The following is a 57,671-nucleotide window of genomic DNA, read 5'->3' on the forward strand; positions in this document are numbered from 1 at the left end:
TCTAACATATTTTGATAGTGTTCATAGTTTTGCTGTCTTAGTAAAAAGAATACGATGATCCCTGCTAAAATGGACGGAAATGACCAAGTTAATGCATATTTACGTAATAGTTGTAATGCATTTTCATCTTTCGCTCGAGACGCATAGTAAGTTAAAAAACTAGCAGAAATAAAGAGAACACTAACGATCGATAAGACTACTACTCCCCAAGAATACGTGCTTGTAAATAGCTCTCTGTATAGTAGGCTAACATATCCATCTTCTAAACTTACATACCCACCTTCTGAGATGGTTAATACAGTTGATAACGATGCAGGAATCAATAATCCTGTCGCTCCATATAGAAAGGAATATAGACGACTTTCTTTTGCTCCATAAGTTGCAAAAGCATAATAAGAACCACGAACAGCTATTAAAATGATGGCAACACTACCAGGGATAAGGAGAGCTGTTCCATAATAATACGCTGTGTCTGGAAAGAATCCAACAATTCCTATAAAGAAAAATACGAGGAATACGTTCGTTACTTCCCAAACAGGTGAAAGATAACGCTGGATGATGTTGTGAATGATATGGTTTTTATTTGTTCGTTTTGAATAATAGCTGAAAAAACCAGCCCCGAAATCGATGGATGCTACAATTAGGTAGCCGTATAAAAATGTCCATAGAACGGTAATCCCAACAACTTCATAACTCATTGATCGTATCCCCCTTTTTAATTTATTTTTCGATGAGTATCATGACTGATACCGAGCTTTTCCAGTTCGTGTTCCACTGGATTTGATTGAAACATTCGGCGTAATACGATAATACATGTTGCTCCTAAAACAGCATAAAGGGCGATAAATACATATAACATAATATCCACGTGAGGAGATGTTGTTGCTCCTTCTGCAACGGTCATCACTTGATTTAAGATCCAAGGTTGACGACCAACTTCTGCAAAAATCCAGCCAGCTTCTATCGCAAGCATGGATAGAGGTCCGCCTGCTACAACAGCCCATAGCATTGGACGATTAAAAGCATTCCATTTATTTGTCCAATTTATAAATATAAAAAATGCGGATACTGCTGCTAAATACATGCCGATAAACACCATTAAATCGAACATATAATGTATCCACAATGGAGGAAGCTCATCTTGTGGAAAATCATTTAATCCAATTACTACTGTATCTGGTGAATTTCCAGCTAAAATACTAAGTGCGTATGGTATTTGTAACGCATACTTAACCTCGTTTTCCTCTGTTAGAAAACCACCTAAAATGAGAGGTGCTTCACTCTCTGTTTCAAAATGCCACTCAGCCGCTGCTAATTTCTCCGGCTGATGCTCGTGTAGATACTTTCCTGAGAAATCTCCAATTACCGCTGTTCCCACTGCGAAAACGGCTGCTGCTACCATCGTAAGGTGAAGAGCTTTTTTATGATATACATGCTTGTTTCCTTTTAAAATATGAAAAGCTGCAATAGCTCCTAAAATGAAAGCGGACGTTAAGTAACAAGTTATGATAACATGTGAAATTTTCGTCGGTGTAGCTGGGTTAAACATGGCAGCTAACGGACTTACATCTGTTAATATTCCGTCAACTAATGTAAAACCTTGAGGTGCGTTCATAAACGAGTTCACGGTTGTAATAAAGAACGCACTAGCTGTTGCTCCAATAACGATAGGAATAACTAACAAGAAGTGTTTTAGTTTGCTCTTAAATCGATCCCATGTATACAAATAGATTCCTAGGAAAATAGCTTCAAAGAAGAAAGCGAAAGTCTCCATGAACATAGGTAATCCAATTGTATGTCCTGCGGCACGCATAAAATTTGGCCACAATAGACTTAGTTGTAAACCTATCGCTGTTCCCGTAACAACTCCAACTGCTACAGTAACAACAAATCCTCTAGCCCACCTTCGAGCCATTAGTGTGTAGTGTGGATCATTTCTCTTTATTCCCATCCATTCTGCTATGGCGATCATTAACGGAATTCCAACACCAATTGTCGCAAAAATAACGTGAAACGCTAAAGTCAACGTGGTTAATAAGCGACTATAAAGGACCGGATCGTACTCGAACATATAACTCGCTCCTATCTTTATATATAGTAAATAGCTATACTTTGTGAATTATTTAACACTATATACATAGTATTAAACCTCCGTAGAAAAAATTATAGGTGTTTTCCCTCATATTTTGTGAATTTGTGAGCGTTTTTTGAACACGATGTGAAAACTTTGTGAAGGGAGGTTATGGAGGGTAAAAGCGGTATAAAAATTTAATGCTTTAAACTAATATCATATTAGTGTGACAATTCTGTAAAGTGTGTTATTATCTGCATGAAGAGAATTTAGAATTTATTTAGGAGGGAATGGAAGTAATCAATTATTATAGCTGAAATTGTCTAAATTTTATGAAATGTAAGGGAGTGCATAAATAAATGAGTAACAAAGATTGGTTAAAATGGCAGAAGGAAGTCTTATATGAAGAATATATTGAGCCAGAATTAGAGAAAAGATCCTTAATAGAAAAGAAACAAAAGAAAGTTGATCACTCATTAGAGGTTGAAACGAAGTATAAAACTGTTAGTCAAAAATGAAGGAAAAGGAATAACGATTGGTGCCACGGCCAGTTGTTATTCCTTTTTTTATGAGTAATTGTGTCTAGCTTCCTTAGTATATATTGATGCTGAGATGGAGACTTCTTTTACAGAACCCCAATAGTTCCTATTGGAGACCTTGAGAGCTCATAAGGAAAAAAAGAGGCTAGAACAGGAGGGAACTGTCCTTATGAGGATTGGAGAAAAAACCTTCGAAAGCTCGCCGCCTTATTTTCCCCCGACGATCACCTACATTCTAATAATTTTAAAAAAATAAATTAAATCACTTGACGTAAATTATTAATTATTATATAGTTAATTACATAAAGTAAGTAATGAGAAAAAGGTAACTTAAAAACTAGGAGGTAGTTGCAAAATGACAACTTTTACATTAGACAAAGTACACAGTGGTGTTGGATTTCAAGTGAAACATATGATGATTGCAAAGGCGAAAGGTGAGTTTACGGATTTTGACGTGAAAGTAGAGGGTGACTTAGAGAACTTAGAAGGATTAAACATTCAAGTTACTGTTGATCCATCTTCTATCGATACAAAGAATGATGATCGTGATGGACACCTTCGTTCTGCTGACTTCTTTGATGTAGATAATTTCAAGAGCATAAAGATAGTTAGTAAATCTATTAGCAAAGTTTCTGCTAATGAGTATGAGCTTACAGCGGACGTTACAATTAAAGATGTGACGAATACAGAAAAGTTTACAGTGGAATTCAATGGAACTTCTAAAAATCCAATGGATGGAAGCACTGTAACTGGTTTTGATGTGGAAGGAAAATTAAATCGTGAAGCGTATGGTTTAACTTGGAACGCCCCTTTAGAAACTGGTGGCGTATTAGTAGGGAAAGAAGTAAAATTAAGCGCTAACTTTGAATTTATTGTGGAATAATAAATTAAATGTAATACCTAACACAATTCTGAATACAAATAGTTGAATAAAAGGATTTCGTTCAGAGACCACACTACACATATGGGAACTCCATGATGGTAGCAGTGGTCTTTTTTTGTGAGGACGAATCAGCTCCTAGATAGAAAAACATCTAGCTTAGCTCGAGTTCTTTAAGGGTAACCAAACAATAAACAAATAATAAACAAACAAGAAAGAGGAGGTCCAACGTGACTGCACAATTTTCTGGTGTAAAACGAACGCAGTTATTAGAAGAAATGACCCATTCTAAATTCGATGTTCTTATTATAGGAGGAGGAATTACAGGTGCAGGAATTGCTATGGATGCATCATCTAGAGGACTGGAAACAGCTTTAGTAGAAATGCAAGATTTTGCTGCAGGTACGTCGAGCCGCTCTACTAAACTTGTTCATGGTGGGTTGAGATACTTAAAGAAGTTGGAAATTAAACTTGTATCACAAGTAGGTAAAGAAAGAGCAATTGTATATGAAAATGGGCCGCACGTTACAGTTCCTGAGTGGATGCTCTTACCTATTCAAAAAGGTGGAACCTTCGGGAGGTTATCCACCTCCTTAGGGTTACGAATGTACGATATGCTAGCTCGAGTAAATAAAGAAGAAAGAAGAAGAATGCTATCCGTTAGTGAGACCTTGAAAAAAGAGCCCCTTCTTAAAAGTGATGGATTAAAGGGTAGCGGATTTTATGTAGAATATCGGACAGATGACGCAAGGTTAACTGTCGAAGTAATAAAGGCCGCAGTTCAGTATGGTACGAAGGCAGTAAATTACTCGAAAGTGGAGCAATTACTATATGAGAATGGAAAGGTAGTGGGTGCCAAAGTTCGAGATACTCTATCAGATCTTATATATAGTATCTATGCAACCAAAGTGATAAATGCGACGGGGCCCTGGATTGATACGATTCGTGAACAGGACCGTTCAAAATCAGGAAAGGAATTAAGATTATCAAAAGGAGTACACTTAGTTATAGATAAATCACGTTTTCCACTATCTCATGCAGTATATTTTGATACACCTGATGGAAGAATGGTGTTTGCGATACCAAGAGGAGAGAAAGCGTATGTTGGAACAACAGATACGTTTTACAATGGAAACATTACATCACCAAGAATGACAGAAGATGATATTGAATACATCACTGGCGCAGTAAATGACATGTTTCCTGAAGTGAAACTAACCCCTCATGATGTAGAATCAAGCTGGGCTGGATTACGGCCCCTTATTCTGGAAGAAGGAAAAGACCCATCTGAAATATCCCGAAAAGATGAAATATGGCAATCTCATTCAGGTCTTATTACTATCGCGGGCGGAAAACTAACTGGTTATCGGAAAATGGCTGAAACTGTGGTAGACCTAGTTGTGAAGGTAAGAAAAAAAGAAGTTGGTAATCGAATGAAGATCCCTCATTGTAAAACAAAGCAACTTCCAATCTCTGGTGGTAACGTAGGAGGTTCAAAAGGGTATCCAGCGTTTGTACAAAATAAGTTGAAACAGGCAAAAAAACACGGTTTTACAGAAAAAGAAGGAGAGTGGCTTATCCATTTATACGGATCTAACATTGATACAGTATTTTCATTAAAAGAGGTGTATGAAAAGGAATATAAGTTCCAGTTACCGTTATATTTGTATTACTCCCTTCTATATAGCATCTTTTTCGAGATGACACTGAAACCAGAAGATTACTTTGTTAGACGAACAGGTGCATTATTTTTTGATATAAACTGGGTTAAGAAGTGGAAAAAAGGGGTAATCAATTGTATGGCCCATTACCTTAACTGGACATCAGCGGAGAAAGAACTGCACCTTCAAGAACTAGAAGATGCAATCGTTGCAGCAGAGTCCACGATATTGGCCGATTCATAACTAATAACATATTTACTATATGATCTGGCAACAAGTGAGCTAGATCATTTTTACTGAAATGTTTTACATTTTCTGAATATTTGTTAAGCTTACAATACGAATAATTTGAAAAGTCGTACAAAGGGAAATAGAGGAGGCCATCGATGAGTCGAGATTTAATGAGTGACATTTATAAGGAATATGAAAACAGAGGCGGTTTTGAAAACCTTGCTGGTAAAGGGAAACCAATTCCCTCAGAAGCGTTTAGAGGAGAACCATTAAATAATGTTTTAAAAAATGCTAATTATCTTCCTGAATGGATACAGCAACAACATAGAGTGAAAGCTGCAATTTTAGAGTTGTTAACAAAAATAATCAATGCTGAAATTATAGGAGATGAGATTGATAAGGAAGTGAAGGAAATTAATGTGAAAGTGAAGAAATATAATAGTATTTGTCCTTCGCTCCTTCAGAAATCACCAGTGACAAAAGAGACGTTGCGATTTGATAAAGATAAATGGATGTAATCTTTTAGAAGATGATGAAGGGAAATTTCATGCTTTTCTTTGATATCGATGATACGCTTTTAGACCATAATTCTGCTGAAAGAAATGCTGCACTAGATTTTTATCATGTACATAAGCATGATCTTCACATGAAAGAACAAGAGTTTATTTCTTTATGGGTAAACTTATCCCATGAATTCTTTCAAAAATTTGTAGCAAAGGAAATTTCATTTGAAGAGCAAAGACAGTTAAGAATGAAGAAGTTATTTTCTAGTGTTAGAAGTATTAGTAATGAGGAAGCGACGTTGTTGTTTGATGAGTATGTTGAGTTTTATAAACTAAATTGGCGAGCCTTTGCAGATGTGATCCCATGCTTAAGAAATGCTGTGGGTAATGACGTTCCTCTTGGTGTAATAAGTAACGGAGATACAACACAACAAATAGAGAAGCTTACTTCCATGGGAATTCAAAACTATTTCTCTATTGTTGTTACTTCTACCGATATAGGTTACTCTAAACCCAACCCACATATATTTCAAGAAGCATGCAAGCGTGTAGGGAAGAATGTAAGTAATTGTATGTATATAGGTGATAGGCTCGATGTGGATGCAATTGGTAGCACAGAGGCTGGGATGATAGGGGTATGGTTGAATCGATATCTAGGGCAAAGTAGTCGCCCTAGTACTACACCTATCATTCAAAATTTAGGTGAGTTACAGCCCTTAATGAATTCTCTCTATAAAAAATGAAAAAAGATGTCTCAAGGTGGGTCCATACCCAATTTGAGACATCCTTTTCTTTTTGTTAAAAAGACTTTCCAGCTATTTCTTCTAATGTTAGGTCAAATTGTTGAATATAGGATGCAGCGGTAATTCCAACATATCTTAGATGCCATGGTTCATATGTGTATCCTGTAATAGGTTCTTTTCCTTGAGGATAACGTATGATATAGCCATGTTTGTAAGCATTGTCCTTTAACCACTTACCTTCTATTGTGTTTCCGAAACTTTGGTCTAAACGAAAGTTCATAGCCTTTGAGGAAACATCCATTGCTAAGCCTGTTTGATGCTCGCTTGTTCCAGGGCGAGCACTAACTCTTTCAGCTTCTGAACGCCCCATTGTTGAGACATAGTGGTTAAATAATGTGGTTTGCCTGTTAAAAGACCGATAACCAGATACAGCATATAAGTGTACGCCATCTTTTTCTGCTGCGGAAAACAAGAATTCTAATGCTTCCGCGGCTTCTTTTCTAAGATAACGTTTCTCATCGTTTCCTGAAAAAGAAAAACGAACATTCGGAACCGTTAGATCAGGTGGAATAAATCCATCAGGTAATTTCCTTTCCTTATTTACTATTAACAGAAAGGAAGTAGGATTCGTTATCACAGGAACAGCGTCATCAGATGATTGAAGGTTTTCTTCTAATGACGGAAATGCAAAAGGACCTTCAGGAGATTTCGGTTCTTCTTCCTTTTTTTCTTCCTCTTTCTGTTCAGGTTCCTTCCTAACGTTTTCCTTTTCCTTAGAATTTGTTTCTGCATTCTCCTTCTTAGTGTCTTCATCATTGTTCATTTCTTCTCTTGGCTCCATGTCGGTATCATCCTCCAATGGATCAACAATTGAAACACTGTCTTTTTCTTTTAGTGTATGGTTCATAGTGGAATGAACCTGCACTATTTTCGAGGCAGTCTCATTCATTACGTTATGATCAAATTCTTTTGTTATGACGATAGATAAGGTAAGTATGACTAATAAGGCAGATACATAATAAATGAATTTTCTTCTTTTTTGTTTTTGATTCTTGCTCATAAAAAACCTTCTCTCTACGAATCGTAGTTTTTGCTTCGGGATAGAGATAGTAAATCTAATGAAGGAAGGTTATGATTTCTCCTCACTCTATCTTTCTACTGTTCTAGTAAAGGTTCTCCTTTTCTAACAAGACACATAATACCAGCGATTAGATAAAACACTCCAGGTAAAAGTCCGATCCCAAAGCTAACAAGTGCGATAATGATGGAAGTGGAAAGAAAAAGAATCGCTGCAACTTTTGGATTTTTGTTTCCTCTTAATAAAATCATAGCAATGATTCCTAACGCTACGGCTAAGAAACTAACAATGGCAATAACCCAACCACTAGAGCCTAGCACAGAAATAAATGAATCGATATCACTTATTGCCAAAGATGGATCCTCTAGAGCTATCTCGTAAAATATATCTCTTACCATTTCTTCATTGTCGTGCAGAATAATAAGCATTGTTCCGATAAATGCAGTAATACTAAAGGCAATTGCACCAATTACCCCTAAAATAATCTCAGCAGTTCGTTTCATTGTAAAGCCCCTTTCACATTATGTATTTTCTAATAGATAACTAAGACTTTATATTTCCATATAACCTATGAAAAGTTACATAGAGCTGATAAAGGAATTTCTTAATCTATGACAATTATATTATAAAGTTGACACTTTTGATAAAAAATTTTTTCTTGTTTTAAAGGTTTATGTAAAAGGATAAATTATTTTAGTGCGCGAAAAGTACATAACAGTTTTTCACCAAAAGGTGAAAATGCAGGAAGAGGAAGATGTAGAATCTGCCGTAAAACACCAGGCAAAAAGAAGTATCCAATTTATACAGTGGATTCAAAAAAGAACGAAATAAGAGTAATAATTTTAGGGCTTTTGATTGACCTGTGTTTAGTGCATTTATTAACACTCTTATTATAGAATGAAAAGTGGTTTTAATTACCCACTATTTCCAGAGGAATAATTTTAATATTCTGAAAATTTTTACCTTTTAAAAAAACCAAGCAGATGAAATTCCTAACTTGGTCTTTTTCTATTTAGTTATCGTATTTTTCTCTTGCGCTTTCATACATTGCCACAATCATATCATACGTTGCGTATCCAAGTTTTCTTTCTGTAATTCTCCCATCTGGATCAATGACAATAGTGGTGGGCATAGAGTTTATACGGTATAGATCTCTCACTAACCCCTCTCTATCCATTACTAAATCGTATGGCATTTGAAAATCATTTGTAAAATTATCTACTCGTTCTTCGCTTGCTTCTGTTGTGGTCATATTTACTCCTAAGACTGTCACATTTTCATCGAGGTAATTTTCATGGAATTCAATTAAATATGGAATTTCATCACGACAAGGACCACACCATGACGCCCATGCATTCAGAATGACAAAACTTCCTTTATAATCTGAAATTGACTTTTGCTCATTTTCTTGCCAAACATCGAGTGTTACATTGGGTGCAAGTTTCCCTAAGGAAGCACCAACTTCATTTGACTTAGAATAAGTGTTATCTTCGGTCTCATTATTATTTACTGGATTAGTAAAATAATCCTCTAAAAGTTGCTGATTCGTATCTGTATCTAGAAAGAAATAATCGTATACCACATATCCGATAAACAAAATGGCAATGGAAGCAATTAGTAAATTAATCCCTTTTTGATTCAATTTGTGGACCCTCACTTTATAAGTACTATTTCTGCTAACATTATTATAATATATATCAACCATACTGTTTACTAATTAGAACCAATACTTGCTTACAATGAAGAAAAAATGTTATTGAGTGATGTTACAATTAGCAAGAAAAGCACTGAAATAACAATAGTTTATAATTTACATTCTTGCTCCAGACACATTGTTCTTTTTTAATATAGTGCCACGACCACTTCATTATTATGAAGTGGTTTTTAAGGCAACAGGATGAGAAGAATTCTTTAGATATAGCTGTGGATAATGGGAAAAGACCCTCTCTTATATTTATCAGTATTCATTCCTTTTTTTACAAATGTACTTCCAAAATGTTTGTAGTGAAATAAGGAGGGAATAAGGCAAACTATATATGTACGCAAAAATATGCGTGTTGGAGGTGTAACTTTGCATACAGAAGATCAAATCAATCAATTAAAAGACGGGTTAATTCAAAGGAAAGAGGAATTAGAGGATCGACTTCAAGGTCAACACTACGGATTAGATTTTGCTCATGCAAAAGAATCAGTAGGAGAATTATCTAATTATGATAATCATCCAGGAGATCAAGGAACGGAATTGTATGAGCGAGAAAAAGACCTCGCGTTGAATGAACATTCGGAGCAACATATTCGAGAAATAGATAGAGCACTAAAGGCAATAGAGGAAGGAAACTACGGAAATTGTCAAATTTGCGGTGAAGAGATACCGTTAGAGCGATTAGAAGTAGTTCCAACTGCAACACGTTGTGTCAAGCATACAGAGGAGAAGTATGTTTCTGAAAATCGACCGGTGGAAGAAGATATACTGAATCCAGCTTTTGGTCAATATGAATACGATGAAAGCTATGGAAATGAGACATTTTTCGACGCAGAAGATGCATGGCAAGCGGTAAGTGTTTATGGATCTTCAGAAACTCCATCTGATTTTTACAATACGGAAAAAGACTACAACAACATGTTTGTGGAATCAGACGAGCAGGTTGGATATGTGGAAGAAATAGAACAAATTTTAACAGCCAATATGGAAGGAGAATACTCTGGAGTTAGTGTAGATCATCGAAGGTATGAAAATTATCTCGATGATAATAGTGTAACATCCATCTTAGATGGTAATAACGAAGATGAAATATAATATATAGCTAAAGGTGTTTCAAGGGATTGCCACCCTTGGAGCGCCTATTTGAGTTTTGGAGTAATGTAGGAAAAGGCTATATCGTTGAAAATGTTACAATATCCCTGTTTTGCAAAATGAATTTCGATACATAGTAAATATTTTCTATAAAAGTTAGGAGGGAAGAGTAATGCATTATGGTTACATCAGATTTTACCAATAGTGTTCTTTCTATTGTTTATTTAAAAAAATTAGCGAATATTGGCTTCGCTTATATTGGTGTCATAGTCATTATTATGTTATTAATGTCTAACTGGTATAGGTTACATTAGAAACAAGAAAAATAAATCCGAATGAGGGTTTATTTTTTTTGTAACAAAATTAATAAAAACTTTACATATAAGCGATTGATTATATAAGCATTCGCTTATATAATGTAATTGGAGTAAGGGGAGGTGACCGAAATGACCGTTCTACATGAAGTTAGTATAGAGCAAGGGGCACAATTACTAAAATTGTTAGGAGACAAAACGAGATTAACGATTGTATCCATTTTAATGTATGAAGAATGCTGTGTTTGCGAGCTTGTTGAGGTGTTGAAAATGAGTCAGCCTTCCATTAGTCAGCATATCGCTAAGTTAAAATCAGCTGAAATAGTGAAAGAAAGAAGAAAAGGTCAATGGATTTTTTATCGAATCAATAAAGATTCGGAACTATTTCCCCTTGTGGAAAGCATTAGTACTCACATTCCTGATCAAAAAGATCAAATAAAGCAGTTGGAAGTAAACGGAATGCGAGTTTGTTGTGATTAGATTAGAGAAGGATGTGAACAAATGTCAGACGGATCATTAGAAAACAAAGGTCAAGGACTTAGTTTTTTTGAACGCTATTTAACTTTGTGGGTAGCTCTTTGTATTATTATTGGGATTGCATTAGGGCAATTTTTTCCTGTAGTTCCAAATACATTAGATCAGTTTAAGTATGCAGAAGTATCTATTCCAGTTGCTATCTTAATTTGGTTAATGATATATCCAATGATGGCAAAAATTGATTTTACTAGCATTGTGGATGCAGGGAAGAAACCAAAAGGCCTCATTATAACCCTGGTTGTGAACTGGCTAATAAAACCCTTCACCATGTTTTTCTTCGCGTGGTTGTTTTTCCGATTTATATTTAGTCCATTTATTCCAGAAGGATTGGCTACAGAGTATATAGCTGGAGCTGTGCTACTAGGAGCGGCACCTTGTACCGCTATGGTTTTTGTATGGAGTTACTTAACGAAAGGTGATGCAGGCTACACATTAATTCAAGTATCGGTAAATGATCTTATTTTAATCTTTGCTTACGGTCCTATCGTTGCGCTTCTTTTACGAGTAAATAATGTTATTGTTCCGTTAGACACAGTATTTTTATCAGTATTATTGTTTATCGTTATCCCATTAGTAGCAGGATGGATTTCTCGTGTACTCATTGTAAAAAATAAGGGTGTCGAGTGGTTTGAGCAAGTGTATCTAAAAAAGGCAGGAAACTTTACCATCATTGGACTATTATTAACGTTAATTATTCTATTCTCTTTCCAAGGTGATGTTATTTTAAATAACCCACTACACATTGTACTCATTTCTGTTCCATTAATTATTCAAACATTATTTATCTTTGCAGTGGCTTATTTTTGGGCGAAGTGGTGGAGAATCAAACACAGCATTGCAGCACCAGCGGCAATGATTGGAACGAGTAACTTCTTTGAATTGGCAGTAGCAGTTGCCATCGCTCTTTTCGGATTAAATCATGGTGCAGCACTCGTTACCGTAGTTGGTGTACTTGTAGAGGTTCCGCTTATGCTTTATTTAGTGCGTATAGCAAATAAAACGAAGCATTGGTTTCCGGAGAGTAGCTTAGTAAAATAGTTACCACAGAAACATGGCTCAATCGTATAAATTCACACAAAATACAAAAATCGTACAAATACGCGATAACCATATAACAATACAAAAGGAGTTTTCAAAATGACAAAACCAATTATCTATTTCTTATGTACAGGAAATTCTTGCAGAAGCCAAATGGCAGAAGCTTGGGGTAAAAAATATTTAGGAGAGAAATACGATGTGTATTCTGCAGGAATTGAAGCACATGGTGTGAATCCAAAAGCGGTAAAAGCAATGCAAGAAGTTGAGATTGATATTACAGATCAAACATCTGATACCATCGACCAAGAATTGCTAGAGAGAGCAGATTTAGTTGTAACTTTGTGTGGTCATGCGAATGACGTATGTCCAGCAACTCCACCAAACAAAGACCGTGTCCACTGGGGGTTTGATGATCCAGCCAAAGCGGAAGGTACTGATGAAGAAAAGTGGTCTGTTTTCCAACGAGTTCGTGATGAAATTGGAGATCGGATTAAAACATTTGCGGAAACAGGAAAATAAAATGTGGAGCCGAATTTATTCGGCTTTTTCCTATATAGAGAAGAGGGGGAACCTTAAATGAAAATTAGAGTATATGACCCAGCGCTATGTTGCCCAACTGGTGTATGTGGACCTAGTGTTGATCCTGAATTAACGAGAATTGCAACTGCCATTTTTTTACTTCAAAAAAAAGGTGTAGATATTAAACGATATAACTTAGGAAGTGAACCTAACGAATTTGTGGAAGAGCCAAAGGTTCAAGCAATGCTTCAAGAAAAGGAACTCGACGCATTGCCTCTTGTTCTTGTAGATGGTGAAGTGAAGAAAGTAGGGAAGTATCCAACGAATAGTGAGTTAGCGGATTGGACGGGTATATCCGAACAGTATCTAATGAAAAAAGAGGAAAAGCGTGGGAAATTTAATTTGCTTTAATAAGAAATAACATAAAAGGATGATTACCTTGTATCCATTGTTTAACACGAAAGCCATTGAAAATACGCCATTCTTATTTTTTACTGGTAAAGGTGGTGTCGGGAAAACCTCTACAGCTTGTGCAACCGCAGTATCACTAGCGGATGAGGGGAAACAAGTTCTTATTGTTAGTACAGATCCAGCTTCCAATTTGCAAGATGTATTTTCTATGGAAGTAGGGTCGCACATCCAACAAGTGGAGAGTGCCCCTGGTTTATACGCAGTGAATATAGATCCAGAAGAAGCTGCTGCTACCTATCGAGAAAAGGTGGTTGGCCCCTATCGAGAGAAGCTTCCTGCACCAGTAGTTGCTCAAATGGAAGAACAGCTATCAGGAGCTTGTACGGTAGAAATTGCCGCATTCGACGAGTTCTCTCATCTATTAACGGATGATGAAATCAAAGATCGCTTTGACTTCATTATCTTTGATACGGCACCTACAGGTCATACATTACGATTGCTTCAGCTACCAACAGCATGGTCTGGCTTTTTAGAAGAGAGTATGCACGGAGCTTCGTGTTTAGGACCTTTATCAGGCCTTGGTGAAAAAAAAGCATTATATGAAGCGGCAGTAGATGCATTAGCGGATAGACGGAAGACAACCCTTATTCTTGTCACAAAACTTGATAAGTCAGCAATTTCTGAAGGAGAACGAGCGGCAAAGGAACTATTCGAAGTGGGATTAACAAATCAACTGGTTGTTATTAATGGGGTGTTTCAGTTAACTGACAACGATGACGAAGTAGCTAATAAGTTTTATTATCGTCAGCAAGAAGCTAATAAAGAAATGAGCGAAGAACTTCGCAGACTTCCAATGTACGAGCTTCCATACATTCCATTTGCTTTAACTGGAATAGAAGCTTTGCGAAAGTTTTTTCACTATTCATATCAAGATGATCAAATAACAATGGAGGAAGATGTGGAACTAGCCCCACTTCCTAGATTACATGTTCTTGTAGAACGCTTGTCGGAAAAAGATCATGGTGTGGTCATGACCATGGGCAAAGGTGGCGTCGGGAAAACAACGGTTGCTTCTGCTATTGCAGTTGGACTTGCAATGAAAGGGAAAAAGGTACATTTAACAACAACAGATCCAGCAGCACATATAGAATATGTAATGCGAAATAATAGTATTAGTGAGCAAGTAACAATAAGTAGAATAGATCCTGTTAAAGAAGTAGAATCGTACAGAAAGAGTGTACTGGAGACTGCAGGTGCTGATTTAGACGAGGCTGGTTTAGCATATTTGCAAGAAGACTTACATTCTCCATGCACAGAAGAAATTGCTATTTTCCAAGCATTTAGTAAGGTGGTTGACCGAGCGGAGGATGAATTTGTTATTATTGATACAGCACCAACTGGTCATACTTTATTGCTTTTGGATGCATCTCAGTCCTATTTTCAAGAGATTGAACGCTCTACTGGAGACGTTCCTGATTCCGTCAAAAAATTGTTACCTCGTCTAAGAAATAGGGAGGAAACGGATGTTGTTATCGTCACTTTACCTGAAGCAACGCCTGTGCTAGAAGCATCGAGATTACAAAATGATTTAGTACGTGCAGGACTAACACCAAGCTGTTGGGTAATAAATCAAAGCTTTGCTGCATCACATACAAAGAATCCTATTCTACGTACACGAGCAAAGGCAGAACAAACTTGGATTGAGCTTGTCTTGGAAAACCAAGAAAAAGAAGTCGTATTGATTCCATGGATGGAAGAAGAAGTAGTAGGGTTAGATACATTAAAGAAACTCGTTGAAGAGGAGGAGTAATAATGAATATTTCTAATGAAGCAAAGGATTTTTTACTTGGAGTAATGGAAAGAGAAGAAAAGAGTACTCTTCGCATGTATTTTGCAGGCATGGGCTGAGGCAGTCCACGAATTGGCGTGGCTCTGGAAGAGCCCGAAAGTGGAGACGATGTAGTAGAAATTAACGGGATCTCGGTTGCAATTGATCCTGTGATAAAATCTCAAACAGTAAATCTAACGTTAGACTATGAAGAGAGAAATGGTCAAGGTGGTTTACTTTTAAAAGGAATGGAAGATTGCTGTTAAGGTTCGACTCGAGATGGTGGGTGGCCCACACAAAAAACCTTTGCATCCCCTCGGAGAATGACTAGCTCAGCACAATGTTGCCCAACCTAAACGCAATAGAAAAAAGGGTGAATCGATTATATGTCGGTCCACCCTTTTTATAATTTTTCACTTTTTATTGCCGCGGTAGATCTTTGTATTGCTCTTTGTACTACTTAAATAACGAAAGCCCTACCTCTCTTTCGTCCTTATGATTCCGAGACCATGCCAGTGTAGATAAGGCTACTCAGAGTGTGTTACAAGATTCCAATCAAATATATTTCAGAGACACGTAATTTTTAATGAAAAGTAAAAAACCATGTACATATAGTACTTAAATATTGTAGCATAATTAAAGGTATATTGCAAATTGTGTTATGTTAATTAGCTGTTATTAGTTGAAATGTTTAGCCTTTCAGCACCATTTGCATAGGTACTAAACTGAGTTGGAACACTTTCTATAATGATGGAGGAAGGTTAAAATATACTATAAGGCATCATTCAATTTGAGGCAGACTACCGTGTAAGGGATATATGGACCATGACGGATGAAAATACGTTATGAGTAATAGTTAGTACTCTGCACTTTATATGGAAATGAGCGTAGGTCCACGAACTCCTGTGGGAAGTAGAGTAAAGGCGAGACACCGCAGAACGCTTGCGTTCGAGGAGGCTCGGCAACTCCCCACGGAAAGGAGTGGACTGTAGCGAATGGAATATAAACCAACAAAGTTGGTCATACTAGATAAGTTTGACTACCAATAACCCAGTATTTTCAGGGGAGACACGGTAAACAGAATTATTAATAGATAAAAGTATAACGTTATATAAATTAATAGAATAAGGTGAAAAAGATGAAAATAGATGATTATCGTTTATTAGTGGAGTTAAGCAAAACAGGAACTATTCGAAGTGCGGCAACCAATTTAATGATCTCGCAACCTGCCATAAGTCAGCGATTAAAGCATATAGAACGGGATTGGGGAGTGGAATTGTTTATTCGCACTCCAAAACAATTACTATTAACGCCAGCAGGTGAAAAAGTAGTTGGATTTGCAAAAGAAATGATACTAGAAGAAAGACGTATTAGGGATGAAGTCAATTCTTTATTAGGGGAAGTGGGAGGCGTACTTTCATTAGGTGTTTCTTCTGTGATTGGTCAGTATGTATTGCCACCAGTACTTGAAAAGTATATTGATATGTACCCAAAAGTACAGGTGAACTTAACGACAGGTTTAAGTAATGATTTACGAAAAAACTTTTTGGATTATCATATTGCAATTATCCGTGGTGAGAAGATTAACCATCAGCCTTGTCAGCATTTATTCTCTGATCGCTTATTTCTTATAGACTTGAAAAAATTTGAGAAACAACAATCTAATCCACGTCCGTTGATCGCGTTTCAAGGCGATGATGTTTTACAATCAGCGGTACAAAGGTGGTTTATTGAGAATGATCAAGTGTTGTTTTCTCAAATGATTAAAGTAGATCAAATTGAGACATGTAAGCAGCTAATGAAAAGTGGAATGGGAATGGCAGTTCTTCCAGAGACTGCATTAGGTGATTTAGGTGAAGAATACACTTATCAGCCTTTAGTTATGGGGGGGGAAGCACTTACTCGGGAAACGTGGATAACGTATTCAAATAATATAGACAAGCTACCTCAAGCAAAAGCCTTTATTGATTTAATAGATTCCGAATCAAATAAGTAATTAATTTTGCAATCAATCATGATTTTTCATAGAAATAGGAATTTCATTGAGCGAAGCAATAATTAAACTAGTAACCGACTTAGATAATGACAGCTTTTTGGGCATTACGAATAGAAGCGTTAACGAATAATCCTGAGTCATTTGCTATCACATATGAGGAAACGCAGAAACGAGAGAACCCTAAAGAATCAGCAACAACCAACTCATAAATTTAACCTGGTCTTGTGGTAGGTGTTACAAGAGCAGACTTTTTTAAAGAGAATTGGAACTTTGACATGCCTTAGTGAATTACTTAGTAAAGAAGAAATTCTTACTTAAGGAGATGTCAATTTATGTTTTATCATATTAAGGAATTACAATACGATGCAAAACCCCAATGCCCAGATCCTCTTTTTGCAAAGCAATTACAAGAGATTCTAGGTGGTCAATATGGGGAGATATCAGTTGCATTACAATATTTATTCCAAGGGTGGAACACACGTGGTTCTGAAAAATACAGAGATATGTTAATGGATGTAGGAACAGAGGAATTGGCTCATGTAGAAATGCTAGCTACTATGATTGCAAGATTACTTGATGGAGCACCAATAGGAGACCAAGAAACAGCTGCAAAAGATCCAGTATTAGGGGCTGTTTTAGGTGGAATGAATCCTCAACATGCAATTGTCTCTGGATTAGGTGCACTACCAGCAGATAGTGTAGGGAATCCTTGGACTGCTGCCTACATTGGAGCAAGTGGAAACTTATTAGCAGATTTTCGCGCCAACTTAACTGCTGAATCACAAGGAAGACTTCAAGCAGTTCGTTTATATGAAGCAGCGAATGACCCTGGCGTAAAGGACATGTTATCATTCTTAATTGCCAGAGATACAATGCATCAAAATATGTGGAAAGCTGCAATTGCGGAACTAGAAGCACAAGAGAATATTGTTGTACCGAGTACGTTCCCTAAACATTTAGAGAAAAATGAAGTTGCTTATGACTTCTATAACTTATCAGAAGGAGAACAGAGCAGTAAAGGTAGATGGGCTCATGGTAAGAGTATGGATAGCCAAGGAAGCTTTAAGTATTATTCACAACCACCTGCATTTGGCGAGAAGCCTTTCTTAAAACCAGCTCCGAAATATACGCATAACACATTACCTACAATTCGCTCGGAAGAAAATAAGGATAATAATTAGTTTAAAATAATGGAGAGGCTGGGACATAACGAAAGTGTAACATTGAAAAGACGAACCAGGTAACCTTAGCGGAGGAAATATCAGAAGACTCCGGCGGGATCAAAAGGCAAGGGTAAGACCCCAAGAGTGCTTAAGCGCTCGGCGGCTCACCAGCCGTCCGCGGAAAGCGAAGTATTTTTCTGCAGTGAATAGTATACCAAGAATCATTTCGTTCGGATTTCTCTTTGTTGAAAACACTTTTGTCCCAGCCTCTTCTTCAATTTAGCGTTTAAAAGTTGTTCTATAAAAATTTAATTTTTCCCTCTACTTATGTCATAATAAAGTAAAATATCTAAGGAGGAAAAGTTATGATAAAATGGGGTATTTTAAGTAGTGCTAACATTGCCGCAAAGGCAATTGTTCCAGCTTTACAAAAAGCAGAGAATGCTGAATTAGTAGCCGTAGCAAGTGAAAGTGGAAAAGCCCAAAAGACAGCCGAAGAATGGGGAGCGGCGAAGTTTTACAATTCGTATTTGGAACTTTTGAACGATCCTGATATCGATGCAGTTTATATTCCGTTACCAAATAGTTTACATAAAGAATGGGTTATTGAAACAGCAAAACATAAAAAACATGTGTTAGTGGAAAAACCAGCAGGAATTACAGCAGAGGAAGTAAAGGAAATGATTCAGGGTTGTGAAGAAAATAATGTCTTTTTTATGGAAGCATTCATGTACCAATTCCATCCGCAGCACGACAGAGTAAAAGAAATAATGAAGAGTGGAGAAATAGGTGAAATTAAACTTATCCGCTCGACTTTCTCCTTCCCTATAGACTTAGAAAGCAATAACATTCGCCTAAATGCGAAATTAGGTGGCGGAAGCTTATTCGATGTTGGATGCTATTGTGTTCATGTAAGTCGTTTACTTCTAGAGAGAGAACCAGAACAAGTTTACTTAAACAGTAATGTAGATCCAAAGCTTGGGGTAGATCTAACCTCAACAGGGGTATTACATTTCGGATCTGTTTTAGCAACTATTGATTGTAGCTTTGAGCAACCTCGATCTAACAGATATGAAGTAGTTGGTACAAAAGGTTCCATAGAAGTTCCATTTGCATTTCGACCGGATGCAAAACCTGATAGTAGTGACGGATTTTTATTAATAAAAAATGATCACAGCGAAGTAGTTCGAGAAGAACGTGTGGAAGGTGATCAGTATAAAATACAAATGGAACACTTTTCAAGTTGTATTTTAGAAAAAAAATCACCTTCCTATACGGGAGAGCAAACATATCATAACTTAAAAGTCATTGAGTCTCTTTATGCATCAATGGAAACCAATGCACCAATAAAATTATAGAAATCAAACTTAAAAATGGTGTGCGAGAGGGTAAATAAACCTTTTGGCACACCATTTTTTGGTTTTACTAGTTGCTTTGAAAAACTACTAATGCTTTATCTGTTTAACTTATTTCAAAAAACTACTGAACATTTAAGCTGTTACAATTATAATGATATAGATAGGAGAAAAAAATGTCGTTTTTTGAAATAAATTTTAGAATAAAGGTTTAATTTATTGAATGCACTAGTATTATTGTAACAGGGTATGTGGAGTAAACTGGTTAATAAGGTATTACTCGTATAGTAAATTCACAGTATGTATTAGTTGTTTCATATAAAAATATACCTAGGAGAAATATAGAGGAGGTACTTATTTTTATGTCTACAGAGTCTTCATACCTGTCTAAAAGGGTTCGAATGACTATTCTATATACAATTTTATTTTTGCTTGGGTTATTTTCAAGAATGTCCCCGGTTGAATTTGTTTACGGAATAAGTTTTTCTTTTTATAGTATTTTCTTACTACTTCTATTCAGGACTTTTGGTATACGTTGGATGATTATTTCTGCATCAATCATCCATTTAATAGCTGTTTTTTTCTATGGAGATAGCATTTGGAATCTTATTACAATAGCAGAGGTACTTTTTATCGGACTTTTCATTGTTTATAAGAAAATGAATAATATGGTACTTTTAGCTGGTGCCTTTTGGATCGTCTTAGGAATTCCTGTTTCCATTGGTCTTTATTATTTTGATTTTTTCGGAGATATCAGTAACACACAGCTTTACGTTTTATTATGTATGTCTTTAACGAACGGAGTATTTAATGCGTTAATAGCTGATATGTTAGTAACATATATCCCTTTTAATAACCTATTAAATCCAAGAGAATCAAAGAGGAATGTATTTTATTTTCATCAGATTATTTCTTCTATGCTTATGGCTGTTATATTTATCCCTTTTTTACTGAACATGGCTTATACAAGCTGGAACACACAGGAGAAAACGGAGATTGAGATACAACAACAGGCGGAAAATCAAATATCAACAATTAGGAGAGAATTAGAAGGTTGGAGTCATGACGAATTAAACAAATTGATGTTATTTGGAACAGTACAAATAGGTCAGCTTCAGGATAGAGTAAGCTATTTTGCTTCACAAAATAAATCTGAAATAGCTATTACTAACAATAATAATACTGTCCTTGCTGCAAGTGCTAGTGATATACAGCAAAGGCTACCACTTGATATTAGACAACATGAAATAGAAGTTGCTGTAACAAATAATCTTTCTCTTTTTTTATCTGAGGAAAAAGCTCAAAATTACTCTCTAGCAAGATGGAGTGAAGGTAACTATGTATACTTTGAAGAGGGAATCCATCCAAGTATGCAGGCAACTCTAATATTTCCTATAATTGCTTATCAAGGTGACATGTTTATCTATTTTTTAGAACAATTTAGACTGTTACTTTTCTTTTTGGTAAGTGCACTTGTATTATCGTTTATTATAAAACGTTTCTTAGTTAATACATTAAATCAATTAACAAATTCTACTACTGGATTACCCATGAAATTACAGACGAATCAAAAGGTTGAGTGGCCAGAAAGTAGCTTAGAAGAGATAAATAAACTAACAATTAATTTCAAACATATGTCCAAGCAGTTAAACCAACTATTTCAAAACGGTGAATTGATGAATCAGAAATTAAAAGCACAAACAAATATTCTACAAAAATCAGAAGAAAAATTATTTGAGTTCGCATATTATGACTCACTAACGGGACTACCTAACCGTCAATATTTTCAAAATACTTTAAGGCAATTGATTAATAAAGATAAATCAATAGATGATGTTATTGGTGTTTTGTTTATGGATTTAAATCAATTTAAACAAATCAATGATACGTTAGGTCATGTTGTAGGAGATGAATTATTACGTTTAGTAGCCAAGAAGCTGAATTTATTGCAGGATGACTATACAAGAGTTTTTCGATTAGGTGGAGATGAGTTTGTTGTAATTTTCCAAGCAAAAAATAAAGAAGAGGTTATTAAGTTAGGGGACGAAATAATATCTATCTTCTCTGATCCTATTAATATCAATGGTTTGTCATTGTATGTTACTACGAGTGTTGGTGTAAGCTTATACCCTACAGATGGAAATGATTTGGACACCTTAGTAAAGTACGCAGATATGGCAATGTATAGTGCAAAAGAAAAGGGAAGGAATTATATCCAGTTCTTTGATGAGTTTATGAAAGAAGAGCTATCATTGCGAATGACATTAAATCATGGGCTTCAAGAGGCGCTCCTGGATGAACAATTTGAGTTGTATTTCCAACCGAAAATGAAAACTAGTACAGGGAAGTTATCGAGTATTGAAGCATTAATTCGTTGGAAACATCCCGAGTTAGGTTATGTATCACCAGCAGTCTTCATTCCTGTGGCAGAAGAAACTGGATTAATTCTTGGAATGGATGAATGGGGCTTAAAAACAGCTTGTTTACAGAACAAAAAATGGCAGGATTTAGGTGCAGAGAAAGTACCAATTGCAGTTAATTTATCAGCAAAACATTTTTATCATGGTCAATTAATTGAAATGATAAAAAGAGCATTAGAACTATCTAATTTAGATCCTCAATATTTACAAATAGAAATAACAGAAAGTGTATTTATGAAAAACTTAGGAGAAGTAATAGGCATTATGGAGCGGATACGAAATATGGGAGTTAGTATCTCTATTGATGATTTTGGTAGTGGCTACTCTTCCTTAAGTCAACTAGTTAATTTACCGATTAATGAAATGAAGCTTGATATGGAATTTATTAGAGGGATCGATGTAAATAAGAAGAAGGCTTCTATGGTAAAACTTATCGTACAATTAGCACACTCATTAGGCTTAAATGTAGTTGCAGAAGGAATTGAAACGATGGAGGAGCTAGAATATCTCCAACAAATTCATTGTGATGAGGTGCAAGGATATCTATTTAGTAAGCCTATTCCTCATGATGAACTGTATAATAAATTTTATAGAATTGAAGTTTAGTGTTATGTGTATGGAAAAAAGGATTTTAATATCAAACGAGCAGCTGACTCTTATTAGAAATTGATCAATAAATAATGTGTCAATCATGTTAAGTTAGTTGCTTTGTTGAAGGTGAGGAGTTTGATGATAAAAAGGAAGAAAATCATTGTTTTTTGTATTTCTACCTTACTCTTTTTTATATATGGATGTGTCGTTAAAGAAGAGAATAATAGCTATCATGAAGATGAATCTATTATAGATTCAACATTAGAAGAAAATGTGGATCACAACTCGTCACCAGATGATATCATTTTAACTATGTGGTCTTATTACAGTGATGGTTGGGATAATATTATTGAGCAATTTGAATCAATTCATGATGGAATAACAATTGAATTAGAAACTATATCCTATGGTAACTACCCACAAGAGTATTTCAAATCATTTGTTGAGGGTAATACTCCAGATATTGTAGTAATAGATAGTCCGCATATTGGAGATTTCAAAGCAGTAGAAGGACTAGAGAATTTACTATATGAGCCCTATGAAGCAAGAATCTATGAAAATGACTTTTCAGAATCACTTTGGGATACAGGGAAATCACTGGATGGAAATCAACTAATTGGCATACCTTATGTAACGGCACCTTTTGTAGCATTTTACAGAGCAGACATAATGGAACAATATGGATATCCTGCTGATCCTGAGAAATTAGCTGTTTTTATGGAAGATCCAGCTAATTGGCTAGAAATGGTCTCAGAGCTAGCAAAAGATAATATTTGGATGGTGCAGTGGCCTATGGAAGTTCTGCGGATCTATGAATCAGGTACAGGTATGTTTGACAACAGTTTGAATTTTCAAAGAAATAATGAATCCTTCTTGGAAGCAATAGACTTGGCACAGACTATTCATAAAAACTCCTTGTATTCTTCTAAAGACATTTGGAGTCCAGTTGGTCAAGAGGCTATTAAAAACGATCAATATGCAATGTTATATCTTGGTACTTGGGGTACAGGATTGTTAAACGAGTGGGTACCTGAGCAGGCTGGGAAATGGAGAATGACTAGACTACCCTTTAATGTATATGGGTGGATGAATAGCAGTATTCTTTCTATCCCAGAAGCAAGTGAAAATAAGGACTTGGCATGGGAGTTTATTAAATTTAGTTCCTTTGAGTTACCAATGGAAGGTTTCCAAAGTATGACTATGGGTTATCTTCCTTCAAGGAATAACCCAAAAATCATAGACTATGAAAGTGAGTTTCTAGGAGGGCAAAGGGAACAAGAACTAATAGAAAAATTAATGGCTCAAACAAAGGAACATACGTTAACACCTTTAGACATAAGGGCTAATGAAATTTGGTACGAAAAAATGTATGGTATGTTAGAGTGGGGTTATGATGCTGATGAGATCCTTGTTTCTATTGAAGAAACTTTGGATATGACCCTTGGTCAAGAAAGGGAAATTTTGTTACGACACATAAGTCAATAGTTTCCTATTCAATGAAACGCCGGAGGACTCTGGCGTTTTTTTCGTTTATATTTAGCTGTTTAAAACGTTGATGTTGATTACAAATATCGTTTGTTAGTTGAACGCATGGTAATGATTGATGCAGGACCAGTTTCTTCCTTACGTCATATTTGGATCATACGACATTAGAAGTGATATTGGCATAGGTAGGAAAAATGTTAGAAAAAGTAAATAAAAGCTAAACTGAGACTGTTCGGAAAATGCCTATCTGTTTTTTAATACTAAGAAGACTTAAGATAAAAAAATTTTAAAAAAAAGTAAAAAATATTCATATTTTTCTAAAGTCGCAACCCCTTGGTGTTGTTGAGTTTGATAATCATTATCACTTGAGAAAACCAATGTTAGCCATATTAATATTATAATTAGGTATTGACTATGTTTTGTAAGATGATAAAATAGACATTGCTAATTGATAATGAATATCAATATCATTAATGTGAGTAACGAAATTGAAAAGGGGGTTGGCTTCAAGCTTGATTTGAAGTTTTTTATGAAATTAATATATCTATATATTTTATTAATTATCTTATCAATCACATCACTTTTTGTTGGTGTATCAAACATTTCACCATTGGATATATTTAATCTAACAGACGAACAAAAACAAATATTACTTATTAGTAGATTTCCTAGATTAATAAGTATCATCATTGCCGGCGTGAGTATGAGTATATGCGGACTAATTATGCAGCAATTAACTCGTAATAAGTTTGTCTCACCTACAACCGCGGGAACAATGGACTCCGCACGCCTAGGTATTTTGGTTTCATTACTATTATTCTCTTCTGCAACTCCTTTACAAAAAATGATTGTTGCCTTTGTTTTCGCTTTAACTGGAACACTTATTTTTATGAAAATCTTAGACAAAATAAAGTTCAAGGATACGATATTTATTCCTTTAGTAGGTTTAATGTTTGGTAATATTGTAGGTTCAATTACAACTTTTTTTGCCTATCGTCATGATCTTATCCAAAACATAGGCGCGTGGTTGCAAGGAAACTTTGCTCTAATGATGTCAGGACGATATGAAATGTTATATATCAGTATGCCACTTGTAGTTATTGCTTACATATTTGCAAATAAATTCACAATTGCCGGTATGGGTGAAGAATTCTCTGTTAACCTTGGCTTAAACTATAAGCAAGTTGTGAATATAGGGTTAATCATAGTTGCGTTAATGACTTCTGTTGTTGTGTTAACAGTTGGTATAATTCCATTCTTAGGCTTAATCATCCCAAACATTGTAACAATCTTTAAGGGAGACAATTTACGAAGAAATCTACCATATACGGCACTATTAGGAGCAATCTTTGTTTTAATTTGTGATATTGTCGGTCGAGTAATCATTTTCCCGTATGAAATACCAATTGGATTAACAGTAGGAGTAATTGGAAGTGGAATCTTCCTGTACATGTTATTGAGGAGAAATCATCATGGGTTATAAAGGGAAAACAGTCATTCTAGGAATATTAGCATTAGCAGCAGTTGCTCTTTTCCTTTTTTATCAGTTAAATCACTGGGAATATGCACTGCCAAGACGAGGAATAAAAGTATTAGCTATTGCTGTTACGGGAGCAGCGATTGCATTTTCTACCGTTATATTTCAGACGATTACTAATAATCGAATCTTAACGCCGAGTATAATTGGGTTTGACTCGTTATATGTACTTGTTCAAACCTTTATCATATATTCTTTTGGTTCTATGAGTATGGCAGTAATAAATAAAAACCTTAACTTCGCCATTTCAGTTGGAATTATGATTATATTTGCAGCTTTATTCTATAAGCTCCTTTTCAAACGTGAGGGTCAAAATATCTATTTTCTATTACTAGTTGGTATTATATTTGGAACGTTTTTTTCCAGTATATCTACCTTCATGCAAGTTTTAATTGATCCAAACGAATTTATGACGATACAAAATCGAATGTTTGCAAGTTTTAACAATGTTAATTCGGATATTCTTACAGTCTCTATTATTCTGTTTTTACTTATCGCATTGTATTCCTATAGGTACTTAAAATATCTAGATGTTATCTCCTTAGGACGGGATCAAGCTATCAACTTAGGTGTACCGTATGATGCGGTTGTAAAAAGGCTAATGGTTGTTATCGCAATACTAGTATCTATTTCAACAGCACTAGTTGGTCCTATTACCTTTTTAGGGTTACTAGTAGCCAACGTAGCTTACGAGTTTCTGAAAACATACCAACATAAGTATTTAATTACAGGGGCCATATTTATTAGTATTACTGCTTTAGTTGGTGGGCAGTGGATAGTGGAGCGAGTATTTACATTTAATACGACATTAAGTGTAATCGTGAACTTTGCTGGTGGTGTCTATTTCTTATACTTATTGTTAAGGGAGAGAAAAGAATGGTAGAAGCATTGAGTTTAACAAAAAAGTATGCGGAAAAGAAAGTTGTCGATGATGTATCGGTAAAGGTACAAAAACAAAACATTACTGCATTTATTGGACCGAATGGTGCAGGAAAAAGTACACTACTTTCCATGATTAGTAGAATTATCATGAAAGACAGTGGTCAAGTATTAATAGATGACAAAGAAATCGAACAATGTAATAGCAATGATCTTGCGAAAAAGATTTCCATATTAAAACAGTCCAATCATATAAATATTCGTCTATCTATCCGTGATCTCGTTTCCTTCGGTCGTTTTCCGTATTCACAAGGGAACTTAACAAAGGAAGACTGGAAGTATGTAGATGAAGCAATTCGTTATTTAGAGCTAGAGGATATCCAAGATAAATATTTGGATCAGTTATCTGGTGGACAGCGACAAAGAGCGTACATTGCGATGGTTCTTGCTCAAGATACGGAATATATCTTGTTAGATGAACCGCTAAATAATCTCGACATGAAGCACTCTGTACAAATAATGAAAGTTCTGCGCCGTATGGTCGATGAGTTAGGTAAAACGATTGTAATTGTAATTCATGATATCAACTTTGCTTCTTGTTATGCTGATCGAATCGTTGCTCTCAAAGACGGGAAGATCGTGAAAGAAGGCAGAACAGACGAAATAATCAACAACGCTGTTCTGAAAGAAATCTATGATATGGATATGTCCATTCAAAACGTGAATAACTGCAAGATTTGCGTTTACTTTACGTAAAATTAATCAGAAAAATACAATGTAGTTATTGAGATCAGAGTCCAATTTCTATTAATAGATTAATCGTTCTTACAACGGCTAATTCCATCCTGTTAATATACAATACAAGGGTATGGTATTTACTAAAAGACGATTAATTTTATTATAAATACAACTAATTTAAACAATAGGAGTGAATAGAATGAAAAAAATATTTTCATTACTAGTAGTATTATTGTTAGCAATTATGTTTATTGTTGCTTGCGCAGAAAGTGATGCAAGTGAGCCGTCTGGTTCAGCGGAAAGTGATCAAGAAGAGTCTCATAACAATGAAGACAACAATGATGCAGATGCAGCAAATAATAACGGAAATAATGATGTTCCAACAGAGATGGTAGTAACTCATGACTTAGGTGAAACTACAGTTCCAGTAAATCCAGAAAAAGTTGTTGTATTCGATAATGGCTCTTTAGATACGCTAGATAAATTAGGCGCTAATGTTATTGCTGTACCTCAAGCAAGCATTCCACCATATCTATCTAAATATGAAGATAGTTCATACACAAATGCAGGAACTCTTTTCGAACCAGATTTTGAAACAATCTTTGGATTACAACCAGATTTAATTATTATCTCTGGAAGAACTGCTGAAGCGTATGATGAATTAGCAGATATCGCACCAACGATTTTCCTTGGTGTAGATACTACAAATTACATGGAATCTTTCAAACATAATACAACAATTTTAGGTCAAATTTTTAACCAAGAAGAGTTTATTGCGGCAGAACTTGCTAAGCTTGATGAGGCGGTTGCTCAGCTAGCTGCTGATGCTGCTACAACAGAAGAAACAGCATTAGTAGTTTTAGCAAATGATGGAAGTGTTAGTGCATATGGACCAGGATCTCGCTTTGGTATTATTCACAATGAATTTGGTCTAACACCAGCAGATCAAAATATCGAGGTTTCAAACCATGGACAAAATGTATCATTTGAATATATTTTGGAAGTAAACCCTGATTATTTATTCGTAGTTGACAGAGGAGCGATTGTTGGAGGGGAAAATCCAGCTGAAGCAATGTTTGACAACGATATTATGAAGAATACTAAGGTATATGAAAATGGAACAATTTTCTACCTAGACCCATATGCATGGTATACAGCAGGTGGTGGTTTAGAATCTGTTGAACTTATGATAACTCAGATTCAAGAAGCGTTAAAATAATACGGAATCTCTAATAATAAGTATGTATGAAAAGGAGACTAGTCCTTTTATACATACTTTTTTTTGTTGAATTATACTCTGTATTTGTAACTAATTTCATAGGATAATAGTATTATATTTAAGCGCTTCATTATTAGGGGGAATAATATAATGAAGATCAAACAGAAAGCTTTAATTATTATAATAACTGGCATAATATCTTTGTTGGTTTTTCTATTTATATTTATTAATCCTATTATGATGAGAGCGTATGAGGAAATGGAACTGGAAATGATGGAGGAAAACATCTCACGACTTGAAAATGCCATTAATAATGAGGCAAATCGAGTGAGTATGATTGTACGGGACTATGCTGTATGGGATGATTCGTACAATTATATAAATACAAGGAACAATCAATATATTGTAAGTAATTGGGTAGATGACACTTTCAAAACTAATAAAATAGACCTAGTTATCTATTATGATGCAAACTCTCGTGAAGTATATCAGAAGGGTTTTGATTTTCATCAAAGAAAACCACTTCATATGAAAGATCTACTTCAGGCAGAGGATTTACATCCTTTTATGAATAAATCCAAAATAGGATTTATTGTAGGGAATGATTTTCCAATACTACTTACATCACATAGAATTTATCCTAGCTCGGAGGATAAAGATTCAAATGGTACCTTAATCATGGGTGTTGTAGTTGATGAAGATTTTATATCAAGAATAGGAAAAAATGTATTATTACCAGTAGAACTTGAAGATAGTGTTAGCGAAACAAGCAATAATCGTGAAATTTCTATCTTAAATAGTGTATTAATAAAAGGTTCGTATTTTATAAATTACTTAAACTCTAGTAGTTTAGGAGAATATCACTTTACATTAGATCGAAATATTGTTCAAAGTGGAAAACAAAGTCTCCGTTTCTTCTATATGATATATATAGCGGTATCATCAATGATTATATTCATTATATTATTTTTAATGGATAAGCAAATTTTATCAAAAATAGCTAAGCTGTCATACGAGCTTGCATATATTCAAGAAACAAAAGATCTCACAAGAAGGGTTATTGTCAATGGAAAAGATGAAGTTGCTAATTTGCAAAATGGAGTCAACCAAATGTTGGAGTCACTTCATTACTCTCAACAAGAGATCAAACTATTGGCAATTACAGATGATTTGACAGGTTTACCTAATAAAAAATATATTATAGAGCTCATCTCACAGCTAGTGAGAGAAGAAGTAGGGAAAACATATGCCATACTGTTTTTAGATATTGATTTATTTAAACGCATAAATGATATGTTTGGGCATCACAATGGAGATTATCTTTTGAAAACCATAGCAAGTAGAATAAAAGAATGTTTGAACGAAGAGGAAGTAATCGCACGTTGGGGAGGCGATGAATTCGTCATAGTATTAAAAGATAGAAGTGATGATGATATTTCAAAACAATGTAAAAAAATACTAGAAGTAATGTCTGTTCCCATTAAGATATCCTATATGGATTTTGTAATTACAACAAGTATTGGTATTAGTCAATATCCTTCCGATAGTATAAAAGGAGAACACTTGATTCAGAACGCTGACATAGCAATGTATGAAGCAAAAAGAGCAGGAAAAAACCAATATATGTACTATAAGGAAATTGCTAAGCAAGCATATTTTCAAAACTATGTTTCATTGGAGAATGATTTAAAGCTTGCATTAAGCAACAATGAATTTTCCTTGCATTATCAACCCATTGTAAATAATAAAAATGTGATAATAGGGGTGGAGGCATTGCTGCGTTGGAATCACCCTATAAGAGGGGTTGTTCCTCCAGGAGAGTTTATTCATGTTGCAGAAGAAATTGGTATCATGCCAGATATAGGTGCATGGGTATTAGAAGAAGGGTTACGACAAGTTAAGAAATGGCATAACAATGGATTTGAAGATTTGTCGCTCTCTGTAAATGTGTCTAAAACACAATTAATGGACACTCGTTACTTGAACTTAGTAGGTGACCTTATTGAATTATTAGAATATCCCCCACATCTGTTGCGACTAGAAATAACCGAGAGTGATGTTAGTGTTTATTTAGATAAAGTTATTGAGTTAGTGAACAAATTGCATAAACTTGGGGTGATAACGTCGTTAGATGATTTTGGTACAGGTCAATCCTCATTAATGTACTTAAAAGAGGTAAAAGTAAGTGAAATAAAAATTGATAGACACTTTGTGAAAAATATACCTAGTGATAATTTCGATAAAGCACTTTTATCTGGAATTATTAAATTATGTAAGAAGCTAAACATCGATATTGTCGCAGAAGGTGTAGAAACGCTCGAACAGCTTCATTACTTGTCCAAATATAATATAAACATGCAAGGATACTATTTTAATCGTCCACTACCAAACACCGAATTAGAAGGATTATTAGAAAATAAAAGAAACTCAAGTTAAAAAGGAATTTGCACCATGGTGGATGAAAATGCGTTATGAAGTATTTTAGTACCATTCATTTTCTATGGAATGTGCGTAAGTCCACGAACTCCAGTGGGAAGTAGAGTAGAGGCGAGACACCGTAGCGACGTAGTCGTGAAGGTGGCTCGGCAACTCCTCACAGGAAAGGAGTGGACTGGAGTGAATGGAATATTAACCAACAAAGTTAGTCATACTAGATAAGTTTGACTACCGTGAACCCACGTATTTTCAGGGTAGACCAAAAGAAGAACTATCACCTTATGTAAAAAGTGAATAGTTCTTTTTTTTGTACTTCAAAATATAAAAATTAGATAATCAAATGTATAAGACCATTTTAATAACTAAAGCAACTATTTCCTATAAAATTAGTAGGAAATAGTACACTTTTTTACTGAAACCAACTATAATGTAATTAGTAAGTGACAAGGAGGGAGTAAGTATTGAAGCGATACGTAATGATCTTATTATTGGGAATTAGTATTGTTGGAGCACTTAGTTTCATTTGGCTAAACAGCGGTTTATCATCCGATGAGCAAATTGCCGCTGATCACGGTATCGACTTTATTGTAAATGAATACGACCTCTCAAAGGAAGAAATAGAAATAGACATGGTTACTTATTGGGAGGAAGAAGATCGTTATGCGCTCCGACTTGTTGATTCTATAGAAGATAAACAGTATGAATTAGCACTCCGTGTCAATGAAGAGGATGAATTAGCATTTATTTTAGATGTAACTGGTCAATTTGATGAGTTTGGATTAGCATATTGTCATTAATTATTAAATAGATAAAAGATGTTCAGGATTAACTCTGAACATCTTTTTTGTAAATTAGAGACGAAAATATGTTGGGTTAGTTCCTGATAAAAGCTCAGCTAGAAGCTTTATGAGAATATTTATAAAGTACCGTTCCCATTTTTCTTATCATTGAAATTATTAAAGTCCTTTAAGAAACCTATGGACGTACCTATTATAAAGAAAAGAGAACCAATCAAAAGTAACCCACTAGTGATGAGAGAGATTGTTTCTTTTTCCATAAATTCCACTCCTATAGTTCGGCGTGATAATGGTTGTCATCACTTTATCTTATGAATGAAAATAATAGGAGTGCCTGTCCAAAAGCCAATTGGATAAAGCAAAAAGGTAGTAAAGCAGTAAGCTTTGCTACCTTTTTCTCATTTCACCATTAACACAGGTGCTTTTACATACTTCATTACTTTGTGGCTTACACTTCCTAGAATCATTGTTTGGACCGTGCTTAAGCCTCGGCTACCGAGAACAAGACAATCATAGGAACCTTCATTTGCATGTTTTATTATTGTTTCTGCAGGAGCGCCATGAAGAATGGATGTTTTTAACGTAAGTCCTGCAGATTTAATCATTGTTTCAAAGGGTTGAAGCATTTCTCTTCGTTTTCTAGAAGCAGAATCAGAATCGCCAAATTGTAAGACATCAGATTTTGACTTACTTCCATCCACTATGTATAAGACTTCAATGCTAGCATCCCCTAAAAGTTTTCCCATTTCAATTGCTTTTTTGGCAGCTCGTCGAGAATGGTCTGAACCATCAATTGCAAGTAGTATGTTTGAAAACATGATAATCCCCCTTTATGATAAGAAAAAGGAAAGAAAGTAATCCTTTCTTTCCTTTTTGTTTAGTGTCCAGATGCTTTACTTAAACCACCAATTTTGTCCATTAGAGAGGAACTTTCTTCATTTAACCCTCGGATTTCAACAGTGATATGTCGTAGTTCAAATTTGCCCTCTATTTTATCAATTGCTCCCACAGCCGAATCATCCCATAAATGGGCTTGAGATACATCTATTATAACCTTTTGAACGTTATCATTGTAATTAATTCTTTCTAAAAAGTCAGTGACAGAAGCAAAGAATAGCTGTCCTTTTACATAATAAGTGACCTCTGTTTTATCGATAGAGAATACTCGCTCTACTTTTACTTTCGATATCTTCCAAGCAAAGAAGATAGCACTTAAAACTACACCTGCTAAAACCCCTTTTGATAAGTCGTGTGTGTATACTACAGTTCCAACTGTTACAACCATTACGACAGCATCTGTACGTGGAAATTTATGAATATTTGTTAAAGAGCTCCAATCAAATGTACTAATCGAAACCATGATCATTACCCCAGCCAGTGCAGCCATCGGGATAAGAGACACTACATTACCTAATGCTAAAATCAAAATGATTAAGACAACCCCAGCTACTAAACACGATAATCTTCCACGTCCACCAGACTTTACATTAATTACGGATTGACCAATCATTGCACAACCAGCCATACCACCAAAGCATCCAGCTATAACGTTTGCAATACCTTGACCGCGGCTTTCTTTATTTTTATTACTTTCTGTATCTGTCATATCATCAACGATAGATGCAGTTAATAAAGATTCCAATAAACCTACGATTGCTAGTGCGAGTGAGTATGGAAGTATAATCATTAATGTTTCCCATGCAAACGGAATGTTTGGTAAAGCAAACATTGGTAATGTTGTCGGTAACGCACCCATATCTCCCACTGTTCTTACCCCAACGTTCATCATAATAGCGATAGCAGTTACAACGATAATAGCAACAAGGGTAGATGGAACAGCTTTCGTAAATTTAGGTAAAATATAAATGATTGCTAACGTTAGAGCTACTAAAGCATACATCATCCATGTTTCATTTACAAAGTGTTCAATTTGAGCCATAAATATTAAGATAGCTAACGCATTTACAAATCCAATCATTACTGACCTTGGAATAAATTTCATAAAACTAGCAAGCTTAAATACTCCGAATAAAATTTGTAAAACCCCAGTTAAAATAGTAGCTGCTAACAAATACTCAAGCCCGTGATCAGCTACTAAGGTAACCATTAATAAAGCCATTGCCCCAGTTGCTGCAGAAATCATACCAGGGCGACCTCCAACAAATGCAATTACAATTGCAATACAGAAGGATGCATACAAACCTACCATTGGGTCTAAACCAGCAATAATGGAAAAGGCAATTGCCTCAGGAATTAATGCAAGGGCTACTACAATCCCTGCAAGAACATCTCCTCTTATATTTCCAAACCATTCATTTTTCAATTTTTGTGCTAACACGGTTGCACCTCTTTCTTCGTTAATTTGAATTGTTTATGAACTTTTCCGTAAAAAGCTCGACCGGCAATAACAAAAGGATTTTATCAGAAAATAGCACATTATCAAAATGGGGTGTAAGCGTACAACATGTTTCATTAACTTCAAAATTCTCTCGAATACACCCATATACTTAGTTTTATGTAATAAGTAAATAAATACATTGACCAAAAGGAGAATCAACCAAGTGGTATAGACAACTAAACCACCGAATTATATAATAAAAAGTATCTATTTGATAAATATACGAGGAGAGAGCAGCATGATTAATAAAAATTCACCAATACCGATTTATTATCAGCTAGAAGAACTGATACGAAATAATATAGAAAATGGTATTTTTCGAGAGGGAGATTTAGTTCCGTCAGAACGAACTCTTTCAGAGGAATATGGGATTAGTAGAATGACAATAAGACAGGCGCTCACCAACCTTGTTAAGGAAGGTCTACTTGTACGAGAAAAAGGAAAAGGAACCTTCGTTGCTAAGAAAAAGTTAGAACAACCATTAATGAACTTAACAAGTTTTTCTGAAGATATGAAAGGTAGAGGTTTAGAACCAAGTACAATATTAATTGGTTTTGAAGAAGTACAGCTTTCAGCCACAGAATGTAAAGAGCTTAACATAGATGTAAAATCTATTAGCTATCGAGTAAAAAGGTTACGCTTAGCTGACGGAATTCCAATGGCCTACGAAGAGTTGGTATCTCCTAAAAGCTTACTTGGTGAAGTGAATGAAACTATGTTTTTACAAAAATCTTTTTATAATCACATTGAAGAAAAATTGAAATTACGAATAGATAGTGCAAAACAAACGTTAGAACCAGCTATATCTAATGAAATAGAAAGCAATCTTCTTCATATAAAGATAGGATCACCAGTATTGTTAATGAGGAGAATTGGTTTTTTAGCAGATGGAACTCCATTCGAGTTAGTGAAATCAGTTTACCGTGGTGACAGGTATAAGTTCATTACTGAAATGAAACGCTCGTGACAGGAGGACAATAATGAAAAAAATACTATTTCAAAATGCAACGTTATACAAAGAAGACAAATGGATAGAAGACCCGATTGTCAAAATAGAGGATGGGAAAATAAATTCTATAGAGTCCAATTCAGCTTCATTAGCGTCCTCGGTAGATCAGGTATTTGTTTATCCTAATCATGTTAAGATTGTACCTGGATTTATTGATATTCATATACATGGAGTGGAAAACGGGGATGTAATGGATGGAACAGTAACTTCATTAGAACTGATGAAACGAGCATTGCCAAAAGAAGGGACCACTTCTTTTTTAGCCACAACAATTACACAAACGACAGAAAAAAAACATAAAGCACTAAGTCAGGTGAAAAACGTGATGACGAACTCACTAAGTTTTGGAGCTGAAATATTAGGCGTACATCTAGAAGGACCGTTCTTATGTGCTAAAAGAGCTGGTGCACAACCAAAAGAGTATATAAAAACTCCAAGTATTGATATGTTTTATGAGTTTTATCAAACCGCAGGCAATCAAATAAAACTTGTTACATTAGCCCCTGAGGAAGAAATGGGAATAGATTTAGTAAGGGAGTTAAAGAAACTAGGGATCATTCCAGCTATTGGCCATTCTGACGCAAATTATGAACAAACAAGAGAAGCGGTTATAGCAGGGGTTACTCATGCTACTCATGTATGCAATGGAATGACTGGAATTCATCATCGTGATATTGGAATTCTGGGAGGAGTATTGCTACATGCCGAAATAATAGCTGAGTTAATTGTGGACGGTATTCACGTATCTCCTGAGATGGTTAAGCTTATATATAAAAATAAAGGAGCAAAAGGAATTATTCTTATTACAGATTCCATGAGAGCAAAAGGGTTAGTAGATGGTGAGTATGACTTAGGAGGTCAAACTGTAACAGTAAAAGATAAAAGGGCGACATTAAAGGACGGTACACTTGCAGGAAGTATAGTAAAAATGAATGAAGCAGTGAAGAATATGATCGCATTTTCAGGCTGTACTTTTGAAGAAGCAATTCAAATGGCGACGTTAAATCCTGCAAAACAGCTACGATTGCATGATCGTAAGGGGAGTCTTTCTGTGGGGAAGGATTGCGACCTAGTGGTCTTAGATGATGACTTTGAAGTGGTTCAAACGTTTGTAAAAGGCAAAGTGGTGTATGAATCATCTCTTAAGGAGGGAAGGAATCATGAATATCATTGAAGTGAGTGATTATAATGAAATGAGCGAACAGGCAGCAAACATTGTTTTTCAAGAAATTAAATGTTCAAAAAAATTAGTGTTAGGCTTAGCAACTGGTGGAACTCCTTTAGGGTTTTATAAAAAACTTGCAGACCAGGTTAATGAAGAAAACATCTCTTGTAAGCATATCCATACAATTAATTTAGATGAGTATGTTGGTTTATCGGAAAAAAATCCAAATAGTTATCACTATTATATGCAAAGGCATTTGTTTCAACATGTACCCATACCCAAGGAACAAACTCATTTACCAAAAGGAAACGTGTCGAATTTGCAAAAAGAATGTGAAAGATATGAGGATCTTATTGAGGGTTTAGGCGGAGTTGATATACAACTATTAGGTATTGGTGGAAATGGTCACATTGGTTTCAATGAGCCAGGAACGTCTTTTCAGTCTAAAACACACATTGTAAACTTAACTCCATCAACTCGAGAAGCAAATGCACGATTTTTCCCCAATGAAGATGCTGTTCCAAAACAAGCAATGACAATGGGAATCGATACTATTATGAGAAGTAAGCAAATAGTATTACTTGCATCAGGTGAAGCAAAGGCTCAAGCATTATATAACTTTTTGTATGGCTCGATAGAAGAAGAAAATCCAGTAAGCGTCTTAAAAAGGCATCAGAATGTAACTGTCATAGCGGATACTCTGGCGCTCCGTTTAGTGGATAAAATTGCAAATCATGGATAAGGAAGTTGCCCTTTAGAGGGTAATTTCTTTCTTGTTTACAAACTTAATTAAATTTATTAAGAAAGGTTTATTTGTGGAATAATTATATGTATAATGAAATGGAAGCGGTACAAATTGTAGAAGAGGATATTATATTTAGGAGGAATAGGAAAATGAAAGATCAATTAAACAAAATTTTTCATAAAGTATTTCATTCAGAAGAACAATTAGACTATTTTTTTGCCCCAGGCAGAGTGAACTTGATTGGTGAACATACCGATTATAACGGAGGCTTAGTTTTTCCTTGTGCACTAGATGTGGGTACGTATATTGCGATGGCAAAACGAAATGATGACATCATTCGATTGTATTCAGATAACTTTCCTGAAAAAGGAATTATGGAAGTGGCATTGAGTGATTTAGCAAACAAAGAGGAAGATGATTGGGCAAACTACCCTAAAGGTGTTATCAAAATTATGAAAGATCATGGATACGAGGGGAAAACAGGTTTTGATGCAGTATTTTATGGTAATATCCCAAATGGCGCGGGTTTATCTTCCTCTGCTTCCATCGAGTTAGTTACAGCAATTCTTTGGGATTGGCTTCATGGTTTTCAAATCGATCGTGTGGAAATGGTGAAGATGTGTCAGGAAGTGGAGAATAAATATATTGGTGTAAATAGCGGTATAATGGATCAATTCGCAATTGGTATGGGGAAAGAAGATCATGCTATTTTGCTTGATTGTAACACACTTGATTATGAGTATGCTCCTATCCAATTAGAAGGAATGAAACTTGTTATTGCAAATACGAACAAGAGACGTACACTTGCGGATTCAAAGTATAACGAAAGACGAGCGGAATGTGAACAAGCGTTAAAAGACTTACAGTCGGTTGTATCTATCAATCATTTATGTGATCTTTCTACAGAAAAATTCGAGGAAATAAAACATGCAATTAAAGATCCTATTGCGTTAAACCGTGCAAAGCATGCCGTAACGGAAAATGAGCGAACAAAAGTTGCAGTTGAGAAACTAAAAGAAATGGATTTAGACGCTTTCGGTCAGTTAATGAACCAATCACATATATCGTTACGTGACGATTATGAGGTGACTGGAGATCATTTAGATGCATTGGTGGAAGCTGCTTGGGAAGAAACGGACGTATTAGGGTCAAGAATGACAGGAGCAGGTTTCGGAGGTTGTACAGTTAGCTTAGTGAAAGAAGTCGATTTGGATGGCATTGTAGAGCGAATTGGTAAGAGATATGAAGAAAAAACGGGGATAACTCCAGAATTTTATATTGTTGGAGTAGGAACAGGAGCTAAAAAAGTTTAATTAGAAGAAGGGCGTGAAGAAAATGGCGGTATTAGTTTGTGGCGGTGCAGGTTATATCGGAAGTCACGGAGTTGCTTATTTGCTTGAAAGAGGAGAAGATGTGGTTGTTTTAGACAATCTTCAAACAGGGCATAAGGATGCAGTACTAAAGAAAGCGAAGCTCTATGTTGGAGACTTACGTGATGGAGAAGTCTTAGATAAAGTTTTCCAAGAAAATAGCGTCGATTCTGTCATCCACTTTGCAGCAGATTCTCTTGTAGGCGTTAGTGTTGAAGAGCCTTTACAGTATTATGATAATAACGTATACGGAGCACTTTGCTTGTTGAAGAAAATGAAGGAATATGATGTTAAACAGATTGTATTCTCTTCCACTGCGGCGACGTATGGAGAACCAGAAAGCATGCCGATACAAGAAACAGACATAACGAACCCAACGAACCCGTACGGTGAGACGAAGCTTGCGGTGGAGAAAATGTTAAAATGGTCTGCTAATGCATACGGTATTAACTATGTTATCTTACGTTACTTTAATGTCGCAGGTGCCCATCCAACCATTGATATTGGTGAGGACCATAAGCCAGAGACACATTTAGTTCCTATCGTTTTACAAGTTGCTTTAGGTCAGAGAGAATCCATTAAAATATTTGGGGATGATTATCCAACAGAGGATGGCACGTGTATTCGTGATTATATTCATGTATCCGATCTTATTCAAGCACACTTACTTGCATTAGATTATTTAAAAGCTGGTGGAGATAGTGATGTTTTCAATCTTGGGAATGGGAATGGATTTAGTGTGAAACAAGTAATTGATACAGTTGAAAAGGTAACAAATATAGAAATTAAAAGAGAAATTGCTCCAAGAAGAGCGGGGGATCCAGCAGTGTTAATTGCTTCTTCTAGTAAAGCTCAAGAAGTATTAAAATGGAAACCTAAATTTGCTAGCCTAGAAGAGATAATTGAAACAGCATGGAAGTGGCACCAAGCACATCCAGAGGGGTATGCAGAATAAACGATCTAGTTTTTTCATGAACTTGAAAGCTGTAACAAACTTATTTTGGAGGGAATCATATGACTATTGATCGGTTACTTGGCCGACTGCTCCAATACGGATTAGATAAAAGCTTAATCACTCCAGACGATGTCATCTATTGTAGAAACCAACTCATTGATCAACTGCAGTTAAAGGAAATTGAACCAGTATTAGAATCATTAGAGGGAGAAAACATAATGGACCCCTCGGTTCTTTTGGAGCCTATTCTAGATTGGGCAAATTCAAACGGTTTATTGAATGATAATACTGTTACAGAACGGGATTTGTTGGACACAAGATTGATGGGTTGTTTAACAGGAAGACCGTCTGAGGTCATCCGTTTATTTACTGATATCGAAAATAAAGATAATCCAGTGGAAGCTACAAAATGGTTTTACCAATTTAGCAAAGACACCCATTATATTCGGCAAGATAGGATAAAGAAGAATTTAAGTTGGGGTGCAGCAACAGAATACGGAGAATTAGAGATTACCATCAATTTATCTAAGCCAGAAAAGGATCCGAAAGAAATTGCTGCTGCAAAATTATTGGAACAATCAAATTACCCTTTATGTTTATTGTGTAAAGAAAACGAGGGGTATGCGGGAAGATTAAATCATCCAGCTAGACAAAACTTACGAACAATTCCTGTTACATTAAATGGTGATGAGTGGAAGCTTCAATTCTCACCATATGTTTATTATAATGAACATGCAATTATCTTCTCAACGAAGCATGAGCCAATGAAAATATCAGAGGTAACTTTTAAAAGGCTATTAGACTTTGTAGAACGTTTTCCTCATTATTTTGTGGGATCTAATGCAGACTTACCGATCGTCGGAGGATCGATTTTAACTCACGATCACTACCAGGGGGGATATCATGAATTCCCAATGGCAGTAGCGAAAGAAGAAGAAGTATTCCAAATATCAACTTTACCAGGAGTTAAGATTGGAAAAGTGAAATGGCCAATGTCTGTTTTACGAATTACCGGCAAAGAAAAAGCCAATGTAGTGAAAGCAGCGAACTACATTCACCAAGAATGGAAAAAATTTAGTGATGAAGAAGTTGAAATATACTCTCATACCGATGGTACACCACATAACACGGTAACTCCGATAGCGCGAATGAAAGATGGAGAGTTCCAAATTGATATCGTGTTAAGAAATAACAGAACGAATGAAGAACATCCAATGGGGATCTTTCATCCTCATAGTGAAGTTCATCATATTAAGAAGGAAAATATCGGCTTAATTGAAGTGATGGGATTAGCAGTTTTACCCGGTCGCTTAATTGAAGAAATGAATGTTTTGCAAGAAGCATTATTATCCAATAATCCTATGGAAAAGATAGCAAATGATGAATCCATAAAGAAACATAGTGACTGGGCACAGAAAATTATGAATGAGTATTCGGATATCAATAATGAGAATTGCCAAGAAATTATCAATTTAGAACTTGGAAAAACATTTGCAACCATTTTGGAGCATGCTGGTGTATTTAAGCGAGACGATCAAGGTCAACAGGCCTTTACTACGTTCATCAAAAGTTTATAAAAGAACGTATTTACCTTATAGTAGGGTGTTTGAGAGGGGGGGAAAAGCATGAGTTTTCAAGTCACGGGTAGTTTTCAATTAATGAAGTCAATGAATCGTTCCCTAATTTTAAATACAATTCGCACGAATGGTGCCATTTCTAGAGCTGATATTGCAAAAATTACAAAACTAACGCCACCGACAGTAACAAACATTGTGAACGAATTATTAAAGGAAAACTTAGTGGTGGAGAGTAAAACGGGTATTTCTAGTGGTGGAAGAAAACCGATACTCTTATCAATTAATTCTTCAAGTAGGTATATCATAGGGTTAGATGTTGGGGTTAAAAAGATAAGATATGCGTTGTCAGATCTTAATGCAAACTTACTCGTAAGCAAAGTGAAACGAATGCCCCCTCAACTTACAGTAGAGTCTTTCTTACAGGTATTGGTGCAGGTAATTCAAGATAGTATTGATGGAATGGAAGAAAACAAGGATAAGTTACTTGGTATTGGTATAGCAATGCATGGAATTGTAGATAGTGAAACGGGAACATCCTTGTTTGCACCTTCACTTAAACTAGAAGGGATAAAAGTGAAGGAACATTTGGAACAACTATTCGAAATTCCAGTTCGAATGGAAAACGATGCAAAAGCATTAGCTCTAGGAGAACAATGGTTTGGAAACGGTCAAGGTATACGTGACCTTATTTGTATTAATGTAGGGGAAGGAATTGGTGCAGGGCTTATTGTTAACAATCGAATCTTTCATGGCAGTAACAGTATTGCTGGTGAAATCGGTCATACAATGATTGATATGAATGGACCACTTTGTACATGTGGTAGCGTGGGTTGTTTTCAAACATTAGCTTCTGGACAAGCCTTAAGAGAGAGAGCTATGAAAGAAATTTCATTAGGAAAAGAGACGACATTAATAGAAAAAGTAAATAGTGAGATAAGTAATATTGACGGCCATATAATTTATGAATGTGCAAAAAAAGGAGATACACTTTCTCAACAAGTTCTCAAGGACACAGGGCATTATATCGGAATTGGTATTATTAATATTATTCATTTCTTCAATCCTTCGCTTATTATTATCGGAGGAGGAGTTTCGAAGGCGAAGGAATTTATCCTCGAACCAATTAATAATGTAATAAATGATAGGGCCATCACCCATGATTCAAAGAAAACACCGATCATTTTTTCAGCACTTGGTGACAATGGTTCTTTAATCGGTGCAATTACATTGGTATTGACAGAAATATACACGACATAGATACGATGAGTTTTAGTCTGAAGGTTTATTATCATCTTCTGACTAAAACTCTTTTTGTTTTCAAGGGCAGTTGTCCTGTGCAAAAGATAGTGAACTGCATACGTTGTAGTATCCGTTTCTATATAAGGAGGGTTATTATGGATCTAGATAAGCTTTATTCCGTGTATATTGACCAGTTATTTGCAAAATATGATATTAATCCGAAAGAAATTCAATTAAGTGAAGAAGAAAAACAAAAAATGAAGTCAATTGTAGAAAATATACAGCAAGATGTTGAAAAGTTCTTAGAAAATGTCCAGAGGCAAACAACAGAGCATGATGTTGGAAATAATACAGTGGAAGTAGATGTAGATGAAGCTACGGAAGGTTTACAAACGTATGAACCACCAACTAAACCGAAAATGTTCATGAATAAAAAAGATGAAAAATAGGTAAAAGAGAAAAATTGTATGTTTATCTTGAGTAATTTGTCCACTCTAATTTACTACTTCCACATACAGTGTAGTGTAAACACTAAAAGGAGGTATTAAAAATGAATCAAGAGATATATCGTTCTAAAGACTGCAAAAAACCAAAATGGAGCGCATTAGATTCTGATAAACATCCACTATGCTTCACAGACGATGATGATACGCAAGAAGCAACTCAGTCAAACAAAACTCTACAATTAAATGAAGAAGCAATCTTTATTAAGGACTCTTGTGATGTAACAGTTACTTCAACAGACACAAAAGCAGCAGTTAACATCCAAGCAGCACTTCAAGCAGCGCTTGTTATATTAATTAGCATTTCACTAGGAGACTCTAGTAAAGCAGAAAAATTCACTCAAGAGTTACTTCAAAGTTCTAAGATGAAGCAAATTTCAAGACAAAAAACTGTAATCGAAAATTCTAGAGGTGTTAACGTAAGCACTGTTGATACGCAAGTTGCAGCAAACATCCAAATCTTATTCCAATTATTACTTGCAGTTGCTTTAAAACTAGACTTGTTAGGAGCTTAATAAAAGTTTCTGAGCTCTGCACCTTTTTTGGTGCAGAGTTTTTTCTTGTATAATTTTGTAAATATTCTCTATCCAGTATGCATGAAAAGTTATAGAATAATGATATAAAGAGTATTATAGGGGGAGATTTATGAAGATAGTATCCATGGTTTTTATCATTTTTTCTATCATTACTTTTCGGATGTGTAGCGTGGATGAAACTCATGGGGATGTTGAACTCACACTTTCACCTTCATATACGAGCGGTACGTTATATTTAACGCCAGTTATTACATACACAGGTGATGATCCAATAACTTTTCAATACGATAATAGTATTGCGTGGATAGATGAAGTGACATTTGATGGGGTATCTATGTATGAGAAGGATAATGACGAACCTTTAACTATGAAACATCAATCTACGTTAAATAAGAATGAGAAAAGAAACGGCCCCACTATAGAAATAAAAGCTGAACCTGGACAATACAAAGTGGAGCTAACATCATTATTTTATATAGACTCGAGTGAAGGAGAACGTCAAAGATTTGTACATTCTATTGTTCAAACCATTGAAGCGACTAGATAGTTAATATGGAGGTAAAGATATGGAAAACGCAGTTATAACAGTTATCGGTAGTTCAAATATAGATATGGTTACCTCATTAAAGGATTTTCCTCAAGAAGGGGAAACCGTTATAGGAGAAGGCTTTCAAATAGTTCCAGGTGGAAAAGGGGCTAACCAAGCTGTCGCAGCGTCGCGCCTTGGGGGAAATGTACAATTTATTGGAAAAGTAGGGAACGACCTTTTTGGAAATCATCTTATTGACTTAATGAAGGAAGAAGAAATAACTCTTTTCTTAGACAAAGCTCCAGTAAGTACAGGGGTAGCCACCATTCTTTTAGCTAATGGAAATAATCGTATTATCGTAACTCCTGGAGCAAATAGCTTTGTTACAAAAAGTTATTTGCAGGAAAAACGCGATATTATTCTTAAAAGTAAGATTGTTGTTTTACAGTTTGAAATACCCCTTGAAGCAATATTATATTGTATAGATATTTGTTCTGAAAATAATATTCCAGTTTTACTAAATCCAGCACCTTACCAGCCTTTACCGGAAGGGTATTTGTCCAAAGTATCTTATATTACACCAAATGAAACGGAAAGGGATCAGCTTTTTCCAACAACAGAGATACCTACTCTTTTAAGAAATAAGGTAATTGTAACAGAGGGAGAAAAAGGTGTTTCGTTCTATAACCAAGGTATTAGCGATAAAGTGAGTGGGTTTTCTGTTAATGCACTAGATACCACGGGTGCGGGGGATACATTTAATGGTGCACTAGCTGTAGCGTTAGTAGAAGGAATGGATCTAAAAGAAAGTATAACGTTTGCGAACGCAGCCGCTGCACTTTCCGTTCAAAAATTTGGTGCCCAAGGTGGAATGCCAAGTCGTTCTGCTGTAGATGATTTCCTTCAAAATCCTTAAGGTAGTGTAAGCGGTTTATCACTTGCCAGATATATCATTTTTAATCAACAATATTCGTGTTTGAAAGCGCATTATTTGTCAATAAAACAGGAAAAATATGTTTGCCATACCAAGTCTCTCTATGATATGATCATCAAGTAAATGTTTTGAAATCGAAAAACGTTTTCGGCCGAGTTAGAAATGGTAAGGCATGAAATGGTTTTGCGGTATTCAAAGATTTAACTTTTTTATTTATTTTTAAGGAGGCCGTTAACATGACAGGCAAAGTAAAATGGTTTAACTCAGAAAAAGGTTTTGGTTTCATCGAGCGTGAAAATGGAGATGACGTGTTCGTACACTTCTCTGCGATTCAATCTGAAGGTTTCAAATCTTTAGAAGAAGGTCAAGAAGTTGAATTCGATATCGTTGAAGGCGACCGTGGACCTCAAGCTGCTAACGTAGTAAAACTTTAATTCCTATTGGATTTAATACACAAAAGACTTATCCTTTCTTGAGGATAGGTCTTTTTTATAGTATATTTATTAAAAATTCGATTGTAAGGTGTGTTGGCACGAACTGTTGAGAAACGTACTTTTCAGAGGACTTTTCAATCTTGAAGAGAATGAACCATCAAAGTGTCATGATCTCATTACCCAAGAAGGGGAATCAATAATTGATGAAACAACATGGATACATCATTCTCTCTATTTTTTTAGGGGGAGCGTTAGGAACGTTATTTCGATATTTAATAAATCTGCAGGTGGCAACGTGGATCTTTCCAATGGGAACTCTTATAGAAAACCTTGTAGGTAGCTTCTTGCTCGGGATACTAACAGGCTACATACTACATGCACAATTTCCACCTATTTTAAAAGAGGGATTAGGTGTAGGCTTCTGCGGTGGGTTTACTACAATGTCCACACTTGCAGCGGATACCTTTTTTCTAGCGGAGCAGTCGAATATAGGAACGGTCTCGGTCTACTTAAGTGTTTCCTTGTTTGGTGGAATTTTCTTAGCATTTGTTGGGATGGCACTTAGTACCGCATTTGTCTTACATAAGAAAAAAGCAGGTGATGTACAGTGAGTCACGTGTATCTTGTTATGATTGGGGGAGGCTTAGGTGCAGTGGGTAGGTACCTGCTTGGGGTATGGATAAAAAAGAATACGAAACAACGGCTGATCCCTACCGCCATGCTTATTGTTAATATATTAGGTTCCTTAGGACTAGGTCTTTTTTTTCAATTTATGTATGCTGAAATTCCATATGGTGCTTATGAAATAAAATCGTATTTGTTTTTTGGAATTGGTTTTTTCGGTGCATTCACCACTTTTTCTACTTTTTCTGTAGAGACAGCTACACTCATGCAAAAAAAGAAATGGGGCCCTTTGTTTCTTTATATTTTTCTTTCAATTGCTGGGAGCATTTTTATGTTTTTACTCGGCTTTACCTTGTTTCAATAAGAAAAGCGCAAGGCGCCTGGAGCTGGAAAACCTTCTAAGTCCAAAAATGTTATACTTATCTTTTAAAATAGGAGAGCAAGAAATTGCTCTCCTTAGATACTTATTTCTTAGTTTTATCATCGTTAGAATCAGGACTATCTAGCTCTCCATTAAGCTGTTCACCTAAATCATCTCGTAAATCTTCATAAATTTTTTCTTTAAAGTCCTCATAAACTTCCTCTTTCATTTCTTCATACACTTCTTCCTTAACTTGTTCTACAACTTTCTCTTTCATTTCCTGATACACTTCTTCTTTTACATCTTCATACATGTTTTCCTTCATACGTTCGTACATTTCATCATGAACTTCTCTTTTCATTTTCTTCGTTCTAGTACGACGTTTCCAAAGCTGTTCCGCTTGCATATCTCGACCCATCATCATAAGTAAAGAAAAGATCATTACTACCATGATAATAGCAAAAGGTAGAGCTGCAACAATGGAGGCTGTCTGTAGACCTCGTAATCCACCACTGACTAATAAAACGCTAGCAGTTCCGGCTATGAGAAAGCCCCAAACAACTTTCATCCAAAGTTTAGGAGCTAAACCTCCATCACTAGTCAATGCAGCAAGTACATAGGATGCAGAGTCTGCTGAAGTGATAAAGAAAATGATGATTAAAAGTAATGCAAGCATACTCATGATGATTCCTAATGGTAATTCGTGTAGGGTAACGAACAAAGCTACCTCTACGTTATTCATGACCAATTCTCCAATTTGCTCATTTCCAGCCATGATCATGTCTAACGCAGTTCCACCAAAAGCAGTAAACCAGATAACCGCTAATAAAGAAGGTACAATAAGAACTCCTGCTACGAATTCACGGATTGTTCTCCCACGTGAAATACGAGCGATAAACATACCCATAAATGGAGCCCAAGAAATATGCCAAGCCCAAAAGAAGATGGTATAGATACCTAACCACTCACCGTCTCCAAATGGATTTAAGTCAAGACTCATTTGGACAACATTTGCGATATATCCACCGATGGTTGATACAATACTTTCTGCAATGAACAATGTTGGCCCGAAAATAATCATGAAAAGTAACAAAGTGAAGGCTACGGTCAAGTTAATGGTACTCAAGATTTTAATACCTTTGTCTATTCCTGTTGCAGCCGAAAAAATAAACAAGATAGTTACAATACCAATAACAAGTAACTGAGTTAATGAGTTATTTGGTATAGTACCTGTTGTTAAGTGAGATAAACCACCTGTTATTTGTAGAGCACTTAATCCAAACGTTGTAGCAACACCTGTTGATGTGGCGAGAACTGCCAACACATCGATTCCTTTGCCAAGAGGGCCTCTCATTCGATCTCCCAACAAAGGCTGAAATGCGGAACTAATCAAGGCAGGCTGATCTTTTCTAAATTGAACATAAGCTAGTGTTAATGCTACTAAAGAAAAAATTGCCCAAGGGTGAAGTGCCCAGTGGAAGACGGCATAACGTAATCCTGCACTTGCAATTAAAGCTTCATCAGCTCCAATATAATCTGGATGTGGATCCAAAAAGTACAGGGCCGGCTCCGCTACACCCCAAAAAACAAACCCAACACCAATTCCAGCTGAAAATAGCATTCCTAGCCAGGGAAAGAAATTATATTCCGGACGTTCGTCAGGCTTCCCAAGGCGTAAACGTCCAAAGGGACTTACTGCTAAAAATAAAACAAATGCAATAAAAAAAGCAGTTGCTAGCATGTAAAACCAGCCAAAGTTATTTAATGTAGATGCTAATGCATTATTTGATACACTTTCTAATGAATCAGGACCAATAAAACCCCAAAGAACAAATAGTGCTACTAACGTTGCTGAAATATAAAAGACAATACTTGGTTTCTTTGTTTCATACTCAAATTTTCCGCTCATATTTTCATATCCGTATCTTAAACGGATTCCTCCTCTCTTGAATGTAAACTTCCACTTCCTACTTTTTCGATAAAAGACCTATGTAATAGGATATAGCTATTTATAGGTAATTATGTATCATGATTACCAATTTAAACTTTTTAAATATAGAATAGTAATCCCTCCAAATAGGAGAGATTACTACTCGTAATGTGTAAGTTATTTATTAATCCTTCTCCTCTACTTCTTCCTTCACCTTTTGTATTAGCTTTTCTTCTCTCATTTTTTTATCTTCTTTTAAATCTTTTTTCATTAACATAAGAAGGGAGAAAACCATCGCTATCATTATCAATGCGAAAGGTAGTGCTGCGATAATGGATGCCGATTGTAGCCCGTCTAAACCATCGCTTATTAAGAGCACACTAGCTGTACCTGCAATTAAGAACCCCCATACTATTTTTACAAAAAGTTTAGGTTCTAAACTGCCATCACTTGTCATAGCTCCTAACACGTACGACGCAGAGTCTGCGGATGTAATGAAGAAGATAAGAATTAAAGTAATGGCTAGTAAATTAATGAAAAAACCAAGAGGTAATTCCCCTAAAGTTGCGAAAAGAGCTACTTCCACATTATTTAACACAAGGTCACTGATTTCCTCATTTCCAGCTAGAATCATATCCAATGCTGTCCCTCCAAAGGTGGAAAACCAAAGTGTTGCTATGAGAGAGGGAACAATTAATACCCCAGCGACAAACTCCCGTATCATTCTCCCTCTGGATATTCGTGCTATAAAGATACCCATGAAAGGTGCCCAAGAAATATGCCATGCCCAGAAAAAGATGGTGTATTCCCCTAGCCACCCACCATCGATAAATGGTTGTAAATCTAGGCTCATATGAACAACATTTGTAACATAACTTCCAATGGTAGTAACTGCGCTTTCTGCAATAAATAGGCTTGGCCCAACGATAATGACAAAAAGTAAAAGTATGGAAGCAATGGTGAGATTAATCGTACTTAATATGCGAATACCTTTGTTAATACCTGTTGCTGCCGAGAAAATAAATAAGCAAGTTACAATAGATATGATGATAAATTGTGTAACAGCATTGTTTGGTATGGATTCGAATAAGTGGGATAATCCCCCTGTAATTTGCAAAGCACTTAGTCCAAAAGTAGTCGCTACCCCTGTGGAGGTCGCCAAGACTGCAAAAGTATCAATACCCCTTGCAAATAGACCATATTGATTTTTCCCAAGAAGTGGTTGGAAGGCCGAGCTAATGAGAGCGGGTTTATTCTTCCGGAATTGAACATAAGCTAAAGTTAGTGCAACTAAGGAAAATATTGCCCATGGATGTAAAGCCCAATGAAAAACGGCATAACGAAGGCCAGCTGCTGCTTTCACTTCTTCTGCTGCATCGACATAGTTCGGGTGAGGATCGAGATAGTAAAGACCAGGTTCCGCAACACCCCAAAAGACAAAACCAACCCCGACTCCTGCGGAAAACAACATTCCTAGCCAAGTATAAAAAGTATATTCTGGTTTTTCACCTGGTTTACCTAAACGAAGTTTTCCAAATGGACTTACTGCTAAAAATAACACAAAGGTGATAAAGAATGCGGTTGATAACATATAAAACCAGCCGAAGTGATGTAATATTGCACCTAGAGTTGCCTCTGAGTAGGACTCTAATGTTTCAGGTGCAATAGCTCCCCATAGAACAAATATTGCTACGAGGGAGGCGGATATATAAAAGATAATACTAGGTTTTTTTGTTTCGAATTCGTAGTGTTTCTTAGACAATGTCAAACCTCCGTTTTTTCATAGATAGATTGGAGAATAGTTTTGAAAATGGTGTAGATATTAGCCCGTGGAAAAAGATATTAGTGTCTAATAATCCATTCCCCGTTAATTATCTATTAAACTATGGAAATTTAAGTGAAATGAGAGAGGGGTTACAGAGGGAATAAAAAAGGTACTCTCATGCGTGGATGCATGAAACTACCTTTTGATAAAGGGTAGTGTCTCGAATCTAAGTCTTACTGTCTTACTCCGTATAGGCTAGAACGCCGAGCGTACAGATGAGAGTACGAATTGTCTCGTGAAGTGAAAATCGAACCAAAATTATCTTAATGGCAACTCATTCTTCTCCCACGCTTCCAAAAGTATCTTCTTTTTTACTTCTGTCTCTAAACCTTGGATGAACTTTTCGAGCCGCAGATCATAGTTTTCATCTAGTTGTAGGTCCGGTGTTGTTTCTTTTTTACAAATTGCAAATTGTTCAGGGATAACAATTCCATGTAGATTACGAAAAACAAGGCGGAGATGATTCAACGTGTTGGTTCCAGCTTTCAAACCTCCAGTTGTTGTGAGGAGTGCAATTGGTGTCTTTTCAAATTCTTTAAATCCAAAATAATCAAGTAGGTTTTTAACTGCCCCTGTATAAGAACCGTGATATTCTGGTACTCCCACAACAATTCCGTCTGCTTCTATTAATTGCTGTGAAACCTCTTTTAATTGTTCTGGTAATTCCATATTTGGCTCATAAACAGGTAACTGTAGTTCCCTAACGTCAATAAAGGTTATCGTTGCCCCTGTTTTCTGTAAACGTTCACTAATTATATTTAATAATTTTTTTGTAAAAGAATTCTTATTCATACTCCCGTTAATAATGGCAATAGATCTATTTTTCATGTGAAGTCCTCCTATTTCTTATTATGAACAAGAAGATGATAACGTGAATTCTTTCTAAATGCTCTATAGTATTATTATAACAAACGGTTTTACCCGGTGCGAAAATACTGCTTTCATAACAGGACTGAAAGAACGGACAATGAGTGTTTGGGAGGGGGCGCCTTGCGCTTTTGTTAATAAACTTAGCTTATTGACAAGTCCATATACTCCTATCTTACCAGTGAAAAAAAATATAAGCGGAGAATTTCCGTTTAAAATCAAAATTCACCTAATTTCGTGGCAAATAAGTGGAGTTTTTCCGACTATGCAAAGAAAATCCCCCCTATTTAAATAGATTTGAGTCAATAAGCGGAATTTCTCCGTTTATTCAGACTATTTTTCATGCTATTTTTTAAATAAGGGAAAATTCTCCGTTTATTTATTCCATTGAGCATTTCTCCTCGTTTCTTTCATTACATTGCTTGAAAGGGAAAGTATAAAATTTTTAGACTTTGAAAAATGTCTAGCTCCAGGCGCCATCGTCCGTGTCAAATAACCTGCCCGATTAAAAGAAAAAGCACTTTTTATGTCTAGCTACATCCGCCATCTGCTGTGAAAAATAAACTTCCAGTTAGAAAAGTAGAAAGCACTTTTCAACTGAAAGAAAATTCTTCGCAGATATGCAAGTGGATTAAGCTTTTCGTTCGTCCAGAACATTTGCATTTCGCCGGGAGACAGGATGTCGACATGACGCCGTGCACAGGACGTGGGCTGTTCTTAGGTGGAATTGGCGCGCCTTGCGCTTTACTAATAAAAAGGTTTTTTTTCGTAAATAAAGAATAGTAACAAAGAGGTGATAAAAATGGCTACATTTGATGATTTTATGAAGCTAGATATGAGAGTTGGAACAGTTCTAGATACTGCCCCGTTTCCGGAAGCACGAGTTCCTGCTATTAAACTTACAATCGATTTTGGTGAAGAGATAGGAATAAAGCATTCCAGTGCACAAATAACAAAGCGATACAATCCAGAGGTCCTTGTGGGTCGCCAAGTTGTTGCAGTGGTGAATTTTCCTCCACTACGAGTAGCAGGATATAAATCAGAGGTTCTTGTTTTGGGAGGAGTACCTGATCAGGGGGATGTAGTTTTACTTAATATTGATGAAGCGGTACCGAACGGCACAAAAATATCATAAGAAAAACTGGCTAGTTATCTAGCCAGTGCCACATTAAAACGTTTATTTGAAACAACTTCTTCTTCGATGTAAACATGGAGTAAGTACTCCCCAACCTCCGTTAATGGGTCTTCTGCATCAAGTAAGTGTAGTGTTACTTCCCTTTGGGTAAAAAAAGTATATGATTGTTCTCTTATTGTTTCCCAGTCTTCATTGGCATTTTTCCGGTAGAACAGTGTTATTTTAAAGTTTCTATTAGCTACAGGATCCTCTCCACGATAGAGAAAGTCAATGGACTCAGAGTACTTGATAAAGGTAGGTATTTCCTCTTGCTTCAGTAACTCCTGGTAAGATTGAGGCGGACCTTGCTCATTTGGATATACATAAACTCCAGAAGGAAGTGAACTGCCATCAATCCAATTTCCAATATGATAAGCCGGAACAATAAAAATGATAAGCACTGTAAAGGGAACCAGGAAAGCACTTGTTAGTGAACGACCGGATCGGTTGAAGAGAGGAACTCTTGGCTTGCCATCCTCTGCTTTGTTCCCTAAATTTCTTGTTACAAAGGTGGCATAATAGGCATTTCCTTTATATCCATAGATAATATGTAGAATCGGTATCACAAGAAAGCCCAGCATACTTATATTAGGTAAGAAAGTAAAGTATGTGATTATTGGCAAAACCGAATACAAAATGATGCTCAATGTTATGACGAAAAAATACGTTAATACATGAAAATACATGTTCCGATAAGCTAGCCAAAACGGGGTAAACAAGAAAGAAACCCAATTCCAACCAGAGAACGACATTGGTGACTTATGGGAAGTCCACTTATTTATATAGTAAGTTGAATTACTCTCTACGAAATCAATCACATCATTTTTAAATTCTTTGTCGTTTACTAAATTCTTTATATTTTTTGGTATCATTGCAATACTCCTTAAATATGCCCAAGTTATGATGAATCATCATAATCGTACCATTAATTAAATATTAGGTCGATAAAGACGGAACGAGAATGAAACAAACGTTTATTTGAAATAGGCAATGAGGAAACTACAGTTGGTAAATGTGAACAATTTAATAAAAGTAGTGAAAGAAACTTGAAACAGATACCCTACAGGAGTATAGTAGTTGTATAGATGAATAATATACATTTTATAGCAAATGATGTAGATAACAATCATTTGATTGGAGGGGTATAGATGGGTAAAGCACGTTTTGCGATTGAAGGGATGACATGTGCATCTTGTGTCAATCGTGTAGAAAAGAAAATTTCAAGAGTGGATGGCGTGGAGAGTGTGAATGTAAACTTAGCTACGCATCAAGCTCAAGTTGTTGGGAACATTGAAGATGGCAAGGTTGATGAGATTATCTCGTCCGTTGAAAAAATAGGATTTGGTGCTAAGTTGTTGGAAGATGGGAAAGAGGAAGATGTAACAGAAAAACAGCAAAAGGAATCAAAAAAATTAATCAAAGATTTTAGAACTGCTGCTATCGTTACAACTATTGTGTTAATTGGAAGTATTCCTCACATGATGCATGGCTGGGGTACGTGGGTACCAAACTGGATGTCAAATGCGTTCTTTTTACTTTTATTAACAACATATGTTCAGCTAGTACCAGGTTGGAGATTTTATCGAGCAAGCTATAAAGTTTTGAAAAACCGTTCTGCGGATATGAATGTACTAGTTGCGATGGGTACTACAACTGCTTGGGTATATAGTGGAGCTATGACGCTATTTCCAGGTTATCTTACAGGTTTAGGGTTTCCACATGAACTGTACTATGATGTTACAACCGTTATTACAACACTAATTTTATTAGGACGTTATTTTGAAGCAAAGGCCAAAGGAGAAACGTCTACTGCGATAAAAAAATTAATGGGTTTACAAGCAAAAACTGCAAGAGTTCTACGTAACGGAGAAGAAATAGAACTACCAGTGGAGAATGTGTTAGTTGGAGATGAAATCACGGTTCGTCCAGGAGAAAGAATCCCAGTGGACGGTGTGATAGTCCGAGGATCATCAAGTATCGATGAGTCGATGTTAACAGGGGAGCCAATCCCAGTAGAGAAGAAAATAGATGACCCTGTTATTGGGGCTACTATTAACAAATCAGGTAGTTTTACTTTCCGAGCGTCCAAGGTAGGAAAAGACACGACATTAGCTCAAATTATTCGTATGGTGAATGATGCCCAAGGCTCTAAAGCACCTATTCAACGGATGGTGGATGTCATTTCTGCTTACTTTGTACCTGCAGTTGTGATACTTGCAACGTTAAGCTTTCTTGTATGGTTGATTTTTGGCCCTGAACCATCTTTCATTTTTGCATTGACTACGTTTATCGCGGTACTTATTATTGCTTGTCCGTGTGCGTTAGGGTTAGCAACCCCTACTGCAATAATGGTTGGAACAGAAAAAGGGGCAGAAAACGGTGTGTTAATTAAAGATGCAGCCAGCCTAGAGCAGGCTCATCGGGTGACGACAATCGTTCTAGATAAAACAGGAACAATTACTGAAGGAAAGCCTTCTTTAACTGATATCGTAACTGCTGGTAAAGTGGAGGAAGCGGATTTATTAACATGGGTTGCATCATTAGAGAAAGCATCGGAGCATCCGTTAGGAGAATCCATCGTTAAAAGTGCGAAAGAAAAAGGATTAACTCTAGTAGATCCTGAGGACTTCCAAGCGATTAGTGGTAGAGGAATTGTTGGTTCCATTAACGGAGAAAAAGGGTTTGTAGGAAACCTTCAATGGATGAAGGACAATAATATTAATGTAGGGAAATTAGAAGCAAAGTCAGAGGAGTTAGCTAGCCAAGGAAAAACTCCAATGTTTGTGGCGAAAGAATCAGAGTTCATGGGAATCATTTCTGTAGCAGACAAACTGAAGAAAGAAGCTCCGATTGCCGTGAAAAAGTTAAAAGAGCTCGGAATTAACGTTGTGATGCTTACTGGTGATAATAAACGAACAGCAGCAGCAATTGCTGCTGAAGCTGGTATTGATCAATTTGAGGCAGAGGTTCTTCCAGAAGATAAAGCTAATTATGTAAAGAAACTACAAAGTGATGGAGAAATTGTTGCAATGGTTGGGGATGGAATTAACGATGCCCCTGCTTTAGCTCAAGCAGATGTAAGTATTGCAATAGGAACAGGTACAGACGTTGCGATGGAAACTGCTAATATTACATTGATGAAAGGTGAGATCATGAATGTTGTAACAGCTTTCCGATTATCAAAGGCAACGATGCGTATGATTTGGCAAAACTTAGGTTGGGCATTTGGATATAATATTATCTTAATCCCGGTTGCAGCTGGTATGTTATACCCGTTTTTCGGAATCCTGTTAAATCCAATGTTAGCAGGTGCTGCGATGGCATTTAGCTCTGTTTCCGTTGTATTAAATACGTTACGCTTGAAAAAATTTAAATCTCTTCCGGCTTCATAAGTAGGGGGTAACTTCATGGAAAATCGTATCTTGTTAGTTGACGACGAGACAGAAATGAGGAAACTATTATCTGTCTGTTTATCACCATATGGTTATGAATTAGATGAAGCATGTAATGGTGAAGAGGCGCTTTATAAACTAACAGACAATCATTATGCTTTAGTTTTATTAGATATTATGATGCCTGAAATGGATGGGTTTGAATTAATAGAACGTGTACGAAATCATTTGGATAACACTACTCCCGTCATCTTACTATCCGCTCTTGGAGATTCGGAGCGGGTGGTAGAGGGATTACGGTTAGGTGCGGATGATTATATTGTGAAACCCTTTGAACCTAAGATTTTGGCTGCAAGAATTGAATCTGTATTACGTAGAACACAAAAAGCAAGATCATCCAACGAAACGTTTACTGTTAAAGGGCTTGTATTTTACCCGGATCGCTTTCAAGTTTCTTATGAAAAACAGGTTCTTCCTCTAACAAAGAAGGAGTTTCAAATTTTACATCGCCTAGCCAGCAATCCAGGAAAAGTCTATAGTCGTGAGCACCTACTAGAGCTAGAGTGGGGTATGGAATACGAGGGAGATAATCGAACGGTAGACACTCATGTGAAGAATATTCGAGAAAAACTAAAGCACGCTGATTTTAATGAAGCTATTATTGAAACTGTATGGGGTGTTGGTTATAAAGCTATAGAGTGTAAATAACAGTGTATCTCATTTTTAGCATTGGAAAGTGGTAACAGATGATGAAAACAAACCTTGCGTCTAAAATTACAGCATTAGTAGTACTGATTTTATTGTTAACCATTATCATTTTGATTGGTGGAGCAAATTGGATCACAAAAACCTTCTATCAAAATCAATTAAGTGCGGAAGTAGAGGGAAGGATCTTATCTCATGCTCACTTATTAGAAAAAGAATTTGATGAACAAATGGTTGAATATATTGAGGAGATCGAGGTTCGTAGAAATAGTCAATTTCTCATTTTAGAAAATGATTTAGAAATTCTTTCTGTATCAGATCTTGTTCCTGAATCAGAAAGACACAATTATTTACGTTGGATTAATGAGCACCTTTCAAATGTGGGGGAAGTGGATCAGCCGTTTATAGATCATGTGGCTACTCATATGCCTTTTCACATCCCTCACATTTGGGCGCTTATGCCTGTTTTCCAAGACAATGAGATAATCGGTTATGTCTTTCTAGATCAAGATACAGGAGATTTAAACCAAGCAAGAATTAAACTGATTTTATTGTTTGTTATTATGGGTGCTATTACGTTTGGTATTGGGATAATACTGACGACATACTTGACGAAGAAAATTTCAAAACCGTTAAACCACATAAGTAAGTTAACACAAAATATAGCAGATGGAGATTTGGATATTGAGTTGGGTATTAAAGGAGAAGATGAGGTAGGTCGATTAGCATCAAGTATCCAATCGATGTCAAAGCAGTTAAAGGAATATCGAGATTCAAGAAGACATTTTATATCCCATATTTCTCATGATCTCCGTACCCCTATTACGTATATTAAAGGGTATTCTGCAGTAATGAAGGAAGTACCTCCTGATGATAATGAAGAATGGAAAAGAAATCTTCAGGTTATCTATCAGGAAGCGACAAGAATGGAGCACCTTGTTAGCGATTTATTTCTGTTAACCAAATTAGAGGAAGGGAAATTAAAGCTTGAATTAGAAGAAGTTCCTTTATGTTCTTGGGTTACATCATTATACGAAAGTAGAGCGATCATGTTTGATCAGAAAACGATAAATCACAAACTTAATATAGACGAAAACATAGAAGGCAAGTCTCTATTTGTTGACCCTTATCGTATGGAGCAGGCTTTAATCAATATTATAGAAAATGCAATAAGATATACTCCGAAAAATGGAAGTATCGATATACATGTAGATGAAAGAGACAACCATATTGCCATTTCTATTTTAGATTCGGGGCAAGGTATACCAAAGGCAGACCTTCCGTATATTTGGGATAGGTTTTATAAGGTAGATCGTTCTAGAAGTGGAAACGATAGTGGTACAGGATTAGGTTTAGCAATTGTAAAAGAAATTGTTGAAGCACATGGTGGGTTCGTAACAGTGAAAAGTAATGTAGGCGAGGGAACAACATTTACCATGTATCTTCCTATTCAATAATAAAAGGATGTGTCAAACAGAATGATGATTATCTGTTTTCACATCCTTTTTTGATGTTTGTACTGTATCAAATACGGATCAGCTTGGATACAACAACAATTCTATACACTTACCCATGGTGGATGAAAATACGTTATGAAGCATATTAGTACATTTCACTTTATATGGAATGAGCGAAG

At 35.9% G+C, this 57,671-nt stretch carries 54 protein-coding genes (1 of these 54 only partly in view); 42 read left to right on the forward strand and 12 right to left on the reverse strand.

What is annotated here, in order from left to right; genetic code table 11:
- A protein-coding gene (locus ACERII_RS04565; RefSeq protein WP_373640397.1) for a cytochrome d ubiquinol oxidase subunit II crosses the window boundary here: on the reverse strand, positions 1-698 show its 5' portion. It extends 316 nt beyond the left edge of the window; only the first 698 of its 1,014 coding nucleotides appear in the window; it begins with the start codon at positions 696-698; the stop codon falls past the left edge of the window.
- Between the two features lie 17 nt (positions 699-715).
- Positions 716-2,071, reverse strand: coding sequence for a cytochrome ubiquinol oxidase subunit I (locus ACERII_RS04570; RefSeq protein ID WP_373640399.1), 1,356 nt, complete (start codon positions 2,069-2,071; stop codon positions 716-718).
- 359 nt (positions 2,072-2,430) lie between these two features.
- Between ACERII_RS04570 and ACERII_RS04575 the strand changes: the two genes are divergently transcribed.
- From ACERII_RS04575 to ACERII_RS04595, 5 genes are all read left to right on the forward strand, one after another.
- Entirely contained in the window at positions 2,431-2,589 is a 159-nt protein-coding gene (locus ACERII_RS04575; RefSeq protein WP_373640400.1) for a hypothetical protein, read from the forward strand.
- A gap of 376 nt (positions 2,590-2,965) precedes the next feature.
- Positions 2,966-3,493, forward strand: a complete 528-nt coding sequence (locus ACERII_RS04580; protein WP_373640402.1) for a YceI family protein — start codon at positions 2,966-2,968, stop codon at positions 3,491-3,493.
- A 275-nt stretch (positions 3,494-3,768) separates the two neighbouring features.
- On the forward strand, positions 3,769-5,394 hold the full coding sequence (locus ACERII_RS04585) for a glycerol-3-phosphate dehydrogenase/oxidase (protein WP_373640534.1): 1,626 nt from the start codon (positions 3,769-3,771) through the stop codon (positions 5,392-5,394).
- Positions 5,395-5,537: 143 nt separating this feature from the next.
- Positions 5,538-5,900: a DnaJ family domain-containing protein gene (locus ACERII_RS04590; RefSeq protein WP_373640403.1), complete on the forward strand. Its 363-nt coding sequence runs from the start codon at positions 5,538-5,540 to the stop codon at positions 5,898-5,900.
- Positions 5,901-5,929: 29 nt separating this feature from the next.
- Entirely contained in the window at positions 5,930-6,628 is a 699-nt protein-coding gene (locus tag ACERII_RS04595; protein WP_373640406.1) for an HAD family hydrolase, read from the forward strand.
- A gap of 55 nt (positions 6,629-6,683) precedes the next feature.
- Here ACERII_RS04595 and ACERII_RS04600 read toward each other — a convergent pair whose 3' ends face one another.
- From ACERII_RS04600 to ACERII_RS04610, 3 genes are all read right to left on the reverse strand, one after another.
- Entirely contained in the window at positions 6,684-7,688 is a 1,005-nt protein-coding gene (locus ACERII_RS04600) for a M15 family metallopeptidase (protein WP_373640408.1), read from the reverse strand.
- Between the two features lie 95 nt (positions 7,689-7,783).
- Positions 7,784-8,209, reverse strand: a complete 426-nt coding sequence (locus ACERII_RS04605; protein WP_373640409.1) for a DUF4064 domain-containing protein — start codon at positions 8,207-8,209, stop codon at positions 7,784-7,786.
- Between the two features lie 509 nt (positions 8,210-8,718).
- Positions 8,719-9,348 carry a TlpA family protein disulfide reductase gene (locus ACERII_RS04610; protein ID WP_373640410.1) on the reverse strand — a complete coding sequence of 210 codons (630 nt, stop codon included), beginning with the start codon at positions 9,346-9,348 and terminating at the stop codon, positions 8,719-8,721.
- Between the two features lie 429 nt (positions 9,349-9,777).
- Between ACERII_RS04610 and ACERII_RS04615 the strand changes: the two genes are divergently transcribed.
- The 19 genes from ACERII_RS04615 to ACERII_RS04705 all read left to right on the forward strand — a co-directional run bounded on the left by ACERII_RS04615 (position 9,778) and on the right by ACERII_RS04705 (position 31,763).
- Positions 9,778-10,503 (forward strand): TraR/DksA C4-type zinc finger protein, encoded by a 726-nt coding sequence (locus ACERII_RS04615; RefSeq protein ID WP_373640413.1) that lies wholly within the window; start codon positions 9,778-9,780, stop codon positions 10,501-10,503.
- Positions 10,504-10,679: 176 nt separating this feature from the next.
- Positions 10,680-10,814 carry a hypothetical protein gene (locus tag ACERII_RS04620; protein WP_373640415.1) on the forward strand — a complete coding sequence of 45 codons (135 nt, stop codon included), beginning with the start codon at positions 10,680-10,682 and terminating at the stop codon, positions 10,812-10,814.
- Between the two features lie 132 nt (positions 10,815-10,946).
- Positions 10,947-11,294: an ArsR/SmtB family transcription factor gene (locus ACERII_RS04625; protein ID WP_373640417.1), complete on the forward strand. Its 348-nt coding sequence runs from the start codon at positions 10,947-10,949 to the stop codon at positions 11,292-11,294.
- 21 nt (positions 11,295-11,315) lie between these two features.
- Positions 11,316-12,389: an ACR3 family arsenite efflux transporter gene (gene arsB / locus ACERII_RS04630; RefSeq protein WP_373640418.1), complete on the forward strand. Its 1,074-nt coding sequence runs from the start codon at positions 11,316-11,318 to the stop codon at positions 12,387-12,389.
- A 99-nt stretch (positions 12,390-12,488) separates the two neighbouring features.
- Positions 12,489-12,908: an arsenate reductase (thioredoxin) gene (gene arsC / locus ACERII_RS04635; RefSeq protein WP_373640419.1), complete on the forward strand. Its 420-nt coding sequence runs from the start codon at positions 12,489-12,491 to the stop codon at positions 12,906-12,908.
- A 57-nt stretch (positions 12,909-12,965) separates the two neighbouring features.
- Positions 12,966-13,319, forward strand: a complete 354-nt coding sequence (gene arsD, locus ACERII_RS04640) for an arsenite efflux transporter metallochaperone ArsD (RefSeq protein ID WP_373640420.1) — start codon at positions 12,966-12,968, stop codon at positions 13,317-13,319.
- Positions 13,320-13,347: 28 nt separating this feature from the next.
- Positions 13,348-15,129, forward strand: coding sequence for an arsenical pump-driving ATPase (arsA, locus tag ACERII_RS04645; protein WP_373640421.1), 1,782 nt, complete (start codon positions 13,348-13,350; stop codon positions 15,127-15,129).
- Between the two features lie 116 nt (positions 15,130-15,245).
- Positions 15,246-15,413: a hypothetical protein gene (locus ACERII_RS04650; RefSeq protein WP_373640423.1), complete on the forward strand. Its 168-nt coding sequence runs from the start codon at positions 15,246-15,248 to the stop codon at positions 15,411-15,413.
- Positions 15,414-16,285: 872 nt separating this feature from the next.
- Positions 16,286-17,143: a LysR family transcriptional regulator gene (locus ACERII_RS04655; RefSeq protein ID WP_373640425.1), complete on the forward strand. Its 858-nt coding sequence runs from the start codon at positions 16,286-16,288 to the stop codon at positions 17,141-17,143.
- 332 nt (positions 17,144-17,475) lie between these two features.
- The gene (locus ACERII_RS04660) at positions 17,476-18,324 is read left to right on the forward strand and encodes a manganese catalase (RefSeq protein WP_373640427.1); all 849 of its coding nucleotides are present in this window, start codon (positions 17,476-17,478) and stop codon (positions 18,322-18,324) included.
- A 347-nt stretch (positions 18,325-18,671) separates the two neighbouring features.
- The gene (locus ACERII_RS04665; protein WP_373640428.1) at positions 18,672-19,664 is read left to right on the forward strand and encodes a Gfo/Idh/MocA family protein; all 993 of its coding nucleotides are present in this window, start codon (positions 18,672-18,674) and stop codon (positions 19,662-19,664) included.
- A gap of 359 nt (positions 19,665-20,023) precedes the next feature.
- Positions 20,024-22,687, forward strand: a complete 2,664-nt coding sequence (locus ACERII_RS04670; RefSeq protein ID WP_373640429.1) for a putative bifunctional diguanylate cyclase/phosphodiesterase — start codon at positions 20,024-20,026, stop codon at positions 22,685-22,687.
- A gap of 123 nt (positions 22,688-22,810) precedes the next feature.
- The gene (locus ACERII_RS04675) at positions 22,811-24,157 is read left to right on the forward strand and encodes an ABC transporter substrate-binding protein (protein ID WP_373640430.1); all 1,347 of its coding nucleotides are present in this window, start codon (positions 22,811-22,813) and stop codon (positions 24,155-24,157) included.
- Between the two features lie 529 nt (positions 24,158-24,686).
- Positions 24,687-25,640 carry an ABC transporter permease gene (locus ACERII_RS04680; protein ID WP_373640432.1) on the forward strand — a complete coding sequence of 318 codons (954 nt, stop codon included), beginning with the start codon at positions 24,687-24,689 and terminating at the stop codon, positions 25,638-25,640.
- Entirely contained in the window at positions 25,630-26,577 is a 948-nt protein-coding gene (locus tag ACERII_RS04685; RefSeq protein WP_373640433.1) for an iron chelate uptake ABC transporter family permease subunit, read from the forward strand. Before ACERII_RS04680 ends, ACERII_RS04685 begins: the two co-directional genes overlap by 11 nt.
- Positions 26,571-27,329 (forward strand): iron ABC transporter ATP-binding protein, encoded by a 759-nt coding sequence (locus ACERII_RS04690; RefSeq protein WP_373640434.1) that lies wholly within the window; start codon positions 26,571-26,573, stop codon positions 27,327-27,329. Before ACERII_RS04685 ends, ACERII_RS04690 begins: the two co-directional genes overlap by 7 nt.
- 181 nt (positions 27,330-27,510) lie before the next feature.
- Positions 27,511-28,530, forward strand: coding sequence for a siderophore ABC transporter substrate-binding protein (locus tag ACERII_RS04695; protein ID WP_373640435.1), 1,020 nt, complete (start codon positions 27,511-27,513; stop codon positions 28,528-28,530).
- Positions 28,531-28,680: 150 nt separating this feature from the next.
- Complete coding sequence (locus tag ACERII_RS04700) at positions 28,681-30,966, forward strand: EAL domain-containing protein (protein WP_373640436.1); 2,286 nt, start codon at positions 28,681-28,683, stop codon at positions 30,964-30,966.
- A 461-nt stretch (positions 30,967-31,427) separates the two neighbouring features.
- A complete protein-coding gene (locus ACERII_RS04705; RefSeq protein ID WP_373640437.1) occupies positions 31,428-31,763 on the forward strand; it encodes a hypothetical protein in 336 nt (111 codons plus the stop codon).
- A gap of 119 nt (positions 31,764-31,882) precedes the next feature.
- On the opposite strand, the gene ACERII_RS04710 is transcribed toward ACERII_RS04705, so the two are convergent.
- The 3 genes from ACERII_RS04710 to ACERII_RS04720 all read right to left on the reverse strand — a co-directional run bounded on the left by ACERII_RS04710 (position 31,883) and on the right by ACERII_RS04720 (position 34,101).
- A complete protein-coding gene (locus ACERII_RS04710; RefSeq protein WP_373640439.1) occupies positions 31,883-32,023 on the reverse strand; it encodes a hypothetical protein in 141 nt (46 codons plus the stop codon).
- A 138-nt stretch (positions 32,024-32,161) separates the two neighbouring features.
- Complete coding sequence (locus ACERII_RS04715; RefSeq protein WP_373640441.1) at positions 32,162-32,581, reverse strand: universal stress protein; 420 nt, start codon at positions 32,579-32,581, stop codon at positions 32,162-32,164.
- Positions 32,582-32,640: 59 nt separating this feature from the next.
- Positions 32,641-34,101 (reverse strand): SulP family inorganic anion transporter, encoded by a 1,461-nt coding sequence (locus ACERII_RS04720; RefSeq protein ID WP_373640442.1) that lies wholly within the window; start codon positions 34,099-34,101, stop codon positions 32,641-32,643.
- A 298-nt stretch (positions 34,102-34,399) separates the two neighbouring features.
- On the opposite strand from ACERII_RS04720, the gene ACERII_RS04725 reads away from it, so the two are divergent.
- The 14 genes from ACERII_RS04725 (at position 34,400) to crcB (ending at position 46,145) form a co-directional block, all read left to right on the forward strand.
- Complete coding sequence (locus ACERII_RS04725) at positions 34,400-35,128, forward strand: GntR family transcriptional regulator (RefSeq protein ID WP_373640444.1); 729 nt, start codon at positions 34,400-34,402, stop codon at positions 35,126-35,128.
- Positions 35,129-35,141: 13 nt separating this feature from the next.
- Positions 35,142-36,344 (forward strand): N-acetylglucosamine-6-phosphate deacetylase, encoded by a 1,203-nt coding sequence (nagA, locus tag ACERII_RS04730; RefSeq protein WP_373640446.1) that lies wholly within the window; start codon positions 35,142-35,144, stop codon positions 36,342-36,344.
- Entirely contained in the window at positions 36,331-37,077 is a 747-nt protein-coding gene (gene nagB / locus ACERII_RS04735; RefSeq protein ID WP_373640447.1) for a glucosamine-6-phosphate deaminase, read from the forward strand. The genes nagA and nagB overlap by 14 nt, the downstream gene beginning before the upstream one ends.
- Before the next feature lie 152 nt (positions 37,078-37,229).
- Positions 37,230-38,393: a galactokinase gene (locus tag ACERII_RS04740; RefSeq protein WP_373640448.1), complete on the forward strand. Its 1,164-nt coding sequence runs from the start codon at positions 37,230-37,232 to the stop codon at positions 38,391-38,393.
- A 22-nt stretch (positions 38,394-38,415) separates the two neighbouring features.
- Complete coding sequence (galE, locus tag ACERII_RS04745; RefSeq protein ID WP_373640449.1) at positions 38,416-39,405, forward strand: UDP-glucose 4-epimerase GalE; 990 nt, start codon at positions 38,416-38,418, stop codon at positions 39,403-39,405.
- Positions 39,406-39,464: 59 nt separating this feature from the next.
- Positions 39,465-40,982, forward strand: coding sequence for a UDP-glucose--hexose-1-phosphate uridylyltransferase (gene galT, locus ACERII_RS04750; RefSeq protein ID WP_373640450.1), 1,518 nt, complete (start codon positions 39,465-39,467; stop codon positions 40,980-40,982).
- Positions 40,983-41,030: 48 nt separating this feature from the next.
- Positions 41,031-42,239: an ROK family transcriptional regulator gene (locus ACERII_RS04755; protein ID WP_373640451.1), complete on the forward strand. Its 1,209-nt coding sequence runs from the start codon at positions 41,031-41,033 to the stop codon at positions 42,237-42,239.
- A 137-nt stretch (positions 42,240-42,376) separates the two neighbouring features.
- The gene (locus ACERII_RS04760) at positions 42,377-42,670 is read left to right on the forward strand and encodes a hypothetical protein (protein WP_373640453.1); all 294 of its coding nucleotides are present in this window, start codon (positions 42,377-42,379) and stop codon (positions 42,668-42,670) included.
- A gap of 101 nt (positions 42,671-42,771) precedes the next feature.
- A complete protein-coding gene (locus tag ACERII_RS04765) occupies positions 42,772-43,239 on the forward strand; it encodes a spore coat protein (protein WP_373640455.1) in 468 nt (155 codons plus the stop codon).
- 130 nt (positions 43,240-43,369) lie between these two features.
- A complete protein-coding gene (locus ACERII_RS04770) occupies positions 43,370-43,807 on the forward strand; it encodes a hypothetical protein (RefSeq protein ID WP_373640457.1) in 438 nt (145 codons plus the stop codon).
- A 19-nt stretch (positions 43,808-43,826) separates the two neighbouring features.
- The gene (gene rbsK / locus ACERII_RS04775; protein ID WP_373640459.1) at positions 43,827-44,705 is read left to right on the forward strand and encodes a ribokinase; all 879 of its coding nucleotides are present in this window, start codon (positions 43,827-43,829) and stop codon (positions 44,703-44,705) included.
- A gap of 254 nt (positions 44,706-44,959) precedes the next feature.
- Positions 44,960-45,157, forward strand: coding sequence for a cold-shock protein CspD (cspD, locus tag ACERII_RS04780; protein ID WP_373640461.1), 198 nt, complete (start codon positions 44,960-44,962; stop codon positions 45,155-45,157).
- Positions 45,158-45,360: 203 nt separating this feature from the next.
- On the forward strand, positions 45,361-45,768 hold the full coding sequence (locus tag ACERII_RS04785) for a fluoride efflux transporter FluC (RefSeq protein WP_373640536.1): 408 nt from the start codon (positions 45,361-45,363) through the stop codon (positions 45,766-45,768).
- Entirely contained in the window at positions 45,765-46,145 is a 381-nt protein-coding gene (gene crcB, locus ACERII_RS04790) for a fluoride efflux transporter CrcB (RefSeq protein WP_373640462.1), read from the forward strand. The genes ACERII_RS04785 and crcB overlap by 4 nt, the downstream gene beginning before the upstream one ends.
- Before the next feature lie 100 nt (positions 46,146-46,245).
- On the opposite strand, the gene ACERII_RS04795 is transcribed toward crcB, so the two are convergent.
- The 3 genes from ACERII_RS04795 to ACERII_RS04805 all read right to left on the reverse strand — a co-directional run bounded on the left by ACERII_RS04795 (position 46,246) and on the right by ACERII_RS04805 (position 50,725).
- Positions 46,246-48,051 carry a BCCT family transporter gene (locus tag ACERII_RS04795; protein ID WP_373640463.1) on the reverse strand — a complete coding sequence of 602 codons (1,806 nt, stop codon included), beginning with the start codon at positions 48,049-48,051 and terminating at the stop codon, positions 46,246-46,248.
- 205 nt (positions 48,052-48,256) lie between these two features.
- Positions 48,257-49,834 carry a BCCT family transporter gene (locus ACERII_RS04800; protein WP_373640464.1) on the reverse strand — a complete coding sequence of 526 codons (1,578 nt, stop codon included), beginning with the start codon at positions 49,832-49,834 and terminating at the stop codon, positions 48,257-48,259.
- A 321-nt stretch (positions 49,835-50,155) separates the two neighbouring features.
- Positions 50,156-50,725, reverse strand: a complete 570-nt coding sequence (locus ACERII_RS04805; RefSeq protein WP_373640465.1) for an NADPH-dependent FMN reductase — start codon at positions 50,723-50,725, stop codon at positions 50,156-50,158.
- An 841-nt stretch (positions 50,726-51,566) separates the two neighbouring features.
- On the opposite strand from ACERII_RS04805, the gene csaA reads away from it, so the two are divergent.
- Positions 51,567-51,899: a chaperone CsaA gene (gene csaA, locus ACERII_RS04810; RefSeq protein ID WP_373640466.1), complete on the forward strand. Its 333-nt coding sequence runs from the start codon at positions 51,567-51,569 to the stop codon at positions 51,897-51,899.
- A 14-nt stretch (positions 51,900-51,913) separates the two neighbouring features.
- Here csaA and ACERII_RS04815 read toward each other — a convergent pair whose 3' ends face one another.
- On the reverse strand, positions 51,914-52,810 hold the full coding sequence (locus ACERII_RS04815) for a DUF2628 domain-containing protein (RefSeq protein ID WP_373640467.1): 897 nt from the start codon (positions 52,808-52,810) through the stop codon (positions 51,914-51,916).
- A 276-nt stretch (positions 52,811-53,086) separates the two neighbouring features.
- On the opposite strand from ACERII_RS04815, the gene ACERII_RS04820 reads away from it, so the two are divergent.
- The 3 genes from ACERII_RS04820 to ACERII_RS04830 are packed head-to-tail and all read left to right on the forward strand — an operon-like array spanning position 53,087 to position 57,492.
- Positions 53,087-55,330, forward strand: a complete 2,244-nt coding sequence (locus tag ACERII_RS04820) for a heavy metal translocating P-type ATPase (RefSeq protein WP_373640468.1) — start codon at positions 53,087-53,089, stop codon at positions 55,328-55,330.
- Between the two features lie 15 nt (positions 55,331-55,345).
- Entirely contained in the window at positions 55,346-56,038 is a 693-nt protein-coding gene (locus tag ACERII_RS04825) for a response regulator transcription factor (RefSeq protein ID WP_373640469.1), read from the forward strand.
- Between the two features lie 38 nt (positions 56,039-56,076).
- Positions 56,077-57,492 carry a HAMP domain-containing sensor histidine kinase gene (locus ACERII_RS04830; protein WP_373640471.1) on the forward strand — a complete coding sequence of 472 codons (1,416 nt, stop codon included), beginning with the start codon at positions 56,077-56,079 and terminating at the stop codon, positions 57,490-57,492.
- The last annotated feature ends 179 nt before the right edge of the window (positions 57,493-57,671 follow it).

The organism is Evansella sp. AB-rgal1, from assembly GCF_041820985.1.
GTDB lineage: Bacteria > Bacillota > Bacilli > Bacillales > Salisediminibacteriaceae > Evansella.

What these genes read in the sequence shown, in the direction of transcription:
- ACERII_RS04570 (WP_373640399.1), bottom strand. Translation starts at nt 2,071, where the DNA reads ATGTTCGAGTACGATCCGGTCCTTTATAGTCGCTTATTAACCACGTTG.
- ACERII_RS04575 (WP_373640400.1), top strand. Translation starts at nt 2,431, where the DNA reads ATGAGTAACAAAGATTGGTTAAAATGGCAGAAGGAAGTCTTATATGAA.
- ACERII_RS04580 (WP_373640402.1), top strand. Translation starts at nt 2,966, where the DNA reads ATGACAACTTTTACATTAGACAAAGTACACAGTGGTGTTGGATTTCAA.
- ACERII_RS04585 (WP_373640534.1), top strand. Translation starts at nt 3,769, where the DNA reads ATGACCCATTCTAAATTCGATGTTCTTATTATAGGAGGAGGAATTACA.
- ACERII_RS04590 (WP_373640403.1), top strand. Translation starts at nt 5,538, where the DNA reads ATGAGTCGAGATTTAATGAGTGACATTTATAAGGAATATGAAAACAGA.
- ACERII_RS04595 (WP_373640406.1), top strand. Translation starts at nt 5,930, where the DNA reads ATGCTTTTCTTTGATATCGATGATACGCTTTTAGACCATAATTCTGCT.
- ACERII_RS04600 (WP_373640408.1), bottom strand. Translation starts at nt 7,688, where the DNA reads ATGAGCAAGAATCAAAAACAAAAAAGAAGAAAATTCATTTATTATGTA.
- ACERII_RS04605 (WP_373640409.1), bottom strand. Translation starts at nt 8,209, where the DNA reads ATGAAACGAACTGCTGAGATTATTTTAGGGGTAATTGGTGCAATTGCC.
- ACERII_RS04620 (WP_373640415.1), top strand. Translation starts at nt 10,680, where the DNA reads ATGGTTACATCAGATTTTACCAATAGTGTTCTTTCTATTGTTTATTTA.
- ACERII_RS04625 (WP_373640417.1), top strand. Translation starts at nt 10,947, where the DNA reads ATGACCGTTCTACATGAAGTTAGTATAGAGCAAGGGGCACAATTACTA.
- arsB (WP_373640418.1), top strand. Translation starts at nt 11,316, where the DNA reads ATGTCAGACGGATCATTAGAAAACAAAGGTCAAGGACTTAGTTTTTTT.
- arsC (WP_373640419.1), top strand. Translation starts at nt 12,489, where the DNA reads ATGACAAAACCAATTATCTATTTCTTATGTACAGGAAATTCTTGCAGA.
- arsD (WP_373640420.1), top strand. Translation starts at nt 12,966, where the DNA reads ATGAAAATTAGAGTATATGACCCAGCGCTATGTTGCCCAACTGGTGTA.
- ACERII_RS04655 (WP_373640425.1), top strand. Translation starts at nt 16,286, where the DNA reads ATGAAAATAGATGATTATCGTTTATTAGTGGAGTTAAGCAAAACAGGA.
- ACERII_RS04660 (WP_373640427.1), top strand. Translation starts at nt 17,476, where the DNA reads ATGTTTTATCATATTAAGGAATTACAATACGATGCAAAACCCCAATGC.
- ACERII_RS04665 (WP_373640428.1), top strand. Translation starts at nt 18,672, where the DNA reads ATGATAAAATGGGGTATTTTAAGTAGTGCTAACATTGCCGCAAAGGCA.
- ACERII_RS04670 (WP_373640429.1), top strand. Translation starts at nt 20,024, where the DNA reads ATGTCTACAGAGTCTTCATACCTGTCTAAAAGGGTTCGAATGACTATT.
- ACERII_RS04675 (WP_373640430.1), top strand. Translation starts at nt 22,811, where the DNA reads ATGATAAAAAGGAAGAAAATCATTGTTTTTTGTATTTCTACCTTACTC.
- ACERII_RS04680 (WP_373640432.1), top strand. Translation starts at nt 24,687, where the DNA reads ATGAAATTAATATATCTATATATTTTATTAATTATCTTATCAATCACA.
- ACERII_RS04685 (WP_373640433.1), top strand. Translation starts at nt 25,630, where the DNA reads ATGGGTTATAAAGGGAAAACAGTCATTCTAGGAATATTAGCATTAGCA.
- ACERII_RS04690 (WP_373640434.1), top strand. Translation starts at nt 26,571, where the DNA reads ATGGTAGAAGCATTGAGTTTAACAAAAAAGTATGCGGAAAAGAAAGTT.
- ACERII_RS04695 (WP_373640435.1), top strand. Translation starts at nt 27,511, where the DNA reads ATGAAAAAAATATTTTCATTACTAGTAGTATTATTGTTAGCAATTATG.
- ACERII_RS04700 (WP_373640436.1), top strand. Translation starts at nt 28,681, where the DNA reads ATGAAGATCAAACAGAAAGCTTTAATTATTATAATAACTGGCATAATA.
- ACERII_RS04710 (WP_373640439.1), bottom strand. Translation starts at nt 32,023, where the DNA reads ATGGAAAAAGAAACAATCTCTCTCATCACTAGTGGGTTACTTTTGATT.
- ACERII_RS04715 (WP_373640441.1), bottom strand. Translation starts at nt 32,581, where the DNA reads ATGTTTTCAAACATACTACTTGCAATTGATGGTTCAGACCATTCTCGA.
- ACERII_RS04725 (WP_373640444.1), top strand. Translation starts at nt 34,400, where the DNA reads ATGATTAATAAAAATTCACCAATACCGATTTATTATCAGCTAGAAGAA.
- nagA (WP_373640446.1), top strand. Translation starts at nt 35,142, where the DNA reads ATGAAAAAAATACTATTTCAAAATGCAACGTTATACAAAGAAGACAAA.
- nagB (WP_373640447.1), top strand. Translation starts at nt 36,331, where the DNA reads ATGAATATCATTGAAGTGAGTGATTATAATGAAATGAGCGAACAGGCA.
- ACERII_RS04740 (WP_373640448.1), top strand. Translation starts at nt 37,230, where the DNA reads ATGAAAGATCAATTAAACAAAATTTTTCATAAAGTATTTCATTCAGAA.
- galE (WP_373640449.1), top strand. Translation starts at nt 38,416, where the DNA reads ATGGCGGTATTAGTTTGTGGCGGTGCAGGTTATATCGGAAGTCACGGA.
- galT (WP_373640450.1), top strand. Translation starts at nt 39,465, where the DNA reads ATGACTATTGATCGGTTACTTGGCCGACTGCTCCAATACGGATTAGAT.
- ACERII_RS04755 (WP_373640451.1), top strand. Translation starts at nt 41,031, where the DNA reads ATGAGTTTTCAAGTCACGGGTAGTTTTCAATTAATGAAGTCAATGAAT.
- ACERII_RS04760 (WP_373640453.1), top strand. Translation starts at nt 42,377, where the DNA reads ATGGATCTAGATAAGCTTTATTCCGTGTATATTGACCAGTTATTTGCA.
- ACERII_RS04765 (WP_373640455.1), top strand. Translation starts at nt 42,772, where the DNA reads ATGAATCAAGAGATATATCGTTCTAAAGACTGCAAAAAACCAAAATGG.
- ACERII_RS04770 (WP_373640457.1), top strand. Translation starts at nt 43,370, where the DNA reads ATGAAGATAGTATCCATGGTTTTTATCATTTTTTCTATCATTACTTTT.
- rbsK (WP_373640459.1), top strand. Translation starts at nt 43,827, where the DNA reads ATGGAAAACGCAGTTATAACAGTTATCGGTAGTTCAAATATAGATATG.
- cspD (WP_373640461.1), top strand. Translation starts at nt 44,960, where the DNA reads ATGACAGGCAAAGTAAAATGGTTTAACTCAGAAAAAGGTTTTGGTTTC.
- ACERII_RS04785 (WP_373640536.1), top strand. Translation starts at nt 45,361, where the DNA reads ATGAAACAACATGGATACATCATTCTCTCTATTTTTTTAGGGGGAGCG.
- ACERII_RS04795 (WP_373640463.1), bottom strand. Translation starts at nt 48,051, where the DNA reads ATGAGCGGAAAATTTGAGTATGAAACAAAGAAACCAAGTATTGTCTTT.
- ACERII_RS04805 (WP_373640465.1), bottom strand. Translation starts at nt 50,725, where the DNA reads ATGAAAAATAGATCTATTGCCATTATTAACGGGAGTATGAATAAGAAT.
- csaA (WP_373640466.1), top strand. Translation starts at nt 51,567, where the DNA reads ATGGCTACATTTGATGATTTTATGAAGCTAGATATGAGAGTTGGAACA.
- ACERII_RS04815 (WP_373640467.1), bottom strand. Translation starts at nt 52,810, where the DNA reads ATGATACCAAAAAATATAAAGAATTTAGTAAACGACAAAGAATTTAAA.
- ACERII_RS04820 (WP_373640468.1), top strand. Translation starts at nt 53,087, where the DNA reads ATGGGTAAAGCACGTTTTGCGATTGAAGGGATGACATGTGCATCTTGT.
- ACERII_RS04825 (WP_373640469.1), top strand. Translation starts at nt 55,346, where the DNA reads ATGGAAAATCGTATCTTGTTAGTTGACGACGAGACAGAAATGAGGAAA.
- ACERII_RS04830 (WP_373640471.1), top strand. Translation starts at nt 56,077, where the DNA reads ATGATGAAAACAAACCTTGCGTCTAAAATTACAGCATTAGTAGTACTG.